Source organism: Sphingomonas fuzhouensis (assembly GCF_034659795.1).
GTDB classification, from domain to species: domain Bacteria; phylum Pseudomonadota; class Alphaproteobacteria; order Sphingomonadales; family Sphingomonadaceae; genus Sphingomonas; species Sphingomonas fuzhouensis.
This window is the reverse complement of sequence record NZ_JAXSQY010000004.1, coordinates 217,405-272,110: the sequence shown is the minus strand read 5'-3', so window position 1 is coordinate 272,110 and position 54,706 is coordinate 217,405. Positions and strand designations below refer to the sequence as shown.

The 54,706-nt window shown below is 67.4% G+C and carries 59 protein-coding genes and 1 tRNA gene (1 of these 60 cut by a window edge); 35 read left to right on the top strand and 25 right to left on the bottom strand.

All coding sequences use genetic code 11. From position 1 onward, the window contains the following. Window positions 1-233, bottom strand: the 5' end (the start) of a protein-coding gene (gene pabB / locus U1H82_RS11320; RefSeq protein ID WP_322965018.1) for an aminodeoxychorismate synthase component I. The gene continues 1,516 nt to the left of window position 1, outside the view; only the first 233 of its 1,749 coding nucleotides appear in the window; the start codon lies at window positions 231-233; the stop codon falls past the left edge of the window. Between the two features lie 82 nt (window positions 234-315). Here pabB and U1H82_RS11315 point away from each other — a divergent pair, with 82 nt between their 5' ends. Next, entirely contained in the window at window positions 316-990 is a 675-nt protein-coding gene (locus U1H82_RS11315) for an MBL fold metallo-hydrolase (protein WP_322965017.1), read from the top strand. A gap of 159 nt (window positions 991-1,149) precedes the next feature. Here the strand turns inward: U1H82_RS11315 and U1H82_RS11310 are convergent, their stop codons facing one another. Both U1H82_RS11310 and U1H82_RS11305 read right to left on the bottom strand, forming a co-directional pair. Beyond that, window positions 1,150-2,778: a M28 family metallopeptidase gene (locus tag U1H82_RS11310; protein ID WP_322965016.1), complete on the bottom strand. Its 1,629-nt coding sequence runs from the start codon at window positions 2,776-2,778 to the stop codon at window positions 1,150-1,152. Continuing rightward, window positions 2,778-3,212, bottom strand: a complete 435-nt coding sequence (locus U1H82_RS11305) for an MAPEG family protein (RefSeq protein ID WP_322965015.1) — start codon at window positions 3,210-3,212, stop codon at window positions 2,778-2,780. The genes U1H82_RS11310 and U1H82_RS11305 overlap by 1 nt, the downstream gene beginning before the upstream one ends. Before the next feature lie 205 nt (window positions 3,213-3,417). Between U1H82_RS11305 and rpmF the strand changes: the two genes are divergently transcribed. The 5 genes from rpmF to U1H82_RS11280 all read left to right on the top strand — a co-directional run bounded on the left by rpmF (window position 3,418) and on the right by U1H82_RS11280 (window position 6,374). Continuing rightward, window positions 3,418-3,597: a 50S ribosomal protein L32 gene (gene rpmF, locus U1H82_RS11300; protein ID WP_042488281.1), complete on the top strand. Its 180-nt coding sequence runs from the start codon at window positions 3,418-3,420 to the stop codon at window positions 3,595-3,597. 41 nt (window positions 3,598-3,638) lie between these two features. Further along, window positions 3,639-4,667 (top strand): phosphate acyltransferase PlsX, encoded by a 1,029-nt coding sequence (gene plsX, locus U1H82_RS11295; protein ID WP_322965014.1) that lies wholly within the window; start codon window positions 3,639-3,641, stop codon window positions 4,665-4,667. Further along, complete coding sequence (locus U1H82_RS11290) at window positions 4,664-5,632, top strand: beta-ketoacyl-ACP synthase III (RefSeq protein ID WP_322965012.1); 969 nt, start codon at window positions 4,664-4,666, stop codon at window positions 5,630-5,632. The genes plsX and U1H82_RS11290 overlap by 4 nt, the downstream gene beginning before the upstream one ends. Before the next feature lie 90 nt (window positions 5,633-5,722). Continuing rightward, on the top strand, window positions 5,723-6,022 hold the full coding sequence (locus tag U1H82_RS11285) for an integration host factor subunit alpha (protein WP_322965011.1): 300 nt from the start codon (window positions 5,723-5,725) through the stop codon (window positions 6,020-6,022). Beyond that, window positions 6,006-6,374 (top strand): MerR family transcriptional regulator, encoded by a 369-nt coding sequence (locus U1H82_RS11280; protein WP_322965010.1) that lies wholly within the window; start codon window positions 6,006-6,008, stop codon window positions 6,372-6,374. Before U1H82_RS11285 ends, U1H82_RS11280 begins: the two co-directional genes overlap by 17 nt. A 19-nt stretch (window positions 6,375-6,393) precedes the next feature. On the opposite strand, the gene U1H82_RS11275 is transcribed toward U1H82_RS11280, so the two are convergent. The 5 genes from U1H82_RS11275 to pheS form a co-directional block, all read right to left on the bottom strand. Beyond that, the gene (locus tag U1H82_RS11275; protein WP_322965009.1) at window positions 6,394-6,915 is read right to left on the bottom strand and encodes a hypothetical protein; all 522 of its coding nucleotides are present in this window, start codon (window positions 6,913-6,915) and stop codon (window positions 6,394-6,396) included. A 70-nt stretch (window positions 6,916-6,985) separates the two neighbouring features. Beyond that, window positions 6,986-8,512: a peptide chain release factor 3 gene (locus tag U1H82_RS11270; RefSeq protein ID WP_322965008.1), complete on the bottom strand. Its 1,527-nt coding sequence runs from the start codon at window positions 8,510-8,512 to the stop codon at window positions 6,986-6,988. A 254-nt stretch (window positions 8,513-8,766) separates the two neighbouring features. Beyond that, the gene (locus U1H82_RS11265; RefSeq protein WP_322965007.1) at window positions 8,767-9,648 is read right to left on the bottom strand and encodes an aldose 1-epimerase family protein; all 882 of its coding nucleotides are present in this window, start codon (window positions 9,646-9,648) and stop codon (window positions 8,767-8,769) included. After that, window positions 9,641-12,004, bottom strand: a complete 2,364-nt coding sequence (pheT, locus tag U1H82_RS11260) for a phenylalanine--tRNA ligase subunit beta (protein WP_322965006.1) — start codon at window positions 12,002-12,004, stop codon at window positions 9,641-9,643. Before pheT ends, U1H82_RS11265 begins: the two co-directional genes overlap by 8 nt. Continuing rightward, on the bottom strand, window positions 12,001-13,077 hold the full coding sequence (gene pheS / locus U1H82_RS11255) for a phenylalanine--tRNA ligase subunit alpha (protein WP_322965091.1): 1,077 nt from the start codon (window positions 13,075-13,077) through the stop codon (window positions 12,001-12,003). Before pheS ends, pheT begins: the two co-directional genes overlap by 4 nt. A 277-nt stretch (window positions 13,078-13,354) precedes the next feature. Here pheS and U1H82_RS11250 point away from each other — a divergent pair, with 277 nt between their 5' ends. Beyond that, window positions 13,355-14,503 (top strand): GGDEF domain-containing protein, encoded by a 1,149-nt coding sequence (locus U1H82_RS11250; RefSeq protein WP_322965005.1) that lies wholly within the window; start codon window positions 13,355-13,357, stop codon window positions 14,501-14,503. A gap of 42 nt (window positions 14,504-14,545) precedes the next feature. Here U1H82_RS11250 and U1H82_RS11245 read toward each other — a convergent pair whose 3' ends face one another. Further along, the gene (locus U1H82_RS11245; protein ID WP_322965004.1) at window positions 14,546-15,757 is read right to left on the bottom strand and encodes an LL-diaminopimelate aminotransferase; all 1,212 of its coding nucleotides are present in this window, start codon (window positions 15,755-15,757) and stop codon (window positions 14,546-14,548) included. Window positions 15,758-15,877: 120 nt separating this feature from the next. Between U1H82_RS11245 and U1H82_RS11240 the strand changes: the two genes are divergently transcribed. The 9 genes from U1H82_RS11240 (at window position 15,878) to U1H82_RS11200 (ending at window position 23,245) form a co-directional block, all read left to right on the top strand. After that, window positions 15,878-17,593, top strand: coding sequence for a PHA/PHB synthase family protein (locus tag U1H82_RS11240; RefSeq protein WP_322965003.1), 1,716 nt, complete (start codon window positions 15,878-15,880; stop codon window positions 17,591-17,593). Between the two features lie 78 nt (window positions 17,594-17,671). Beyond that, complete coding sequence (locus U1H82_RS11235; RefSeq protein ID WP_322965002.1) at window positions 17,672-18,514, top strand: phasin family protein; 843 nt, start codon at window positions 17,672-17,674, stop codon at window positions 18,512-18,514. 299 nt (window positions 18,515-18,813) lie between these two features. Then, the gene (locus tag U1H82_RS11230) at window positions 18,814-19,161 is read left to right on the top strand and encodes a hypothetical protein (protein ID WP_322965001.1); all 348 of its coding nucleotides are present in this window, start codon (window positions 18,814-18,816) and stop codon (window positions 19,159-19,161) included. Between the two features lie 14 nt (window positions 19,162-19,175). Beyond that, on the top strand, window positions 19,176-20,117 hold the full coding sequence (ribD, locus tag U1H82_RS11225) for a bifunctional diaminohydroxyphosphoribosylaminopyrimidine deaminase/5-amino-6-(5-phosphoribosylamino)uracil reductase RibD (RefSeq protein ID WP_322965090.1): 942 nt from the start codon (window positions 19,176-19,178) through the stop codon (window positions 20,115-20,117). Between the two features lies 1 nt (window position 20,118). Next, window positions 20,119-20,721, top strand: coding sequence for a riboflavin synthase (locus tag U1H82_RS11220; RefSeq protein ID WP_322965000.1), 603 nt, complete (start codon window positions 20,119-20,121; stop codon window positions 20,719-20,721). Beyond that, on the top strand, window positions 20,711-21,862 hold the full coding sequence (gene ribB, locus U1H82_RS11215; RefSeq protein ID WP_322964999.1) for a 3,4-dihydroxy-2-butanone-4-phosphate synthase: 1,152 nt from the start codon (window positions 20,711-20,713) through the stop codon (window positions 21,860-21,862). Before U1H82_RS11220 ends, ribB begins: the two co-directional genes overlap by 11 nt. Then, window positions 21,862-22,281: a 6,7-dimethyl-8-ribityllumazine synthase gene (gene ribH, locus U1H82_RS11210; protein ID WP_042488209.1), complete on the top strand. Its 420-nt coding sequence runs from the start codon at window positions 21,862-21,864 to the stop codon at window positions 22,279-22,281. Before ribB ends, ribH begins: the two co-directional genes overlap by 1 nt. Continuing rightward, entirely contained in the window at window positions 22,278-22,826 is a 549-nt protein-coding gene (locus U1H82_RS11205; protein WP_322964998.1) for a GNAT family N-acetyltransferase, read from the top strand. The genes ribH and U1H82_RS11205 overlap by 4 nt, the downstream gene beginning before the upstream one ends. Then, window positions 22,823-23,245, top strand: coding sequence for a hypothetical protein (locus tag U1H82_RS11200; RefSeq protein ID WP_322964996.1), 423 nt, complete (start codon window positions 22,823-22,825; stop codon window positions 23,243-23,245). The genes U1H82_RS11205 and U1H82_RS11200 overlap by 4 nt, the downstream gene beginning before the upstream one ends. Window positions 23,246-23,470: 225 nt before the next feature. Here U1H82_RS11200 and U1H82_RS11195 read toward each other — a convergent pair whose 3' ends face one another. Beyond that, window positions 23,471-24,565: an alkene reductase gene (locus U1H82_RS11195; protein ID WP_322964995.1), complete on the bottom strand. Its 1,095-nt coding sequence runs from the start codon at window positions 24,563-24,565 to the stop codon at window positions 23,471-23,473. A gap of 65 nt (window positions 24,566-24,630) precedes the next feature. Here U1H82_RS11195 and U1H82_RS11190 point away from each other — a divergent pair, with 65 nt between their 5' ends. The 6 genes from U1H82_RS11190 to U1H82_RS11165 all read left to right on the top strand — a co-directional run bounded on the left by U1H82_RS11190 (window position 24,631) and on the right by U1H82_RS11165 (window position 30,730). Next, window positions 24,631-25,596 carry a DMT family transporter gene (locus tag U1H82_RS11190; RefSeq protein ID WP_322964994.1) on the top strand — a complete coding sequence of 322 codons (966 nt, stop codon included), beginning with the start codon at window positions 24,631-24,633 and terminating at the stop codon, window positions 25,594-25,596. Window positions 25,597-25,615: 19 nt separating this feature from the next. Then, window positions 25,616-26,275 carry a COQ9 family protein gene (locus U1H82_RS11185; RefSeq protein WP_375339521.1) on the top strand — a complete coding sequence of 220 codons (660 nt, stop codon included), beginning with the start codon at window positions 25,616-25,618 and terminating at the stop codon, window positions 26,273-26,275. Between the two features lie 96 nt (window positions 26,276-26,371). After that, window positions 26,372-26,623, top strand: coding sequence for a FeoA family protein (locus U1H82_RS11180; protein WP_375339520.1), 252 nt, complete (start codon window positions 26,372-26,374; stop codon window positions 26,621-26,623). Between the two features lie 19 nt (window positions 26,624-26,642). Further along, entirely contained in the window at window positions 26,643-28,502 is a 1,860-nt protein-coding gene (feoB, locus tag U1H82_RS11175; protein ID WP_322964992.1) for a ferrous iron transporter B, read from the top strand. Window positions 28,503-28,522: 20 nt separating this feature from the next. Then, a complete protein-coding gene (gene ssb / locus U1H82_RS11170) occupies window positions 28,523-29,098 on the top strand; it encodes a single-stranded DNA-binding protein (protein WP_322964991.1) in 576 nt (191 codons plus the stop codon). A gap of 78 nt (window positions 29,099-29,176) precedes the next feature. Beyond that, on the top strand, window positions 29,177-30,730 hold the full coding sequence (locus U1H82_RS11165) for a sensor histidine kinase (protein WP_375339525.1): 1,554 nt from the start codon (window positions 29,177-29,179) through the stop codon (window positions 30,728-30,730). Window positions 30,731-30,773: 43 nt separating this feature from the next. Here U1H82_RS11165 and U1H82_RS11160 read toward each other — a convergent pair whose 3' ends face one another. From U1H82_RS11160 to metX, 3 genes are all read right to left on the bottom strand, one after another. Beyond that, complete coding sequence (locus U1H82_RS11160; protein ID WP_322964990.1) at window positions 30,774-31,166, bottom strand: response regulator; 393 nt, start codon at window positions 31,164-31,166, stop codon at window positions 30,774-30,776. Between the two features lie 66 nt (window positions 31,167-31,232). After that, window positions 31,233-31,826, bottom strand: coding sequence for a methionine biosynthesis protein MetW (gene metW / locus U1H82_RS11155; RefSeq protein ID WP_322964989.1), 594 nt, complete (start codon window positions 31,824-31,826; stop codon window positions 31,233-31,235). After that, complete coding sequence (gene metX, locus U1H82_RS11150) at window positions 31,823-32,983, bottom strand: homoserine O-acetyltransferase MetX (protein WP_322964988.1); 1,161 nt, start codon at window positions 32,981-32,983, stop codon at window positions 31,823-31,825. The genes metW and metX overlap by 4 nt, the downstream gene beginning before the upstream one ends. 64 nt (window positions 32,984-33,047) lie before the next feature. On the opposite strand from metX, the gene hisC reads away from it, so the two are divergent. Next, window positions 33,048-34,154 carry a histidinol-phosphate transaminase gene (hisC, locus tag U1H82_RS11145; RefSeq protein WP_322964987.1) on the top strand — a complete coding sequence of 369 codons (1,107 nt, stop codon included), beginning with the start codon at window positions 33,048-33,050 and terminating at the stop codon, window positions 34,152-34,154. Next, window positions 34,154-35,065, top strand: coding sequence for a prephenate/arogenate dehydrogenase family protein (locus U1H82_RS11140; RefSeq protein ID WP_322964986.1), 912 nt, complete (start codon window positions 34,154-34,156; stop codon window positions 35,063-35,065). Before hisC ends, U1H82_RS11140 begins: the two co-directional genes overlap by 1 nt. 102 nt (window positions 35,066-35,167) lie before the next feature. Here the strand turns inward: U1H82_RS11140 and U1H82_RS11135 are convergent, their stop codons facing one another. Genes U1H82_RS11135 through ftsE form a run of 4 tightly spaced genes read right to left on the bottom strand, consistent with a single transcriptional unit; the run spans window position 35,168 to window position 38,017 of the window. After that, the gene (locus tag U1H82_RS11135; protein ID WP_322964985.1) at window positions 35,168-35,863 is read right to left on the bottom strand and encodes a lysophospholipid acyltransferase family protein; all 696 of its coding nucleotides are present in this window, start codon (window positions 35,861-35,863) and stop codon (window positions 35,168-35,170) included. Beyond that, window positions 35,860-36,393, bottom strand: a complete 534-nt coding sequence (locus U1H82_RS11130; RefSeq protein WP_375339519.1) for a YdcF family protein — start codon at window positions 36,391-36,393, stop codon at window positions 35,860-35,862. Before U1H82_RS11130 ends, U1H82_RS11135 begins: the two co-directional genes overlap by 4 nt. After that, window positions 36,393-37,292 carry a cell division protein FtsX gene (locus U1H82_RS11125; RefSeq protein WP_322964984.1) on the bottom strand — a complete coding sequence of 300 codons (900 nt, stop codon included), beginning with the start codon at window positions 37,290-37,292 and terminating at the stop codon, window positions 36,393-36,395. The genes U1H82_RS11130 and U1H82_RS11125 overlap by 1 nt, the downstream gene beginning before the upstream one ends. Continuing rightward, entirely contained in the window at window positions 37,289-38,017 is a 729-nt protein-coding gene (gene ftsE, locus U1H82_RS11120) for a cell division ATP-binding protein FtsE (RefSeq protein ID WP_322964983.1), read from the bottom strand. The genes U1H82_RS11125 and ftsE overlap by 4 nt, the downstream gene beginning before the upstream one ends. 158 nt (window positions 38,018-38,175) lie before the next feature. Here ftsE and U1H82_RS11115 point away from each other — a divergent pair, with 158 nt between their 5' ends. Further along, complete coding sequence (locus U1H82_RS11115) at window positions 38,176-38,910, top strand: MJ0042-type zinc finger domain-containing protein (RefSeq protein WP_322964982.1); 735 nt, start codon at window positions 38,176-38,178, stop codon at window positions 38,908-38,910. On the opposite strand, the gene U1H82_RS11110 is transcribed toward U1H82_RS11115, so the two are convergent. After that, on the bottom strand, window positions 38,907-40,265 hold the full coding sequence (locus U1H82_RS11110; protein WP_322964981.1) for an MATE family efflux transporter: 1,359 nt from the start codon (window positions 40,263-40,265) through the stop codon (window positions 38,907-38,909). The genes U1H82_RS11115 and U1H82_RS11110 overlap by 4 nt on opposite strands. A 163-nt stretch (window positions 40,266-40,428) precedes the next feature. Here U1H82_RS11110 and U1H82_RS11105 point away from each other — a divergent pair. Continuing rightward, a tRNA-Leu gene (locus U1H82_RS11105) sits at window positions 40,429-40,515 on the top strand. 74 nt (window positions 40,516-40,589) lie between these two features. On the opposite strand, the gene U1H82_RS11100 is transcribed toward U1H82_RS11105, so the two are convergent. Beyond that, entirely contained in the window at window positions 40,590-41,180 is a 591-nt protein-coding gene (locus U1H82_RS11100; protein WP_322964980.1) for a PilZ domain-containing protein, read from the bottom strand. Between the two features lie 178 nt (window positions 41,181-41,358). Between U1H82_RS11100 and U1H82_RS11095 the strand changes: the two genes are divergently transcribed. Then, window positions 41,359-43,563, top strand: coding sequence for a transglycosylase domain-containing protein (locus U1H82_RS11095; protein WP_322964979.1), 2,205 nt, complete (start codon window positions 41,359-41,361; stop codon window positions 43,561-43,563). Here U1H82_RS11095 and U1H82_RS11090 read toward each other — a convergent pair. Genes U1H82_RS11090 through U1H82_RS11080 form a run of 3 tightly spaced genes read right to left on the bottom strand, consistent with a single transcriptional unit; the run spans window position 43,539 to window position 45,222 of the window. Continuing rightward, window positions 43,539-44,207, bottom strand: a complete 669-nt coding sequence (locus U1H82_RS11090; RefSeq protein WP_322964978.1) for a M48 family metallopeptidase — start codon at window positions 44,205-44,207, stop codon at window positions 43,539-43,541. The genes U1H82_RS11095 and U1H82_RS11090 overlap by 25 nt on opposite strands. After that, window positions 44,204-44,632 (bottom strand): YcgN family cysteine cluster protein, encoded by a 429-nt coding sequence (locus U1H82_RS11085; protein ID WP_056436278.1) that lies wholly within the window; start codon window positions 44,630-44,632, stop codon window positions 44,204-44,206. Before U1H82_RS11085 ends, U1H82_RS11090 begins: the two co-directional genes overlap by 4 nt. After that, window positions 44,632-45,222 carry an SCO family protein gene (locus tag U1H82_RS11080; protein ID WP_322964977.1) on the bottom strand — a complete coding sequence of 197 codons (591 nt, stop codon included), beginning with the start codon at window positions 45,220-45,222 and terminating at the stop codon, window positions 44,632-44,634. Before U1H82_RS11080 ends, U1H82_RS11085 begins: the two co-directional genes overlap by 1 nt. Before the next feature lie 69 nt (window positions 45,223-45,291). Here U1H82_RS11080 and U1H82_RS11075 point away from each other — a divergent pair, with 69 nt between their 5' ends. After that, complete coding sequence (locus tag U1H82_RS11075; RefSeq protein WP_322964976.1) at window positions 45,292-45,891, top strand: ankyrin repeat domain-containing protein; 600 nt, start codon at window positions 45,292-45,294, stop codon at window positions 45,889-45,891. Between the two features lie 347 nt (window positions 45,892-46,238). Here the strand turns inward: U1H82_RS11075 and U1H82_RS11070 are convergent, their stop codons facing one another. Then, window positions 46,239-46,643, bottom strand: a complete 405-nt coding sequence (locus tag U1H82_RS11070) for a DUF1489 family protein (protein WP_322964975.1) — start codon at window positions 46,641-46,643, stop codon at window positions 46,239-46,241. An 85-nt stretch (window positions 46,644-46,728) separates the two neighbouring features. Here U1H82_RS11070 and U1H82_RS11065 point away from each other — a divergent pair, with 85 nt between their 5' ends. From U1H82_RS11065 to U1H82_RS11055, 3 genes are all read left to right on the top strand, one after another. Next, on the top strand, window positions 46,729-47,028 hold the full coding sequence (locus U1H82_RS11065; protein ID WP_375339518.1) for a PadR family transcriptional regulator: 300 nt from the start codon (window positions 46,729-46,731) through the stop codon (window positions 47,026-47,028). Then, window positions 47,025-47,657, top strand: coding sequence for a hypothetical protein (locus tag U1H82_RS11060; protein ID WP_322964974.1), 633 nt, complete (start codon window positions 47,025-47,027; stop codon window positions 47,655-47,657). Before U1H82_RS11065 ends, U1H82_RS11060 begins: the two co-directional genes overlap by 4 nt. Before the next feature lie 70 nt (window positions 47,658-47,727). Next, complete coding sequence (locus U1H82_RS11055) at window positions 47,728-48,135, top strand: DUF4440 domain-containing protein (protein ID WP_322964973.1); 408 nt, start codon at window positions 47,728-47,730, stop codon at window positions 48,133-48,135. 79 nt (window positions 48,136-48,214) lie between these two features. Here U1H82_RS11055 and rplT read toward each other — a convergent pair whose 3' ends face one another. Together rplT and rpmI are read right to left on the bottom strand one after the other, a co-directional pair. Next, window positions 48,215-48,580: a 50S ribosomal protein L20 gene (gene rplT / locus U1H82_RS11050; protein ID WP_042488147.1), complete on the bottom strand. Its 366-nt coding sequence runs from the start codon at window positions 48,578-48,580 to the stop codon at window positions 48,215-48,217. Between the two features lie 21 nt (window positions 48,581-48,601). Next, window positions 48,602-48,805 (bottom strand): 50S ribosomal protein L35, encoded by a 204-nt coding sequence (rpmI, locus tag U1H82_RS11045; protein ID WP_007406658.1) that lies wholly within the window; start codon window positions 48,803-48,805, stop codon window positions 48,602-48,604. Window positions 48,806-48,971: 166 nt separating this feature from the next. Between rpmI and U1H82_RS11040 the strand changes: the two genes are divergently transcribed. From U1H82_RS11040 to U1H82_RS11025, 4 genes are all read left to right on the top strand, one after another. After that, entirely contained in the window at window positions 48,972-51,089 is a 2,118-nt protein-coding gene (locus U1H82_RS11040) for an AsmA family protein (RefSeq protein WP_322964971.1), read from the top strand. Window positions 51,090-51,434: 345 nt separating this feature from the next. Further along, complete coding sequence (locus tag U1H82_RS11035) at window positions 51,435-52,694, top strand: NupC/NupG family nucleoside CNT transporter (RefSeq protein ID WP_322964970.1); 1,260 nt, start codon at window positions 51,435-51,437, stop codon at window positions 52,692-52,694. A gap of 406 nt (window positions 52,695-53,100) precedes the next feature. Beyond that, entirely contained in the window at window positions 53,101-53,247 is a 147-nt protein-coding gene (locus U1H82_RS11030) for a hypothetical protein (RefSeq protein ID WP_322964969.1), read from the top strand. A 15-nt stretch (window positions 53,248-53,262) separates the two neighbouring features. Then, a complete protein-coding gene (locus tag U1H82_RS11025; RefSeq protein WP_322964968.1) occupies window positions 53,263-54,576 on the top strand; it encodes a carbohydrate porin in 1,314 nt (437 codons plus the stop codon). Window positions 54,577-54,706 lie beyond the last annotated feature (130 nt).

Genomic DNA, 54,706 nt, shown 5'->3' with positions numbered 1-54,706 from the left:
TCGATCGCGCGTGGCGGCACCCCCGGCTCGAACGCCGCACCCGCCTCATAGGCCAGATAGCCGACCGCATCGAGGCCGCGTTCCCGCGCCGCGCGCAAGGCGTCCAGCGCCGCCGGAACCGCGTCGATCCGGTGCGCGGTGACGATGCCGACGGCCTGCGTATAGAGACGCGCCGCCGCTCCCCCGTCACGGGCGTCGTCGAGCAGGACGAAGGGAGGGAGAGGGCGCGCCATGGACGGACGATCCATGCACGGCGCGTAGGCCCACATGCAAGTATCGATTGGCCCCGCCCGTCCCAGCCTTTATCGCCGGGTCATGACCACTGCCCCTCAGAACCCGCCGCTCCGCGCCGCGATCGTGCCCGTCACCTCGCTCCAGCAGAATTGCTCGATCGTGTGGTGCACCGCGACAATGAAGGCGGCGGTGGTCGATCCCGGCGGCGACCTGCCGCGTATCCACGACGCGATCGCCAAGACCGGCGTGACGGTGGAGAAAATCCTGCTGACTCATGGTCATATCGACCATGCGGGCGGGGCCAAGGCGCTGTCCGACGCATTGTCCGTGCCCGTCGAGGGACCGCAGGAAGAGGATCGCTTCTGGCTCGCCCGGCTGGACGAGGATGGCCAGGCGTACGGCATCCCGGCACAGGTGCTGGAGCCGACCCGCTGGCTATCCGAAGGCGATACGGTGACGATCGGCGACCTCACCCTCGATGTGTACGAGACGCCGGGGCATACACGCGGGCATGTGATCTTCCACCATGCGCCCTCGCATTTCGCGCTGGTCGGCGACGTGCTGTTCCAAGGGTCGGTCGGGCGATCGGACCTGCCGGGCGGGGATCACGACACGCTGATTCGCTCGATCGTCGAGAAGCTCTGGCCGCTGGGGAACGAAACCGCCTTCATTCCCGGACACGGCCAGCCCAGCACCTTCGGACATGAGCGGCAGAGCAATGCCTTCGTGGCGGACCGGGTTTTGGGATTGGGGTGAGGGTTTCGGCTTTTTCATTCCTCCCCTGCAAGGGGAGGTGGCAGTCCGAAGGACTGACGGAGGGGTGTCACCATCAGCGGGGACACCCCTCCACCATGCTGCGCATGGTCCCCCTCCCCTTGCAGGGGAGGAATAAGCGCGGCGCAGTCCGACTATGGATTACCGCCGTTCCGCAGCACTCTCCGCCCGAATCGCCTTGAACTCCGAACCCGCGCGCCATTCGGGCCAATCCCGCCCGTTGGCGAGATCGCGCCCGATCCGGTACAACAGTCCCACATCCGCCGCCGCGCCGCGCAAATCCCAGCTCGCATCCCAGGCGTCGCAGGTCTGGTGGTAGCAGCGCATATAATCGTCGAGCCACTTCTGCCCCGCAGGCCGCCCGCCCGCCACCAGATCGGGCGCACCGCTGATCGCCATGAGCAGCAGCGTCGGCACCCCCCGCCGCGCGACGGAGAAATGATCGGCGCGATAGAACAGCCCCCGCTCGGGCAGCGCCTCCGGCGTGACGGTACGGCCCTGCGCCGCAGCGGCGGCCTTCAGCCGGTCTTCCAGGTCGTTCTGTCCGTCGCCGACCAGCATCACGTCCCTGGCCGGCCCCGCCGTCTGGAGGATGTCGAGCGTCAGATTCGCGACCGTCTTCGACAGCGGATAGACCGGCTTCACCGCATAGGTCTCCGACCCCAGCAGCCCGCGCTCCTCGCCGGTCCATAGCGCGAAGACCAGGCTGCGGTCGGTCTGCGGCGCGGCCTTGAACGCGCGTGCCAGTTCCAGCACGCCCGCCACGCCCAACGCGTCGTCGTTCGCGCCCGGTCGGATCACCCTTCCTTCCGCGTCCGGCGCCCCCTTGCCATAGGCGTCCCAATGCGCGCCGAACATCACGACTTCTTGCGCGTGCGTCTTGCCGGGCAGCTTCGCCAGCACGTTGCGGCTCTCGGCGCGCACCGTCGTCACCGGCAGGTCGGCGGAGAAACGCTGGCCCTTCAATTCGACCGGCCGGAAGTCGGCACGCCGCGCCGCTTTCCGCTGCTGGGCTAGGTCCAGCCCAGCGGCGGCGAACAGCTTGGTGGCCGCCTCGCCCGACAGCCAGCCCTGCAACAGGATGCGGGAAGTCGGATCGCTGCGGACGATATCGTAATTCTCGCCCGCCGGTGCCGTCACCGTCGCCCAGCCATAGCCCGCACCGGGAGTATCATGGACGATCAGCGCGCCGATCGCCCCCTGCCTTGCGGCTTCCTCGAACTTATAGGTCCAGCGACCATAATAGGTCATGCGCCGGTCGCCGAACTTGCCCTTGGCATCGTCGCCCGCGACCGCTTCGAAATCGGGGTCGTTGACCAGGAAGACGGCGATCTTGCCCTTCAGGTCGACGCCCTTGAAATCGTCCCAGCCGCGCTCGGGCGCATGGACGCCGTAACCGACAAAGACCATGGGCGCGTCCTTGATCGCCACCCGGTCGACCGGCCGCACGGTCGAGACATACACGCCCTGCCCCTGCACCAGCGGCATCGCGCCCGCCCGCATCGTGCCTTTCCCGATCTGGGTGCGGATCAGCGGCACGGCCTGGGTCCACTGGCCGTCCGGGCCGCCAGGTTGCAGACCCATCGCCTTGAACTGCGCGACCAGCCAGTCGACGGTCTTCGTCTCGCCCGGCGTGCCCGGCGCGCGGCCTTCGAACGCGTCGGAGGCGAGCGTCTTCACATCCACCGACAGGCGCTGCGGCGAAATGGGGTCGGGCGCGGCGGCGGTCAGGGAGAGGCCCGCAAGCGCGATCAGGGGCAGCCGACGCATCAGCGACCGACCTGAACGACGGTGACGCCGGTCACGGGCTTGGCCTGCGCGGTATAGACAAGGCCGATGCCCCAACCGGCCAGCAACGCCAGGATCGCCCAGGTGCCGATCGCACCGCCCGCGCGCCCGATATTGGGCGCGGGCCGCATCATGCCCCAGCCATGGCCGATTCGCGCGACGATAAAGGCGCCGCCCAGCACCCACAGCCAGAAGGGCGATCCGCCGCCCAGCTCGATCAGCCCCATCAGGATCAGGACGAAGGGGGCATATTCGACGAAGTTCGCCTGCGCCCGCATTCCGGCGGCGAGTCGCGAATCGCCGCCGTCGCCGATCATCACCTTGCCCCGGAGCCGCCCGACCACGATTCGCAGCGCGAGCCACAAATTGACGATGGCGGCCGCCGCCGCGATGCTGAGCGTAACCGGCAGGACCATAAATGCCGTCTTTCCTGTAAATTGCCTGATCCGGGGGAGTGCCATTCCGCAGCCCGGCTTGCAACATCGGCAAAACTCGCTATAGGCGCGGGGCTTCGCGATGCGTCCGGCTGGGTGCTCACGCGGCCGGGTCATCGATCCGGGCGCGCAATGGGTGCTGACCGTGGCGTATTCCACCCATTGTTCGAATTGATAAGGTGCCGCAATGGCCGTCCCCAAGAGAAAGACTTCGCCCTCCAAGCGCGGCATGCGCCGTGGCCACGACTCGCTGACGGTCGCGGCATTTCAGGAATGCCCGAACTGCGGCGAACTGAAGCGCCCGCACAATCTGTGCACCGCCTGCGGTCACTATAACGGCCGCGAGGTCGTGTCGGTCGAGGGCTGATCCCCTCTACTTGGCAATATCACGACCGTTAGAGGAAACGCATGGCCGATAACGCCTGGATCGCCGTCGATGCGATGGGCGGCGACGACGGGCTGGCCGTGATGCTGGCCGGTGTCGCACGAGCGCGCCGCCGCTTCGAGGGCATGCGCTTCTTCCTGGTCGGAGACGAGGCGCAGATTGCGGAAGGGCTGAAGTCCCATCCCAATCTGTCCGCCGCGTCCGAAATCGTCCACGCGCCCGAGATAGTCGGTTCGAGCGAAAAGCCGAGCCAGGCGATCCGGCGTGCGCGTGTGACGTCGATGGGCATCGCCATCGATCTGGTGAAGCAGCGTCGCGCCGCCGCCATGGTGTCGTCGGGCAATACCGGCGCGCTGATGGCGATGGCCAAGCTGTCGCTTCGCACCCTGCCCGGCATCGATCGGCCCGCGCTGGCGGCGCCGCTGCCCACGCTCGGCGACAATGACGTCATCATGCTCGACCTCGGCGCCAATACCGAGTGCGACGCCCGCAATCTCGTCCAGTTCGCGGTGATGGGCGCGGCCTATGCCCGCGTCCTGCTGGAACTCGACAATCCGCGCGTGGCGCTGCTCAACATCGGCTCCGAGGATCAGAAGGGCACCGACGAGATTCGCGACGCCGCCGCCGTGCTGCGCGGCCAGAATCACCTGCCGCTGAACTTCACCGGCTTTATCGAGGGCAACCAGCTGGCCCGCGGCGAAGTCGATGTGATCGTGTGCGACGGCTTTGCGGGCAATATCGCGCTCAAGACCGCGGAGGGGACCGCGCGTTTCGTCGGCGACCTGCTCAAGCGCGCCTTCCGCTCCTCGACCCGGTCGAAGATCGGCTTCCTGATCTCGCGCCCGGCGACGCAGTTGCTGCGCGATCATCTCGACCCCAACAACCACAATGGCGCAGTCTTTCTGGGCCTGAACGGCGTGGTGGTGAAGAGCCATGGCAGCGCCAACGAACTGGGCGTCGCCACCGCGATCGGCAATGCGGCCAAGATGGTGCGCGCCGACCTGACCCGGCGTATTGCCGAGGATCTCCTGAACTTCGAGGCTGCGGCATGATTCGATCGATCGTCACGGGTACGGGTTCGGCACTTCCAACCCGGCGGGTGTCGAACGACGAACTGGCGCAGGAAGTGGACACCTCCGACGAGTGGATCGTCGAGCGGACCGGCATCCGCTTCCGCCACATTGCAGGGCCAGAGGAAACGACCGCGACGCTGGCCGCCGACGCCGCCAAGGCCGCGATCGCCGCCGCCGGGCTGTCGGCGCAGGACATCGACCTGATCGTGCTGGCCACCGCCACCCCGGACCAGACCTTCCCGGCCACCGCCACCAAGGTCCAGGCGATGCTGGGCATCAACGACTGCGTCGCATTCGACGTGGCGGCGGTCTGCTCGGGCTTCCTCTATGCCGTGCAGGTCGCCGATGCGATGCTGCGTTCGGGCGTGCAGCGCCGCGCGCTGGTGATCGGCGCGGAAACCTTCAGCCGCATCCTCGACTGGGAGGATCGCACCACCTGCGTCCTGTTCGGTGACGGGGCGGGCGCGATGGTGCTCGAGGCCCGCGAGAGCGATGAAGCCGACGGGCGCGGCATCCTGACCACCAGGCTCCATGCCGATGGCCGCCACAACGGCCTGCTCTATGTCGATGGCGGCCCGTCCACCACCGGCACGGTCGGCAAATTGCGGATGAAGGGGCGCGAGGTGTTCCGTCACGCCGTCGTCAATCTGGCGCAGGTGATGGAGGAAGCGCTGGGCGCGGCGGGCCTGTCATCCGCCGATGTCGACTGGGTCGTGCCGCACCAGGCCAATGCCCGCATCCTCGACGCCACCGCGCGCAAATTGAACCTCCCGGCGGGCAAGGTGATCGTCACGGTCGACCAGCATGCCAACACTTCGGCGGCCTCGGTTCCGCTCGCGCTGGACACGGCGGTCCGCGACGGACGCATCCGCGAAAACGACCTGATCGTCCTGGAAGCCATGGGCGGTGGCTTCACCTGGGGCGCGGCAGTGATCCGCTTTTAGACAATCGATTGACATTAACCGAGATAAATCCCTTTCGGTCCCATTGACCGGTGTGATACGCGGTTTGCCAGACACCATTGGGGGATGGCCATGACCAACGTTGGAACTCTGACCCGCGCCGACCTGGCGGAATCGCTGCATCAGGAAGTGGGGCTGTCCCGCTCCGATTCGGCCGAAGTCGTCGAGCAGATTCTCGTCGAGATGTGCGATGCGCTGTCGCGGGGCGAGAATGTCAAGATTTCCGGTTTCGGCACCTTCGTGCTGCGCGACAAGGGCGAGCGGATCGGCCGCAATCCCAAGACCGGTGTCGAGGTGCCGATCGCACCCCGCCGCGTCCTGACCTTCCGCGCCAGCCAGATGATGCGCGATCGCATTGTCGCGGCGGGATAGACCCGAACGGCCCCTGGACGGCGGCAAGGCCGATGGTGCGCTGCGCACCATCGGCGAAGTCGCGCGCGAAACGGGGGTGGCGCAGCATGTCCTGCGCTATTGGGAAGGCCGCTTCCCGCAACTCCGCCCGGTGCAGCGCGCAGGCAATCGCCGCTATTACCGGGCCGAGGATTTGACGCTGATCCGCCGGATCGACCATCTGCTCAACCAGCAGGGCTATACGATGCGCGGCGTGCAGCAGCTATTCGAGGCCGAGGCGCGCAGCACGGACGATCCCGTCACCATGCTGCGCAGCATTCGCGATCGCTTGGCCGAGGCGCTGGCCTGGGACGACCGGGCGGCCGATCGATAGGCCGACCACCCACTCCGACTCAAGCGGGCTGAACCACCCCGCCCTGCTCACCCAGCAGCAGATCGCGACAGGCGCGGTTATAGGCATGCGCCCGCCACCAAAACCAGCCGCCATTGCCCACCCCCCAGGCCGCAACGCCCAGCGCCGCCCAGGGCACGGCCCGCGCCACACGGCCACCACGCGCCGCGACGCGCCCCGCGGCCAGGCCACCCTTGCCGATCTTGCGCGCGGTCCTGGCCAGCCGCCCGGCCGCCTTGGCCTGCGATAACAGGCCCGATCCGCCGCGCAGGTCGCGCAGGATGGCGACGGGGCCGACAAAGCCCTTGAGCTTGCCGACGACTTCCTGCGCCTCGATCGCCATGCCGGGCTCCAGCTGGCGCCGCTGCGCACCCGTCAGGCCATAGGCATCGGCAATGACGTCGATCGTGTCCGCCAGGCGCTCCGTGCCGATGGTCAGCGCCTTGGCACCGGCCTTCAGCGCGTGGCGGCGGATCAGCTTTTCATTGGCCTCGAAAATCTGCTCGATCGCGGCGCGGTCCATGGGCACTCCCTGTTCGTGTGATGCACATGAAGCCGCGACACGGCCCTCCGGTTCCGCCCCGAGGAGCGGACTAGCGTTCGCGCGTCGCCAGGAAGCGGACCTTGGGATAACGATCGGCGACATAGCCGACTTCCCAGGCGCTCTTGGCGAGGAAGACCGGGTTGTCGTCGCGGTCCTTGGCCATCGCCGCGCGGTTGAGGTCCATGAACGCTTTCAGGTCGGCGGGGTCCTCGGCGGTGATCCAGCGCGCGGTGTCGAACGGCGCGGGCTCCAGCCCCGCTGCGACCTTATATTCCGCATCCAGTCGCGACAGCAGCACGTCGAGCTGGAGTTGCCCGACGACACCGATGATCCAGTTCGACCCGATCTCGGGATAGAAGACCTGGGTCACGCCCTCCTCGGCCATGTCGTCCAGCGCCTTGCGAAGCTGCTTGGTCTTGGTCGGGTCCTTGAGCGCCACGCGGCGCAGGATTTCCGGCGCGAAATTGGGCAGGCCGGTGAAGCGGACATCCGCCTTTTCCGACAGCGTATCGCCGACGCGCAGCGTGCCGTGATTGGGGATGCCGATGATGTCGCCCGGAAACGCCTCGTCCGCGACCTCGCGATTCTGCGCGAAGAACAGGATCGGCGAGTGGACCGCGATCGGCTTGCCATGGCCCGTCGGGGTCAGCTTCATGCCGCGCTTGAAGGTGCCCGAGCAGAGTCGCATGAACGCGATCCGGTCGCGATGCTGCGGGTCCATGTTCGCCTGGACCTTGAACACGAAGCCGGTGACTTCCTTATTCTCCGGCGACACCGGCGCGGGCTCGGCGGGCTGCGGGCGCGGTGGCGGCGCGTGGCGGCTGAGCGCGTCGATCAGCTCGGCGACGCCGAAGTCCTTCAGCGCCGAGCCGAAATAGACCGGCGTCAGGTCGCCGTTGCGGTACGCCTCACCATCGAATGCGGCGTAACCCGCCTGCGCCAGTTCCACCTCCTCGGCGACCTCGGCGGGCAGGGTCGGATCGGCGTCGACCTTGCCCAGGAACGCCCGGCTGTCGCCTTCGGGACGGCTGACCTTGCCCGTGGTCAGGTCGAGAATACCCTCGAACAAGCCGCCCATGCCGACCGGCCAGCTCATCGGCGCCACGTCGAGCGCCAGGATATCGGCGATCTCGTCGAGCAGCTCGAAGGGGGGACGGCCTTCCCGGTCGACCTTGTTGACGAAGGTGATGATCGGCACCGAACGCAGGCGGCAGACTTCGAACAATTTGCGCGTCTGCGCCTCGATACCGCGCGCCGCGTCGATGACCATGACGGCCGAGTCGACCGCGGTCAGGGTGCGGTACGTGTCTTCCGAAAAGTCCTCGTGGCCCGGCGTGTCGAGCAGGTTGAAGGTCACGCCGTCCTTCTCGAACGTCATCACCGAGGAGGTGACCGAGATGCCGCGCTGCTGCTCGATCTTCATCCAGTCCGACCGCGCGCGCCGGTTTGCCCCGCGTGCCTTGACCTCGCCCGCCAAGTGGATCGCGCCGCCGAAATAAAGCAGCTTTTCGGTCAGCGTCGTCTTACCGGCGTCAGGGTGCGAGATGATCGCGAAGGTACGGCGGGGGGAAGTCATGGGCGGCTCTGTCGAATAGGGAAATGGCGCATCCGAGCGCCCGAGATGCTGCGCCTGTTACAGCAAATTGTGGCACAAGACAGGCCCCGGATTGCAGTGACCGTCAGTACCGCCCCCCTCCATCCGCGCCACCCCGGCGAAGGCCGGGGTCCAGGTGCCATGCATATGTGGCGAAGGTCATCGCTCCGTTCTCAAAGAGCACCCCATCTGGACCCCGGCCTCCGCCGGGGTGGTGCGGGAGGGTGATTGCGGCGTTACCCCGCCAGCGTCACCGTCATTTGCATGACCTTCTCACCACCGACCGGCACGACGAACACGCCGGGCTTGTCGAAGAAATCGCCATCGAAACCTTCCGGGTCGGCGATGCCGTGCCAGGGTTCGACGCAGACATAGGCCGCCCCCGGCTTGGTCCAGATGCCGAGCTTGTCGGTATCGGGGAAGGCTATCCGCAGTTGTGGCGCGCCGTCCGTGCCATAGATGACATGGCGGCTCTCGACCGGGTCCCAGACCAGCGCGTCGTTAGTGAACAGATCGTCCGCCAGATGCAGCACATGGCCGTCGAGCGGGCTGTCGCGGCGCGCCTCGGCGATCAGGCCGTCGGGGGCGATCTCGCGCAGACGGGCGGGCTCGTCCTTCTCGAAGACGATGCGGTGACCGGCCCGAGCCTTGCCGTAGGGCAGCGGCCAGGCGAAGGCGGGGTGGAAGCCGAAGCTGGCGGGCATCGGCACCTCACCCCGGTTGAGGACGCGGACCTCCACCGCCAGCGTCGCCTCCTCCAGCCGAAACTCCACCTCCAGCCGGAAGGCGAAGGGATAGGAGGTCCGCGTCGCCTCGCTATCGCCCAGCGAGAAGACCGCGCGGGTCGGCTCGTGCGTCACCAGTTCGAAGGTCGAGTGGCGGGCAAAGCCGTGCTTGGCCATCGGATAATGCCGGCCGTTCAGGCGGATGCCGTCGCGGGTCACGCCGATCACCGGGAACAGGAGCGGCGCACGGCCAGTCCAGAAAGCCGGGTCTGCGTTCGTCATCAGCTCGCGGCCCGCCGCGTCCTTCAGCGAGGACAGCTCGGCCCCGAACGGATTGATCGCCGCCGACAGATGGTCGTTGGCGATGCGGACCCAGTTTTCTTCGTTAGCCACGGAGTTGCGCTCCCTGCTTGGCAGCCGCCCCAACGATCTTGTCGGCGATGGCCTTGAGTTCCTCATCGGTGAAGCTCTTCTGCGCGGGTTGCAGCAGGACTTCGACCGCGACCGACTTGTGCCCTTCGGGCACACCCTGTCCGGCGAAGACGTCGAAGACGCGCGCGGCGGTGATCGCGGCCTTGTCGGCCCCACGCACCGCGCGGATCAGTTGGTCCGCCGCCAGATCGGTCGGCACCAGGAAGGCGAAATCGCGCTTCACCGACTGCAACGCCGGGGGCGTGTAGGCCGGGCGCATGAAGCCGGTCGCGCGCTTGGGCGGGATCGCGTCGAGATACAGCTCGACCGCCGCCACCGCGCCGTCGAGGTCGAACGCCTTGAGGACCGAGGGGTGGACCATGCCGAACGCCGCCAGCACGGTCTTCGGCCCCAGCCGCAATGTGCCCGACTGGCCGGGATGCCAGGCGTCACCCGCCTCGCCCATCACCTGCAAATTGTCCACCGGCGCACCGGCCTGGGCGAGCAGTGCGATGGCTTCGGCCTTGGCGTCGTACGCGTCATAGGCTTGCGCCTTGCCCGCGCGCCAGTTGCGGGGGCTCTTGTCGCCCGCCAGCACCACGCCCAGCGTCGGCCGCTCGGCCTCCTCCAGATAGCGGCGGCCGATCTCGAACAGGCGGACGCTGGTCGCACCACGCTTGATGTTGCGCTCGGCCGCGGCGAGCAGACCGGGCAGCAGCGAGGGCCGCATGACCTTCAGATCCTCGCTGATCGGGTTGGCGAGCGTGAACGCGCCGCCGCCGAAGGGTGCGGCCTGCGCCTCGTTGATGAAGCTCCACGTCACCGCTTCGTCCAGCCCGCGTGCGGCAGCGGCGCGGCGGGCGCGGCGCTCCAGCTTCTGCTGCGGCGTGGCGGTGGGACGCGCGACACCGGGCGCGCGGGGGAGCGCGACGGGGGGAACATGGTCGATGCCCTCGATGCGGATCACTTCCTCGACCAGATCGGCGGGTCCATCCACGTCGCGACGCCAGCTCGGCGCGGTCACCTGCCAGTCGGCGGTGATGGTGAAGCCGAGCGACTCGAGGATCGCCTTCTGACGGTCGGGTGCGATGGCCAGGCCACCCAGCGTTTCCGCCAGATTCGGATCGTAACCGATGGTCTTGCCGACGACCGGCGGCTGGCCCGCGCGCGTCACGCTGCTGGCGGTGCCACCGCAATATTCGAGGACCAGATAGGTCGCAATCGCGAGACCGTCGTCCAGGAACGCCGGGTCCACCCCGCGCTCGAACCGCTGGCGTGCATCGGAGGTCAGGCCGAGTTTCTGGCCGGTGCGCGCGATCGCCTCGGGGGTGAAGTACGCGCATTCGATGATGACGTCGGTGGTCGTCTCCGACACGCCCGAATGCTCGCCGCCCATGATGCCGCCGATATCGTGCACGCCCGCATCGTCGGCGATGATGGTCATGCCCTCGGACAGGGTATAGGTCTTGCCGTTGAGCGCCTCGACCGTCTCACCGTCGCGCGCTTTCCGCGCGACCAGGCCGCCCGACAGCCTGGCCTTGTCATAGACGTGCAAGGGGCGACCGAGATCGACCGTCATGTAATTGGTGATATCGACCAGCGCCGAGATCGGCTTCTGCCCGATCGCAGTCAGCCGCTGGCGCATCCATTCGGGGGCCTCGCCATTGGTCAGGCCCGACACGGCTTGCGCGTAGAAAGCCGGGCAGCCCTCGGCATCCTCGATCCGCACATCGGGACCGGCGCCTTCACCCGGAACGGACGGCACGGTCGGCGCGATCAGCGTGCCCAATCCGGCGGCAGCCAGGTCACGCGCGATGCCGTGGACGCCCATGCAGTCCTGGCGGTTGGGCGTGATCGACACGTCGATGACCGGATCGTTCAGCCCCGCATAATCGGGGAAGGACGTGCCGATGACCGCATCCTCGGGCAATTCGATGATGCCGTCATGGCCTTCGCCAATCTGCAACTCGCGCGCCGAGCACATCATGCCGTTCGACTCGACGCCGCGAATGGCCGCAACCTTCAGCGTCACGTCGAGGCCGGGGACATAGGCCCCCGGCGCGCCGAACACGCCGACCAGCCCGGCGCGGGCATTGGGCGCACCGCACACGACCTGCATCGGGCCGTCACCGGCATCGACGGACAGGACTTGCAGCTTGTCCGCCTGCGGATGCCGCTCGGCCGACAGGATGCGCGCGACGCGGAACGAGGACAGCGCCTCACCCGGATTGTGCACGCCCTCGACCTCCAGGCCGATACGGGTCAGCCCCTCGACAATGGCGTCGAGCGAAGCGTCGGTGTCCAGATGGCTCTTCAGCCAGCCCAGGGTGAACTTCATGCGCCGACTCCTCCCGACAGCGTGGGTACGTCGAGGCTCGCGAACCCGTAATGCTTCAACCAGCGGATATCGCCGTCGAAGAAGGCGCGCAGATCGTCCATCCCGTATTTCAGCATGGCGAGCCGATCGATGCCGCAGCCAAAGGCGAAACCCTGCCACTCATTGGGATCGAGACCGCACGCCTCGATGACCTTCGGGTGGACCATGCCGCTGCCCAGCACCTCCATCCAGCCGCCACCCGAGCCGCCGATGACACGCTTGCCCTTCTCGATGGTGTAGCCGACATCGACCTCGGCCGAGGGTTCGGTGAAGGGGAAATAGCTGGGGCGCAGGCGCAGCACGATGTCGTCGCGCTCGAAGAACGCCTTCAGGAACGTCTCCAGCGTCCATTTCAGATGGCCGAGCGTGATGCCCTTGTCGATCACCAGCCCCTCGACCTGATGGAACATCGGCGTGTGGGTCGCATCCGAATCGGAGCGATAGGTGCGGCCCGGCGCGATGATGCGGATCGGGGGTTTCTGGTCGAGCATGGTGCGGATCTGCACCGGCGAAGTGTGGGTGCGGAGAACCCGCCGCACGGTGCGCTCGTCGCCGCCCGCCTCGACGCCCGCCAGATAGAAGGTGTCGTGCATCGCGCGCGCCGGATGCGTCTCCGGAATGTTGAGTGCGGTGAAGTTGTGCCAGTCGGTCTCCACCTCCGGGCCGGTCGCGACCGCGAAGCCGAGGTCGGCGAAGATCTCGGCCAGCTCGTCCATCACCTGGCTGACCGGGTGGACGGTGCCGAAGCCGCTGGTCTCGACCGGCAGGGTCATGTCCAGCCGCTCGGACGACAGCCGCGCGTCGAGCGCCACCTGTTCGAGCGCCACCTTGCGCGCGGTGAGCGCTTCGGTGACGGCCTCGCGCAGACCATGGATGCGCGGCCCCTCGACCTGACGCTCCTCGGGGCTCATCTTGCCCAGCGTCTTCAGCAGCTGGGTGATCCGGCCCTGCTTGCCCAGCGCATCGACGCGCACCACCTCGAGCGCGTCCAGCGCAGGCGCCGCGGCGATGGCGGCCAGCAGATGCTCGCGCATATGTTCGACTTCGTTGCTCAACTCTTCACTCCGTCGGCCCTTTGGCTGTCCTTGGGTGACAACCCCGGCCCCTTTGCGGGATTGCCCCCGCCGTAGCGGGTGGGGGCCGCCCGGATCAATCCTTCACGCGCAAGGACGCAGCTTCGCACCCCGCGACGCGGTCATGGAGTCCGGATCGAAATGGACCGATCCGAAACTATTTTCTAACCGCCATATCCCTACGAGGATGGCAAGGCGGGTCCGGGGGGGCTTGCCGGTCACCGGTCATGGGATGGGAATGCTCGCTCTCGATATCGCCAGTCTGCAACTCGTGGGCGCGCTCAGCAATCTGCTGGCCGGAGCGATTCATTGGATTCCCGGCCTGACCGGGGCCGGGCGTCGCAAATGGGCGCGTTACTGGGGCAGCGGCAAGCTGCTGATCGGGGCGTCCAACGCCGTGATCCTGATCGTCGGCGATTATAACATCGCGGTGTTCGAGCGGCTTTTGAACATCGTCATGATGGTCGGGCTGTGCCTGAGCGTGCACAGCGTCGCGGTGTTCGGCGAGCGCACCATGCCGCGCCCGCTGGTCGCGGTGCTGGCGGCACTGCTGCTGGCGTCGATCGCGCTGATGATCGTCGACCCCGCCGAATTCCGCTGGACCTTCGTCACGCTGGGGCTGACGCGTGGGCTTTGCTATCTGGGGATCGTGGGACTGGCGGTCGGCATCGCGCGGCGCGAGCGGCTGTTGACCGGATGGATCATGGCCGCCTTCTTCGCCACCATCGCGCCGATCTTCCTGCTGCGCAGCGGAACGCTGATGCTCAAGCTCGTCATGCCGTCCTGGACGATCGAGGGGCCGTTGATCGAGGAATGGATGATCGGCGTCGCGCTGATCGTCCTGACCCTCACCCATTTCTCGCTGCTGCTGATGGAGGCCGAGCGGACCCAGGCCCTGCTGCGCGAACAGGCCAGTCGCGACAGCCTGACCGGCGCGCTCAATCGGTTCGGGCTGACCGGGATCGAGGCAGAGTTACAGGGCCCCTGTGCACTGGCGCTGATCGATATCGACCATTTCAAGCCGCTCAACGACGGACAGGGCCATGCCACGGGCGACGCCGTGCTGCGCCTGCTGGTCGATCTGGCGCAGCGCGAACTGGCGCATCGGGGCATGGTGGTCCGCATCGGCGGCGACGAATTCGCCTGCATCCTGCCGGGATCGGCACAGACCGCGGCGCAATCCTTCGCGAACCGGCTGTCCCAACGGTTCGACCGGGCAGTGGCGGCGACGGTCGACGGGCCGCTCTATCCCTCGCTCAGCATCGGGGTGGTCGCAGGGATGGTCTACCGCGATCTGGACCGGCTGATGGTCGAGGCGGATCAGGCGATGTACGCGATCAAGCGGACCCGCCATGCCGGACGCAGACCGATGGCGGCGGCCGGCTGAACCGGGCGGCAGCGACGCACCGCCGCCGCCGCCCGTATCGGATCACAAAGCCTTGGCGGAACCCGGCGTGTTGACGCCCATCGACTGGAGGTAGCGCTTGATATTGCGTGCCGCCTGACGAAGCCGCTGCTCGTTCTCGACCATGGCGATGCGGACGAAGCCCTCGCCATTCTCGCCGTAACCGACGCCCGGCGCGACCGCGACCTTGGCCTCGGTCAGCAGCTGCTTGGAGAATTCCAGGCTGCCGAGATGCGCCAGCGCCGGGGGCAGCGGCGCCCAGGCGAACATCGAGGCCTTGGGGCTGGGAATGTCCCAACCCGCCCGGCCGAAGCTCTCGACCAGCACGTCGCGGCGCTTGTGATAAAGCTGGCGGTTCCGCTCGACGATATCCTGCGGCCCGTTGAGCGCGGCGCAGGCCGCCGCCTGGATCGGTGTGAAGGCACCGTAGTCGAGATAGGACTTCACCCGCGTCATCGCCGCGATCAGCTTCTTGTTGCCGACCGCGAAGCCGATCCGCCAACCCGCCATCGAATAGGTCTTGGACAGCGAGGTGAACTCGACCGCGACGTCCTTGCCGCCCTTCACCTGCAGGATCGAAGGGGTCGGATTCCCGTCATAATAAAGCTCGGAATAGGCGAGGTCGCTGAGCACCCACAGCTCATGCTTCTTCGCGAAGGCCACCAGCCGTTCGTAAAAGGCCAGGTCCACCGTCTCGGCGGTCGGGTTGGACGGGTAGTTCACGACCAGCACCGAGGGGCGCGGCACGGTGAAGTGCATCGCCCGCTCCAGGCTTTCGAAATAGGCTTCGTCCGGCGTGGTCGGCACCGCACGAATGGTGGCTCCTGCGATGATGAAGCCGAAGGTGTGGATCGGATAGGACGGATTGGGCGCCAGGATCACGTCGCCCGGCGCGGTGATCGCGGTGGCAAGGCTGGCGAGCCCTTCCTTCGATCCCATGGTGACGACCACCTCGGTCTCGGGATCGAGATCGACGCCGAAGCGGCGGCCATAATAGTTCGCCTGGGCGCGACGCAGGCCCGGAATCCCCTTGGACTGGGAATAGCCATGCGCGTCGGGCTTCTTGGCCACCTCGACCAGCTTGTCGAGCACATGGTCGGGCGGCGGCAGGTCGGGATTGCCCATGCCCAGATCGATGATGTCCTCGCCGCCCGCGCGCGCCGCCGCCCGCATCGCGTTGACTTCGGCGATGACATAGGGCGGCAGGCGCTTGATGCGGTAGAACTCTTCGGACATGGGTCCCTCGGTTGATATAATGGGAACCCGATGCTTAGCGCCTTTCGTTGAACAACGCGACCCGACATGACGGCGCAATATCCTGACGCTAAGACGGGATCATACGAACGAGAGGATGCGATGACGGCCGCCCCCGCGACAGCCCCCACCCTTCCCACGCTGGAAGAGTTGCAACACTGGACCTGGGTGATGGGCCGGGCGCAGCAGATGATGATGGAGGCCGCGCTGTCGCCGCCGCCGGAGGGCGTGCCGGTGGTGCCGGGCTTCAACGATCCCGCCACCATGGGGCGGGTGCGCGATTTCTGGTCGGATTCGATGGCGCTGTGGCAGCGCTTCGTCGACCCCGCCGCCGAACCGAGCCAGCCCCCCAAACCCGACCGCCGGTTCAAGGCCGAACAATGGCAGTCGCCGCTCTTCGACTGGATTCGGCGAAGCTATCAGATGATCTCCGACCATATGCTGCGCGGGGTCGATGCGCTGGAGGGCGTGGACCCCAAGCAGAAGGAGCAGATCCGCTTCGCCGCGCAAGGTTTCATCGATGCGATGAGCCCGACCAACTTTCCCGCGACCAACCCGGAAGTGCTGGACACGATCGTCGAGACGCGCGGCGAGAATCTGCTGAAAGGTCTGCAGAACATGCTCGCCGATATCGGGCGCGGGCAGCTGACCCATAGCGATTCGACGGCATTCGAGGTCGGGCGCAACCTGGCCGCGACGCCGGGCAAGGTGGTGAAGCGCACCCCACTCTATGAACTGATCCACTATACCCCGACCACCGAACAGGTGGCGGCGGTGCCGATCCTGATCTTCCCGCCCTGGATCAACCGCTTCTATATCCTCGATCTTTCGCCGGAGAAGAGCCTGATCAAATGGCTGGTCGATCAGGGGTTCAGCGTCTTCATGGTGTCGTGGAAATCGGCCGACGCCACGATGAAGGACGTGATCTGGGACGATTACGTCACCGCGCAGGTCGAGGCGATCGACACGGTGCGCGACCTGCTGGCGGTCGAGTCGGTTCACACCGTCGGTTATTGCGTGGCGGGCACGACGCTGGCGGCGACGCTCGCCTATCTGTCGGCCAAGGGCGACGCGGCCAAGGTCGCCAGCGCGACCTTCTTCACCGCGCAGGTCGATTTCTCGAAGGCGGGCGAGCTGCTCCACTTCGTCGATGACGAGCAACTGGCCCTGATCGGCGCATTGTCGCCCGACGGTTTCCTCGACGGGCGCTATCTGGCCGCGACCTTCAACCTGTTGCGCGGGCGTGACCTGATCTGGAATTACGTCACCAACAACTATCTGCTGGGGCGCGATTATGTGCCGTTCGACCTGCTCCACTGGAATGGCGACGTCACCAACCTGCCCGCCAAGTGGCATCTCAGCTATCTGACCGATCTCTACCGCGACAACCGGCTGATGACGCCGGGCGCGATGGCGGTGGCGGGGGTGCCGCTCGACCTGACCAAGGTGGCGACCCCGGCCTATGTCCAGGCGGGGCGCGAGGATCATATCGCCCCGCCGGAAAGCGTGTGGAAGATCACCGACGCCTTTACCGGGCCGCTGCGTTTCGTGCTGGCGGGGTCGGGGCATATCGCGGGCGTGGTCAACCCGCCCGCCGCTGGCAAATATCAATATTGGACCAACGACCAGCCTGCCGCGACGCTGGCCGAGTTCGTCGCGGGCGCGCGCGAAACCAAGGGCAGCTGGTGGCCCGACTGGGCCGAATGGCTTCGGCAGCGCGACTCCGCGATGGTGCCGGTGACCGGCGCGCGGGTGCCGGGCGAAGGCGCGCTGCCCGCGCTCGACGAAGCGCCCGGACGCTACGTCAGGCTGCGCTGATCCGATTTTGCTGCACTGCACAATGGACTTGATTTCGTCCGCTCGAATCGCTATTGTGCAGCGCAACAAATCGGGAGAGTGCTGTTGGACAAGGACAAGCCCACCGTTCCCGCCGCCAAGTCGGCGGCCAAGCCACGTCGGGCGACCAAGCCGGTCGCAGCCAAGACGCTGCCCGGCCTCCCCTCGGAGCCCAAATCTGCGGTCACACCGCCCGTCATATCGGCAAGCCCCGGCCTGCCACTGACCTCCCCAGCCAGCGCGGGCGAAAAGCCTGCCATGCCGGTGGTCGCCAAGGTGGCGAAGCCCGCTCCGGCGCCCAAGGCCGAGGCCCCCAAGGCTCCGGCCAAGCCGGTGGCCGAGGCGCCCGCTCCGGTGGCGAAGCCGGTCGAGGTCGCTAAGCCCGCCAAACCGACCGCACCCGAGATTTCTTCCCCGACCGCCGCGGTTTCGGCGGACTCAAAGCCCAAGGACATCATCATGGACGCCACGAGCACCCTCGAAAACGCGACTGCCAAGACCCAGGCCTTTTTCGGTGACGCCCAGGCGCGCACCCAGGCGACCGTCGAGAAGAGCGCCAAGCTGTTCGAAGACATGATCGCCTTCAACAAGGGCAATCTGGAAGCGGTCGTCGAATCGTCGAAGATCGCCGCCAAGGGCGCCGAGTCGCTGGGCCAGGGCGCGGCGGATTACGCCAAGCGCACCTTCGAAACCGCGACCCAGACGCTGCAGACCCTGTCGTCGGTCAAGTCGCCGACCGAGTTCATGAAGCTGCAGTCGGACTTCGCCCGCTCGGCCTTCGACTCGATGGTCGCCGAAACCTCGCGCTCGACCGAGACGATGATGAAGCTCGCTGGCGAGATCGCCCAGCCGATCAGCAACCGCTTCGCGGTCGCCACCGAGAAGATGAAGACCGTCGCGTAATTCGCTGACGGTTTCCTTTGCGGAAACAGGAATGGGGCGGTCGCGATGCGGCCGTCCTTTTTCGTGGTTTGTCGGGGCTCACCCAGCGTGTTGCTCATGGCCCTGCCCTCCCCCATCACCTCCCGCCTGCGGGAGGGGAGCGGCAAGACCAGCAGCCTCGATTAATTCGTGAGCGGAGCGCTTGGCACGCCCCTCCCGCAGGCGGGAGGTGATGGGGGAGGGCACGGCGTCTCACAGAGACCGACATCCGCTACCCATCCCCACTGGCGTCCCGCGCCCACAACCCCTATCTTCCCCCCATGTCGTTCTTCGGCCGCTTCTCGCCCGTGCGCGCAATCCGCGACCTGCGATTCTTCCTGTCGCAGCGCCAGCCCTATGAGCTGGTGTTCCTGATGATCGCGATGGGGATCACCGGCTTCTTCATCTACGCCTTTGCGCGCGACGATTATGTGCCGGTGCCGTACCGGCCCAACATCATCTATGTCGAACAATGGCCCGCCGATCGCACCGACGTGCAGATCAAGGCGCAGCAGAAGATCGACTATGTGAAGAAGAAGGAACGGCTGGCGGAGGAAAAGGCCGCGCAGGATCAACGCCGGGCCGAGTTCAAAAAGGTCGACGACGCGCTGACCAAGTGGGGCTTCTGACCGACCATCGCTGGATGGGGGCCGCGCTGGCGCTGGCGGATCGCGGCGTCGGACGCACCGCACCCAATCCCAATGTCGGCTGTGTGATCGTCCGGGATGGCCGGGTCGTCGGACGTGGTTGGACCCAGCCTGGCGGCCGCCCCCATGCCGAGGCGATGGCACTGGCCGAAGCGGGCGCGGCGGCACAAGGCGCAACGGCCTATGTCACGCTGGAGCCCTGCGCCCATGTCTCGGCGCGCGGGCCCGCCTGTACCGACCTGCTGATCGCCCACCGAGTCGCGCGCATCGTCGCCGCGATGGGCGATCCCGATCCGCGCACCAATGGCGAAGGTTTCGCCCGCGCCCGCGCCGCCGGGATCGCGGTGACGACTGGCGTGCGCGAGGCGGAGGCGCGGGCGATGATCGCGGGCTTTCTGACCCGCCGGGCGCAGGGCCGCCCCTTCGTCACGTTGAAGCTCGCCACCTCGCTCGACGGCCGGATCGCACGGGCGGATGGCGAAAGCCGCTGGATCACCGGCCCGCAGGCCCGCGCCCATACCCATTTGGAGCGCAGCCGCCATGAAGCGATTCTCGTCGGGCGCGGCACACTGGAGGCGGATTCGCCCCGGCTCGACGTCCGCCTGCCCGGCCTGGAGTCGCGCAGCCCGCGCCGCATCCTGTTGTCGCACACGCCCGCACCGGGCTGGGAGACGATCGCCTCTCCCGATGCCATCGCCGATCTGGCAGGCGTCGACCGGCTGATGGTCGAGGGCGGGGCGAAGACCGCCTCCGCCTTCCTCGCCGCCGATCTGGTCGACCGGCTGCTCCTATACCGCGCCCCGATCCTGATCGGCGAGGGCCGCGCGGCGCTGGGTGATATCGGATTGCACCGCCTCGCCGACGCCCATGGCCGCTGGCGCCTCACCGACCAGCGGATGCTTGGCAGCGACCGGCTGGAGGTCTACGAGCGCGACTGATATGTTTACCGGGATCGTCACCGACATCGGCTCCGTCACCGCCGTGGAAACGCGCGGCGACACGCGAGTCGTCATCGCCACCGCCTATGATACGGCCAGCATCGACCTGGGCGCATCGATCGCCTGTTCGGGCGTCTGCCTGACCGTGGTCGAGAAGGGCCCCGACTGGTTCGCCGTCGACGTCTCGGCGGAGACGATCGGGCGCACCGCCGACCAGTGGCATCAGGGCCGCCCCCTCAACCTCGAACGCGCGATGAAGCTGGGCGATGAACTGGGCGGGCATATCGTCACCGGCCATGTCGACGGCGTCGGCCATGTCGTGTCGGTGACGGAAGAAGGCGGATCGCACCGTGTCTTCGTAAGCGTGCCCGCCGACCTCGCCCCCTTCATGGCGACCAAGGGTTCGGTGACGGTCGACGGCGTCTCGCTGACCGTCAACAGCGTCGAGGACCGCGCCGACGGCACGATCATCGGCCTGAACATCATCCCCCACACCGCCGCCGTCACCACGCTGGGCGGCATCAGCGAAGGCCAGCGCGTCAATATCGAGATCGACGTGCTCGCCCGCTATCTACAGCGCATGGAGCATTATCGTGGCCGCTAATCCCGACGCGCTTTCCGGTCTGCGGCGCGGTTTCCTGTCCAGCCCCGAAGAGATCATCGACGAGGCGCGCAACGGCCGCATGTTCATCCTGGTCGATGACGAGGATCGGGAAAATGAAGGCGATCTGGTCATCCCGGCGCAGATGGCGACGCCCGAAAAGGTCAACTTCATGGCGCGGCACGGGCGCGGGCTGATCTGCCTGGCGATGACGCGCGAGCGGGTCGACACGCTCGGCCTGCCGCTGATGAGCCCCAAGAACGGGACGCGGCACGAAACCGCCTTCACCATCTCGATCGAAGCGCGCGAAGGCGTGACCACCGGCATCTCCGCCGCCGACCGTGCGCGGACCATCGCGGTGGCGATCGACGCGAGCCAGGGGCCGGACTCGCTGGTGACGCCGGGCCATGTCTTCCCGCTGGTCGCGCGCGACGGCGGCGTGCTGGTGCGTGCCGGGCATACCGAGGCGGCGGTCGATGTCGCGCGCCTCGCAGGCCTCAACCCCTCGGGCGTGATCTGCGAGATCATGAACGAGGACGGCACGATGGCGCGGATGGACGACCTCGTCTCCTTCGCGCAGCTCCACAATCTGAAGATCGGCACGATCCGCGACCTGATCGCCTATCGCCGCCGCTACGATCATCTGGTCGAGTTGCAGTCCGAGGCCACGTTCGAAAGCGAATGGGGCGGCACCTGGACCGCGCGCGCCTATCGCAACAAGGCGACCGGCACCGAGCAGGTCGCGCTGGTCAAGGGCAAGCTCGACACCGACCAGCCGGTGCTGGTGCGGATGCACGCGCTGTCGCCCTTCGCCGATGTCTTCGGCGAGGCGGGCGCGCGCGGCGCGCTTCTCGCCAAGTCGATGCGGATGATCGCCGAGGAAGGCTCGGGTGTGATCGTCGTCATCAACCGCCCGCGCACCGACGCCTTCACCACCGCCGTCCGGCTGAAGGCGGGCGAGGAAGTGCAGATCGATATGGAAGAATTGCGCGATTACGGCGTCGGCGCGATGATCCTGGCCGAACTGGGCGTGCAGGACATGGTGCTGCTGACCAACACCCATCACACGCTGATCGGCCTCGACGGGTACGGCCTGTCGATCGTCGGCGAACGTCGTATCGAAAATGCTGAGGGAGACGCCTGATGGCGCATGTGTTGATCGTCGAGGCGCGCTTCTACGAGCATCTGAACGACCTGCTGCTGGCGGGTGCACGCGCCGCGATCGAGGAAGCGGGCCACAGCCATGAGACGATCACCGTCCCCGGCGCGCTGGAAATTCCGGGCGCGGTGGCGATGGCGGCCGATACGGGCCGCTACGACGCGTTCGTCGCGATCGGCGTGGTGATCCGCGGCGAGACCTATCATTTCGAGATCGTCTCGAACGAGAGCGCGCGTGGCCTGATGGCGCTGACCATGGACGGTCTGCCCATCGGCAACGGCATCATCACCACCGAGAACGAGGCGCAGGCGCTGACCCGCGCCAAGCCCGACGAAAAGAACAAGGGCGGCGAGGCAGCCAAGGCGGCGCTTGCCATGCTGGCGCTCAAAGGCCGGTTCGGGTGACAGCCCCCGTCCTCCAGACCGAGCGGTTGACCTTGCGGCTCCCCTCGGCGGAGGATTTCGAGGCATGGGCGGCCTTCCATGCCGAGGAGGACACGATGCGCTTCCTGGGCGGCGTGCAGGCGCGCGGGGCGGCGTGGCGATCCCTGTGCACCATGGTTGGTGCATGGAGCGTACGCGGCTTCGCGATGTTCTCGGTGATCGAGCGCGACACTGGTCGCTGGGTCGGGCGGATCGGGCCATGGCAGCCCGAGGGCTGGCCGGGGCGCGAGGTCGGCTGGGGCGTGGCGCGGGAATTCGCCGGGCGCGGCTATGCCTATGAGGCAGCGTGCGCGGCGATGGACTATGCCGTCGACGTGCTGGGCTGGGATCATGTCATCCACACCATCGACCCGGAGAATACGGGCTCGATCAAACTGGCGCAGCGGCTGGGCTCGGTGAACGAGGGGCCGACGCGCCTGCCCGCCCCGCTGGAAAACTTCCGCGTCGATGCCTGGGGCCAGAGCGCCGACCAGTGGCGCGCGCGGCGTAGCACGCGCCAGCCATGACCGACATGCCGCCCACCCGCTTTCGCGTCGTCGAGCGGGGTCGGCGGCTGGAGGTGATCGATACCCAGGCGGGGAAGCTCCCGCCTGCGCGCCGGACCGAGACCCCGCGCCCAGCGAACGGGAAGGCACCGCGCTTCAAACTGCCCGAAAAGGTCCGCTTCGATGGCGGGGGGTCTTGGACGACCGACGGTTTCTACGACGCGAAGGGGCCGCGTACCCTGACGCTGGACGCGGGCGCGATGCAGAGGCTGCGCTATGCCGGGGCGGCGGCGCTGGCGCTGGTGATCGTCTGGGCGGCACTGGGCTTTGCGATCCCGGTCGTGTGGGGCGCGCCGATGCTGCTGCTCAACCCCAAGGTCCGCGAGACGGTGCGGGGGCAGGTGACGCGCTTCATCGACGGGTTGGACATCCGCGAATAGCCCTGTCTTCGTTCACGCTGACCGAAGTTTGGGCAGAGAAAGGCGTTCCCAACGGACGCCACCCCGGCGGAGGCCGGGGTCCAGGTGCCGTCAGGCCTATTGCTCAACGCGACTCGTGCCTTCGACAGCGTATCGCGACTGGGCCCCGGCCTTCGCCGGGGTGGCGCAAAGACGTGGACGCGGGCCCAACAGGAAAGGGGCGGGAGAAACCCCCGCCCCCCTTCATCACGCCGCGCGGGCGGCTTCGTCGAGCGTGGGGTAGTCGATATACCCCTCCGGCCCCTGGCTGTACCAGGTCTTCATATCGCTCTCGTTGAGCGGCGCATCGATGCGCAGACGCTCCGGCAGGTCGGGATTCGCCAGGAAGGTCCGCCCGAACGCGATGCCGTCCGCCACACCCGAGTCGAGCGCTCCTTGCGCCTTGGCCCGGCTGTCATAGTCGCTGTTCAGGATCAGCGGGCCTTTGAACACCGCGCGAATCTGCGGGGACAGCTTGGGCACGTCGCTGCGGCCATAGGTGCCGTCCGGCCCCAGTTCGCGCAGTTCGAGGAAGGCGATGCCGAGGTCTGACAGCATCTTGGCGGCGGGCACGAAGACCGAGGCCGGATCGCTGTCGTCCACCCCCTGACTGTCGCCATTGGGCGAGAGGCGTACCGCGACGCGATCCTTGCCCGCGACCGCGATCACCCGCTCGGTGATCTCGCGGAGCAGGCGGATGCGGTTCTCCGGCGAGCCGCCATATTCGTCCTTGCGGTGGTTCGCCCCGTCACGCAGGAATTCGTCGATCAGATAGCCATTGGCGGCATGAATCTGCACCCCGTCGAACCCGGCGGCCAGCGCGTTGCGCGTCGCCCGTTCATAATCGTCGAGCAGACGCGGGATTTCCGACAGTTCAAGCGGCCGCGCCGTCTCGAAATCCTTCTTCCCCTCGAAAGTATGCGCCTGCCCCTCGGTACGGGTCGCCGAGGACGAGACCGGCTGCATGCCCGTCACCGAGCTGTGCACCTGGCGGCCCATATGCCAAAGCTGCGCGACGATCCGGCCGCCCGCCTTGTGCACCGCATCGGTCACAGGCTTCCAGGCGGCGACCTGTTCGTCGGTCCACAGGCCCGGCGCATAGGGCCAGCCCAGGCCTTCGCGGCTGATGCCGGTCGCCTCGGAGATGATGAGGCCCGCGCTGGCGCGCTGTGCATAATATTGTGCCATGATCGGCGTCGGCACCGCCTCACGGGTCGCACGGGCGCGGGTGAGCGGCGCCATGAGGATACGGTTGGGGGCGTGGATCGCCCCAAGATCGATGGGATCGAACAGCGTTGGCATCAAAATGCAATCCTTTTGCGGCCTTTCCGGCCTGACGCAACGCAGATAGGGCGTTAAGGGAGCCCATGCCCGTGTCCCGCCCCCCAAGAAAAAGTGAACCGTCTGAAAGCGTTCGTCTTTCGGACCGGAGCGGCACCAATGCCACGCCGCCCCTGGCCTTTGCCGCGGTCATCCTGGCCAATATCGCGCTCGCTTTCGGGCCACTGCTGGTGCGCATGGCCGATACCGGGCCGGTCGCCTCGGCCTTTTGGCGGATCACGCTCGCCGCGCCGATGCTGGCACTGGTGGCGCTGCTCGGCCCCGCCCGGCCGCGTATGCCGGGCAAGGGGCAGGGGATATTGTGGTCTCTGCTGCTGATCGGCGGCATCGCCTTTGCCGGTGATCTGGGCACCTGGCATATCGGCATCCGCCAGACGACGATGGCCAATGCCACGCTGTTCGGCAATTCGGCGACCTTCATCTTCCCGCTCTATGGCTTCCTCGTCGCGCGGGCATGGCCGTCGCGTAGCCAAGGCGTGGCGCTGATCTTGGCGGCGATCGGTGCCGGGTTGCTGATGGGGCGCAGCTATCAGGTCGATCCGCGCCATCTGGTCGGCGACCTGATGTGCGTGCTGGCGGGCATCCTCTACGCGCTCTACTTCATCCTGATGTCGCGGGTGCGGGAGCACATGCCCCCGGTCCCGGCGCTCGCCTGGTCGACCATGGCCAGCATCGTGCCGCTGCTCGTCTTCGCCCTGTTGCTCGGCGAGCGGATATGGCCCGACCATTGGGGGCCGCTGATCCTGCTGGCGCTGGGGAGCCAGATCGTCGGCCAGGGGTTGATGATCTATGCGCTGGGGATGCTCAGCCCGCTGGTCGTCGGGCTTGCCCTGCTGGTCCAGCCGATGGTGGCGACGGCGATCGGCTGGATCGTCTATGGCGAGACGCTGGCGCTGCCCGATCTGGTCGGCGTGGCGATGGTTGCGGTCGCCCTGGTGCTGGTCCGGCGTGGATCGACGGTTGCCAAGCCGGACGATAGGGACGACGTGTAAGCATATGACCGAGGCTGCCATGACCGATGTTCAGGACCTGACTCTCGACGAGGTGCGTGCGCTGCTGGCGGACGGCATCGCGTCCAACGCCGCCTTTGACGGCTGGGGTGACGCCGCGCGCGACATGGCGGCGGATGCGGCCGGGGTCGACCGCGACATTGCGCGCCTCGCCTTCAAGGACGGCGCCGTCGCGATGATCGATGCCTGGTTCGCCCGGATCGACGCCGCGATGATCGCCGCCGTCCCCGCCGAGCAGGCCGCCGCGATAAAAATCCGCCAGCGCATCACCGCGCTGGTCGAGGCACGGCTAACCGCGGCCGCCCCCTATCGCGAGTCGCTGCGCCGCGCGCTGACCATCCTGGCGATGCCGCAGAACGCCGCGACGGGTACGCGACTCGGCTGGCGGACGGTCGATACGATCTGGGCACAGGCGGGCGATACCGCGACCGATTACAACCACTATACCAAGCGCGCGACGCTGTTCGCGGTTTACGGCGCGACCATCGCGGTGTTCCTGAACGACGAGAGCGAGGACCACGCGGACACCCGCGCCTTCCTAGGCAGGCGGATCGAAGGGATCATGCGGTTCGAGCGGTGGAAGGCCGGGGTCGCCAAGCGCGGCGAAAACATGCCCAGCCTGTCGCGGTTTATCGGACGGCTGCGCTATCCGGCGGTGTAGGCGAAACGCCGATCGCGCAGGGTCTGCGGCGGTGCAGCAAACCCAAATCATCACCGGGTAATTGATAATCACTCGCACTGGGGTTATGTACGACCCATGGCGATGCTCAGCAGTCTCGAAACCCTTCCCCGGCGGCAACCGGCGACCGTGGCCGCGATCGACTGGAGCCAATTGGCCCTGCCCGAGGCACGACGTCTGCGCGAACTGGGGTTCGATGAAGGCGTGGGGGTCGAGGTGCTCCACCGCGCGACCCTGGGCGGCGGGCCGATCGCCTGCCGGATCGGCCGCATGACGGTGGCGCTGCGCCGCCGGGTCGCCGCCTCGATCCGCGTCGCCCCGGCGGTTTGATCGAACGCTTGCTCCTATAATGAACGCCGCACCGCTGGTTGCACTCGTCGGCAATCCCAATGCCGGCAAAAGTGCCTTGTTCAACGCGCTCACCGGCGCGCGACAGAAGGTCGGCAATTATCCCGGCGTCACCGTCGAGCGTCATTCGGGCCGACTCGTCCTGGAGGATGGCCGTCCGGTCGAGCTGGTCGACCTGCCCGGCGCCTATAGCCTCGATCCCGGCAGCCTGGACGAACAGGTCACGCGCAACGTCGTGATGGGATCGCAGGCGGGCGAGCGGCGCCCCGATGCGCTGGTCGTCGTGATCGACGCCGCCAATCTCGACAATCACCTGCGCTTCGCATTGCAACTGATCGCACTCGGCCTGCCGGTTGTCGTCGCGCTCAACATGGTCGATCTGGCCGAGCGTGACGGCCTGACGCTCGACGCCGACATCCTGGCACGCGAGCTGGGAGTGGCGGTGATCCCGACCGTCGCGGTGCGCCGGCGCGGCCTGGATGCGTTGAAGGCGGAAATCGACCGGCTGGTCTCGGAGGAACGCGCCCATGCCGTCCCCGCCGCCGATGCGATCGCCGATATCGTCACGCTGCAACGCCGCGCGCGCCAGCTCGCCGCGACCGCGACCGTGGCGGAGACGCCGACCCGCCGCTGGACGAATGTGCTCGACTCGGTCGCGCTGCATCCGATTGCCGGGCCGATCCTGCTGGTCGGCCTGCTTTTCATCATGTTCCAGGCGGTCTTCGCCTGGTCGCAGACGCCCGTCGAATGGATCGAGGCGGGGTTCAAATGGCTGGAGCTACAGGTCGGGACCTTCCTGCCCGACAACTGGTTCCGCAGCCTGATCGCCGACGGCCTGATCGCCGGTGTCGGCGCGGTCATCGTCTTCCTGCCACAAATCCTGATCCTGTTCCTGTTCATCTTGGTGCTGGAAGCGACCGGATACATGGTCCGTGCCGCCTTCCTGATGGACCGGCTGATGGCGCAGGTGGGCCTGTCGGGGCGTGCCTTTATCCCGCTGCTATCGTCATTTGCCTGCGCGGTGCCGGGCATCATGGCGACGCGGACGATCGATGACGAGAAGGACCGGCTGACCACCATATTGATCGCGCCGCTGATGACCTGCTCGGCGCGGCTGCCCGTCTATACGATCATCATCGGCGCCTTCATTCCCGACCGGCAGGTGCTGCCCTATGTCGGCCTTCAGGGGCTGGTGCTGCTCGGCCTCTATCTGATGGGCATCGTCGGCGCGTTCGTCGCCGCGCTGCTGCTGCGGCGGACCGTCACCAAGGGGGCCTCGTCGGGCTTCATGATGGAGATGCCCAAATATCAGTGGCCGCATATCCGGGACGTGCTGCTGGGGCTGTGGAGCCGGGCGCTGATCTTCCTGAAGCGGGCAGGCACCACCATCGCGCTGACCACCGTGATCCTGTGGGCGCTGCTGTCCTTCCCCAAGCCGCCGGAAGGCTCAGGCATTTCGCCGGTCGATTATTCGATCGCGGGCCGCATCGCGAACGGGATCGAGGTCGCGGTCCGCCCGATCGGCTTCAACCGCGACATCGCGCTCGCGCTCGTTCCCGCCATGGCCGCGCGCGAAGTCGCGGTGGCGGCGATCGGCACCGTCTATGCCATCGACGATACCGAGCATGAGGGCGGGCAGAAGGCGATGACCGAGAAGCTGAAGCGCAACTGGTCGCTGCCCACCGCGCTCGCCTTCCTGATGTGGTTCGTCTTTGCGCCCCAGTGTATCTCCACCATCGCCGTCACGCGGCGGGAAACGAACGGCTGGAAATGGCCCGCCTTCATGGTGGCGTACTTGTTCATCACGGCCTATGTGATGGCAGGCATCACATATTGGCTGGCCGTTTTCGCCGGCCTCTAGAACACATACGGGACTGATACATGGCGGGCAGCGTCAACAAGGTGATTCTCGTCGGCAATCTGGGACGCGATCCCGAGAGCCGCTCCTTCCAGAATGGCGGCAAGGTGGTCGAACTGCGCATCGCCACGTCCGAGTCGTGGAAGGACCGCAACAGCGGCGAGCGCAAGGAAAAGACCGAGTGGCACACGGTCAAGATCTTCAACGAAGGTCTCGCCAATGTCGCCGAGCGGTTCCTGCGCAAGGGCTCGAAGGTCTATATCGAGGGCGCGCTGACCACCCGCAAGTGGCAGGATCAGCAGGGTAACGACCGCTATTCGACCGAAGTGACGCTGCAGGGCTTCAACTCGGTGCTGACCATGCTCGACGGCCCCGGCGGCGGTCAGGGCGGCGGCGGCCGTGGCGGCAGCGACTTTGGCGGCGGCGATGATTTCGGCGGCGGCGACTTCGGTGGCGGGTCGAGCGGTTATGGCGGCGGTTCGCGCGGCGGCGCGGGCAATCAGAGCGGCGGCGGCCAGGGCGGGAACGGCGGCAACCGTGGCGGGTTCGGACAGGGCGGCGGCTTCGCCGACGATCTGGATGACGACGTTCCCTTCTGATCGGGCACGTCCACGCATGGTGTTGGAATGCAGGGCAAGGGGCTTGACGACCGGGTAACCGGACAAAGCGAGGCGGAGATGGTCGGGTGGAACCCGATGACCATCTCCGAGGATCAGCGCGCGGCGCTGATCCGCAGCTATGATCTGGCGGGCTATCGCGACAGCGGATGCCTGGACGATCTGGCGGCCTTTGCCGCTGAATTATGCGCCACGCCGGTCGCGCTGGTCAGCCTGGTCGAGGAAGAGACCCAGCAGTTCCTGGCCGCGATCGGCTTCGACGAACCCCAGACGCCGCGCGACACCTCGTTCTGCGCCCATGCCATGGTCGCGGGCGAGGCGGTGATGGTCATCCCCGATGCGCGGCTGGACCCGCGCTTCGCCGATTTCCCGCTGGTGAAGGGGCCGCCCCATATCCGCTTCTATGCGGGCGCGCGGCTGCTGTCGCATGAGGGCGTGCCGCTGGGCGCGATCTGCGTCATCTCGCCTGAGCCCCGGCCGGAAGGGCTGACCGATTTCCAGTATCGCGGGCTCGCAATCCTGGCGACCGCCGTCATGGGCCGGTTGCAGGACCGCCGCGCGCGGTTGGAGCATGACCGCACCGTCGAAGCGTCCGAGGCGCGGGTCGCCGATAGCGAGCAGCGGTTCCGCACGCTCGCCGACACCATGCCGCAAATGGTCTGGTCGACCCTGCCCGACGGTTTCCACGACTATTACAATGCCCGCTGGTACGAATTTACGGGCATGCCCGACGGCTCGACCGATGGCGAAGCCTGGAACGGCGTGTTCCATCCCGACGATCAGGACCGCGCCTGGGCCCGGTGGCGTCACAGCCTGACGACGGGCGAGCCCTATCAGATCGAGTATCGGCTGCGGCATCATGACGGCACCTATCGCTGGGTGCTGGGGCGTGCGCTGCCGATCCGCGATGCCGAGGACAGGATCACCCGGTGGTTCGGCACCTGCACCGACATTCACGAACAGAAACTGGCGCTGGAAGAGCGCGAGATCGTCAGCCAGGAACTCAGCCACCGGATCAAGAACATCTTCGCGGTGATCTCCGGCCTGATCGCCTTTGCCGCGCGCAGCCATCCGGGCTTTGGCGGGATCGCCAGCGATCTGCGCGACCGGATCACCGCATTGGGCCGGGCGCACGACTTCGTGCGCCCGCACAGCCCCCAGTCGCAGCCCAAGGCGCGGCAGGACTCGCTCCATGGCCTGCTCGGCGACCTGTTCGAGCCCTATCGCGGCGACACGGATGCGTTGCGCATCGTCGTGACGGGCGACGACGTACCGGTCGATGATCGGTCGGCGACGCCGCTGGCGCTGCTGTTCCACGAACTGGCGACCAATGCCGCCAAATATGGCGCGCTGTCGGTCATGACGGGACAGGTGGAACTGTCGGTCCGGCGCGCGGACCCGATGGTCACGCTGTGCTGGCAGGAAGCGGGCGGCCCGCAGTTGGAGGCCGCGCCCGATCGCAGCGGCTTCGGCTCGCAGCTGGTCGAGCTGTCGGCCGTGCGGCAATTGGGGGGCAAGGTGTCGCGCGACTGGCGGCGGGATGGGCTGGTGGCGACGATCGAGGTGCCGTTGGCGGCGTTCAGCCGTCCGGCAGGGACAGGCCCCTGCCGGTAATTGCCCGGTATATGGGTGCGATCGACCTGCGCCGATCCGCAGCTTACATCGCGATGCCGAGAGGGATGACGTCTTCGGGCGCGGCCTGCTCTGCCCCCGTTGCCAGGGCGGCGGCCGCCAGGATCGCCCGCTCGCTGAACGGCTTGCGGATATAGCCGAGCGCTTCGACCCCGTTGCCGATCTGGGCGGGGTTGGCGGTGACGAAGACGATCTTCACGCCATAGTCCTCGGCGATCCGGCGCGCGATCTCCGGACCCGTCGCGCCATCGCGCAGGTTGACGTCGACAAAGGCAAAGGTGCAGCCCGGCGCACATTCGATGGCGGTGCGGCTATCCGCCGCGATTCCAGCTACTTGATAGCCGGCATCGGTCAGAATGCGCTCCAGATCGAGGGCCACGAAGATTTCGTCTTCCACGATCAGGGCAGTTTGGCTCATGTCAAATTCCCGTCACTTTCCGGGTCAACATCTTGATCCAGATAAAGTTCCGTAAATGTCGTCGTTTCAACGACGTAATAAAAATACGGCGTGTTCGGCGCGGAAATTGGCCGCCGCCGCGCTGGTCGGGCGGCCCCGCGAGAGGAACCAGCGGCCCTCCACGGTGATCCGCCGTTGCCGGACGAAGGCGCGGAAATCGTCGATCGTCACATGATGGATATTGGGCGTGTCATACCATTGTTCGGGCAGGAGCTTCGTCACCGGCATCCGCCCGCCCCAGAGCAGCGACAGCCGCACCCGCCAATGCGCGAAATTGGGGAAGGAGACGAAGGCGCGTCCGCCGATGCGCAACAGATGGTCGAGCACCTGGTCGGGCGCGCGCGCGGTCTGCAACGTCTGGCTGAGGATCGCATAGTCGAACCCCTTGTCGGGATAGCCCGCCAGATCGGTGTCCGCATCGCCCTGCACCACCGCCAGTCCGCGTGCGACCGCCGAGGCGACATTGGCCGGATCGATCTCCAGCCCGCGCGCATCCACCCCGGCTTCGTCGCGCAGCGCCGCCATCAGCTGCCCGTCGCCGCAGCCGACATCGAGCACGCGCGCGCCGCGTGCGACATGGCGTGCGATGATCGCCAGATCGGGACGCAGCGGCTCGCTCATGGCTCGGCCCTGAGGAAGCCGTCGATCACCCGGTTCATCTCGGGCGCCTCCAGCAGGAAGGCGTCATGGCCGTAGGGGCTGGACAGCTCGACGAAACTCGCGGCCGCCCCCGCCGCGTTGAGCGCCTGCACCACGGCGCGCGACTCGGCGGTCGGATAGAGCCAATCGGTGTCGAAGCTGACGAGGCAGAAGCGCGTCCTGGTCCCCCGGAAGGCGTTGGCGAGCAGCCCGCCATGCTCCTCGGCCAGATCGAAATAATCGAGTGCGCGGGTGATGTAGAGATAGGAATTGGCGTCGAACCGATCGACGAAGCTCAATCCCTGATGCCGCAAATAGCTCTCGACCTGGAAATCGGCGTCGAAGCCGAAGCTCTTGGCCCCGTCCGGCCGGTCGGGCCGCGCCTGAAGTCGCCGCCCGAACTTCTCGGTGAGGCCCGCTTCCGACAGGTACGTAATATGCGCCGCCATCCGCGCCACCGCGAGCCCTGCGGCAGGGGGATCGTTCGACTCATAATAGGCGCCGCCGCGCCATTTCGGGTCGGCCATGATCGCCTGCCGCCCGACCTCGTGGAACGCGATATTCTGTGCCGAATGCCGCGCGGTGGAGGCGACCATGACGCAGGCGCGCACCCGCTCGGGGAAGGTCGCGGCCCAGCTCAGCGCCTGCATTCCCCCCATCGATCCACCGACCACCGCCTTCAGCTGGCCGACGCCGAGATGGTCGAGCAGCATGGCTTGCGCGCGCACCATGTCGCGGATGGTAATGACCGGGAAACGCATCGCCCAGGGCTCGGCGGTGGAAGGGTCGATGGTCGCGGGGCCGGACGATCCCATGCAACTGCCGATGACGTTGGAGCAGATGATGAAATGCCGCGTCGGGTCGATCGGCTTGCCCTCGCCCACCAGACGCGTCCACCAGCCCGGCTTGCCGGTGCGCGGATGGGGGCTGGCGACATGCTGGTCGCCGGTCAGCGCGTGGCAGATCAGAATGGCGTTGGAGCCATCGGCATTCAGATGGCCATAGGTCTCATAGCCGATTTCGACCGGCGACAAGAGGCCGCCGCCGTCGAGCCGCAACGGCCCGGCCAGCACGACATGCCGCGACAGACCAAAACGCTGGTCGTCGCCATGGGATAAAGCGGAAACGGAAGCGGCCATGGAGCCCTATCCGCTAGGCCGCGATGCTTGGCAACGCAAGGGCGAGGCCGCTATGGCGGGTGCCATGACCGAGCTTACCGCCCCCGAACCGATCTCCTGGGTCAAGGCGATCGCGCCTTATGTCCCCGGCCGCGCGACGACCGATGACGGGCGCAAGGTCGCCAAACTCTCGTCCAACGAGAATCCGCTGGGGACGAGCGAAAAGGCCCGCGCCGCCTTCGCCGCCGCCGCCGCGCATCTGGAACGCTATCCCGATGCGGGCGCGACCGCTTTGCGTGAAGCGATCGGCGCGGTGCATGGGCTCGATCCGGCGCGGATCATCTATGGCACCGGGTCGGACGAGATCCTGCATCTGGCGGCAGGCGCGTTTGCGGGGCCGGGGGACGAGATCATCCATGTCCGCTACGGCTTTGCGGTCTATGAGATCGCGACCCGCCGGGTCGGTGCGGAGCCGGTGGTGGTCGCCGACCATGACTATGCCACCGATGTCGACGCGATTCTGGCGGCGGTGACCGACAAGACCAAGGTCGTCTTCGTCGCCAATCCCAACAATCCGACCGGCACCTATGCGGGCGCGGGCGAGATCGCGCGGCTGCACGCCGGGTTGCCGCGCCATGTCCTGCTGGTCCTCGACCAGGCCTATGCCGAATATCTGGACGTGGGCGAGGACGATGGCGGGCTGGCGCTGGCCGAGTCGGCGTCGAACGTGCTGGTGTCGCGCACCTTCTCCAAGATTCACGGCTTGGCCGCCGAGCGGATCGGCTGGGGCTATGCCGCAGCACCCATCATCGACGCGCTGCACCGCATCCGCGCGCCGTTCAACGTGACCATTGCAGGCCAGAATGCCGCGATCGAGGCGATCCGCGACCGCGCCTTTGTCGAGGCATCGCGCGCGCACAACGCCAAGTGGCTCGGCTGGTTCGAGGAACAGATTGCCAGCCTCGGCAATGCGGGCCTGCGCTGCGTGCCGTCCAAGGCGAATTTCTCGCTGGTGCTGTTCGAGGGTCAGCTGACCGCCGAGCGCGCCTATCACGGGCTGATGGACGCCGGATATATCGTCCGCTGGCTGCCGAGCCAGGGGCTGGGCCATGGCCTGCGCATCACCATCGGCACCGAGGATGAGGTGAAAGGCGTCGTCGCCGCGTTGCGCCAGATGGTGGACGCGGGCTGATGCTGCCCTTTGCGCGGATCACCATCATCGGGCTGGGCCTGATCGGCTCCTCGGTCGCGCGGGCGACGCGCAAGGCGATGCCGACCGCGCGGATTACCGCTTACGACGCCGACCCGGCGGTGCGCGAGACGGTGCGCGCGCTCGATCTGGCCGACGACGTCGCCGACACGGCAGGCGCGAGCGTGATCGACGCCGATCTGGTCGTGCTCTGCGTGCCGGTCGGTGCCATGGGCGCGGTCGCGGCCGAGTTCGCCGATGACCTACCCGACGACGCGATCGTGTCCGACGTGGGAAGCTGCAAGGCCGCCGTCCTCGCCGCGCTGACCGAGGCTCTGCCCGGCGCGACGATCATCCCCGCGCACCCGGTCGCGGGCACCGAGCGCAGCGGGCCTGAGGCGGGCTTTGCCACGTTGTTCCAGAAGCGCTGGTGCATCGTCACGCCCCCCGAAGGTGCGGATGAACTCAGCGTCGAGCGGGTGGCCGAGTTCTGGCGGCGGCTGGGCGCTGATGTCGAGCTGATGGCCCCCGACCATCACGACCGCGTGCTGGCCGTCACCAGCCATCTGCCGCACCTGATCGCCTATACGATCGTCGGCACCGCCAGCGACCTGGAGGAAGTGACCCAGTCCGAGGTCATCAAATATTCGGCCGGTGGTTTTCGCGACTTCACCCGCATCGCCGCCTCCGACCCGACCATGTGGCGCGACGTGTTCCTGACCAATCGCGAGGCGGTGCTGGAGATGCTCCAGCGCTTTTCCGAGGATTTGAGCCAGCTGCAACGCGCGATCCGCTGGGGCAAGGGCGACGAGCTGTTCGACCTGTTCAGCCGCACCCGCGCCATCCGCCGCTCGATCATCGACCAGGGTCAGGACGATGCCCGCGAGGATTTCGGGCGGAGCCACGCGGAGTAAGATATTCCTCCCCTGTAAGGGGAGGTGGCGCGCGTAGCGCGACGGAGGGGTGTCACGGCCAGCGGGGATACCCCTCCACCAGCTTCGCTGGTCCCCCTCCCCTTACAGGGAAGGAGTTTTCTCCAGCGCATTCATCGCCGCGTGCACCCGCGCCTCCGCCTCGGCGCGCGGCAGGCCGGGCGGGATCACCTCGCCGAAGCGCAGCGTCACCACCCCCGGCCGCTTCAGCCCCTTGCGGGGCCACACCAGCCCCGAATCGGTCGCCACCGGCACCACCGGCAGGTTGAGCATCCGATAGAGCCCGGCGAAACCGGGCTTCAACGGCGGCGTCTCGCCCGGCTTTACCCGCGTGCCTTCGGGGAAGATCATGATCGCCCGCCCCTCGCCCACCGCGACCTGCGCATCGCGCATCATGCCGCGCATCGCCCGTGCCGAGGCATTGCGGTCGACGACGATCGCACCGTATTTGCGCACCGCCCAGCCCCAGAGCGGGATGTTGGCCAGCTCGCGCTTCAGCACCATGGCGGGGGCGCCGAGCATGCGTTGCAGCTCCATCGTCTCGAACATCGCCTGATGCTTGGCCGGATAGAGCGCCGGGGTGGTCGGCCGCGTCCCTTCCACCACCACCCGGATGCCGAGCAGCCAGCGGGTGCAGATCCGGTGGAAGCGCGTCCAGGTCGTCGCCCAGTGGATCACCGCGTGCCGCCCGCCCAGCGCGATCAGCGGCGACAGGAATGCCATCACCGCCGACACCGGATAGAAGATCGCCACGAACACGATGTTGCGAAGCAGAATCACGCCCCAATCCCCGTCCAAAGCGCGATCCTGCGCAGGATCAGCTTGTTATATTCGTTGATCAGCGTCCCCATCCGCGGTTCGGAGGGGACGCCGTCGCCCAGCACCAATATCTGCGGCCCCAGCGCCGCGACCAGCTCCATCCGCGCGCGCGGCAGATGCCAGTCGGAGGTGACGAGCCGCACCGTATGATAGCCATGCGCGCGCACCCAGGCCGCCGTCTCCTCGGCATTGGAGCGGGTGTCGACCGCCTCGCCGCCCAGATCGATGCAGCAGGAAAACAGTGAAGGGGAGGTGCGATAGGTGCGCGCCAGATCGATCGGCCGCACGCCGGGCGCGACGCCGGTGACGAGCATCCGCTTGGCCTGATGCGCCTTCAACAGCGCGATACCGCGATCGATTCGCCCCGGTCCGCCGGTCGGCACCACGATCGCATCGGTGGTATTGTTCTCCAGCGGGTGCGGCAGGGTCAGCATGAAGGCCGCGAACCCCAGGCACCAGGCGAGCGCCGCCAGACCGATCAGCCGCAGCATCAGAGCATCCGCCGCATCTGGCGCAGCACCGCCAGCCGCGCCGCGCCCACCGCCAGCAGGACGAAGCCGAAGGGCAGCCCGATCAGCATCGCCATATCGCCCAGCCCCAGCCGCATCCCGCCCAGCAATTCCGAATCGAGCGCGCCCACCTGACCGGCGATCAGCAGGATCGCGCCCCCGGCCAGCACCCCGCCCGCCACCGCGCCGATCCCGGCGTCGAGCGCGATCCGGCGCTGGAACAGCCGCGCGACCTGCCGATCGGTGGCGCCCAGCATATGGATGACCTCGATCGTGCCGCGATGCGCCTCCAACCCGGCGCGCGCGGCCAGCATGACGACCGCCATGGTCGCCACCAGCATGAGCAGGATGATCGCCCCTGCCAGCCAGGCAGCGGTGTCGAGCAGTCGCCCGACCGGCCCCAGCCAGGTGGCATGGGCATCGACCCGAACGGCAGGGCTGGCGCGCGTCACCGCCGACCGGACGCGGGTGATCGCGGCCCCGGCATCGCTGGTCAGGTCGACATCGATCAGCGCAGGCACCGGCAGCCCCGCCGCCGCGGCATCATTGCCCAGCCAGGGTTGCAGCATCCGCGCCAACTCCGCCTGCGGCACCGGTGTCGCGCGGGCGACATCGGGCAGGCCGCGCAGCACCGACAGAATCTGCGCGGCGGCGGCATCGCGGCGCTGCGCCTCGCCCTCGACGATCTGGACGGTCAGCCGCCCCGCCATCTGCCGGTCGAGCGCCCCCGCCGCGCGCGCGGTCGCCAGACCGCCCGCCCCCGCCAGCAGGGTCAGGAACAGCATGATCGCGATCACCCAGCTCATGACATGCGCGCCGCCGCCATCGTCGAGCGCGCGCGCCTCCGCTCCCGTCGCGCGGGGCTTGCCGCCGCGCGTCACAGCCCGCTCCGCACGATGGTCGAGGGCTTGGCCTCGGGACGGGGCGGCGGCAGCGGGTCGGGATCGACCAGCCGCCCGCGCTCCAGATGCAGATGATGCGCGCCCGGCACCCGATCGATCAGGTGCCAGTCATGCGTCGCCATCACGACGGTGGTGCCCAACCGATGAAGCGAGTTGAAGAGGTGGAGCAACCGCTCGGCCATGACGGGATCGACATTGCCCGTCGGCTCGTCGGCGACCAGCAATTCGGGCCGGGCGATGACCGCGCGGGCGATCGCCACCCGCTGCTGCTCGCCGCCCGACAGGGTCGCCGGGCGCGCGCCTGCCCGCTCGGACAGGCCGATCCAGGCCAGCATCTCGCGCACCGCGCGCGCAATCTCCGATTCGGCCATGCCCGCGACGCGCAAGGGGAGCGCGATATTGTCGGCCGCCGACAGATGCGGGATCAGCCGGAAATCCTGGAACACCACCCCGATCCGCCGCCGAAAACCGGGCAGGCGGTCGCGCGGCAGGATCACCGCATCCTCGCCGAACAGCCGGATGATCCCCCGGCTGGGCCGCTGCGACAGATAGAGCAGCCGCAGCAGCGAGGTTTTCCCGGCACCGCTGGCCCCGGTCAGGAAATGGAATTGCCCCGACCGCAACGTGAAACTGACGTCGCACAGGGTCTCTTCCCCGACGCCGTAGCGCAGGCCGACATTCTCGAACTGGACGATGTTCGCCATGCCCTCATGGCCTTGGCATGGCCCGGCCCGCGCTTCAAGTTCCGCGCTTCAAAGCTTGCCACGGCTATGGGCGGCGTGCTTACTGGCTCAGTAAAGGGGGCCTGACTGATCCGGATGGCCCTGTCCGTCTGTCGATCCGTCCTGAAGTGCCCGACCGCATGATCCTCGAATGCCCCGAGTGCCGCACCCGCTATCTGGTGCCCGACAGCGCGATCGGGCTGGAGGGACGGACCGTGCGCTGCGCCAATTGCCGCCACAGCTGGTTCCAGATACCGCCCGAACCCGAACCGGAGCGCGAACCCGAATTGCCGCTGCCGCCGGTCGGGGTGGGCGAGGCGCTGGCCGCCGCCGAACCGCCGCCACCCCCGCCGCCCGTGGTGGTGCCGCCGCCTGCGCCGCCGATCCTGGCGCAGGCGGATAGCGGGTTCGACGCCTTTGCCCATCGCCCGCCCTTCCGCGCGCGGCGCAATCCGGTACGGCGCTGGACGATCGGCGCGGTGCTGGCGGGCCTGTTGATGCTGGTCGCGACGGCGGCGATCCTGTGGACCGGGATGCCGGGCATCGGCGGGTGGCTGGGACTGGGCAGCACGGAATCGGCGCTGGAGCTGCGCTCCAACCCGATCGAGCGGCGCGAGCTGGAAAACGGGTCGGAACTGTTCGCCATCTCGGGCCAGATCATCAACCCGTCCTCGACCGTGCAGCGGGTGCCCGACCTTCGCGCCGAGCTGAAGGATGCACAGGGCCGCGTCGTCTTCTCCTGGGCGATCGCACCGCAGCAGCGGACGCTGGGCCCCGGTGCGTCGATGGACTTCAACTCCGCCAAGCTCGACGTGCCGCCCGCCTCCAAGCGGCTGGACCTGAGCTTTGCCGGCGAGGGTAGCGCGGCGAACTAAGCCGCGCGCAGCCGCCGCGCGATCAGGGTGAAGCGGGCGCCGTGCAGGATCGCGGCGACCAGCATCCCCCCGCCCGAGGCCCAGGCGAGCGCGGGCGCGCCCCAACCCTGGGTCACCAGCCACCAGCCGACACCGCCGGTGACGATGAAATAGGCGATGATGCTGTTGATCCCCGCCGCCACCTGATCGTTCAGCGACCGCAGCGCATAGACCAGCACCACCTGCACCCCGTCGAACAGGATGAACGGGGCCCAGATGACGAGCATCGCGACCGCCGCGTCATGGGCCTCGGGCAGAGCGGGGAACAGCCCGACGACCGCCTGGGGTGCGATCGACAGCGCCAGGCTGCATACGCCCATGGTCAGCACGACCAGCCCCACCGCCAGCACGGTGCGCGGGATCGCCGCCCGCGCCGCCCCCTCCCCCACCGCATTGCCCGCCCGCACGCCCGCCGCCGATCCCAGACCGATCGCCAGCGCGAAGGTGACATTGTGGACCGAGAAAACGATCTGGAAGCCATGCGCAGTCGCATCGCCCAGCCGGGTCGACAGCGCGATCAGGATCGCGAAGCCCGCCAGTTCCAGGCCCGAGGCAATGGCAGGCACGAAGCCGAATCGCGCGAGTTCGACGGCCCCCTTCAGCGTCGGGGCCCAGGCGGCGCGGTCCATCCGCCGCACGCCGCGTTGCTCGCCGCGCGGCAGGCGCATCGCACTGGCCACCATCGCGACCGCGCCCAGGGCCGAGGCGATGACCGTCGCCAGCGCCGCGCCGACCGCCCCCAGCGCGGGCAATCCCATCTCGCCCCCCGCCAGTGCCCAGGCGAGCGCCGCGTTGATCGGCAGGATCGACAGATTGACCATCGTCACCCGGCGCGGACGGCTGATCCCCTCCAGAAAGAAGCTGGCGGCGATCATCACCATCTGGAACGGATAGCCGAGCGCCATCACCGCCACGACCCGCGCGCCCGGCTCGATCAGTGACGGCGCGACCCCGATTCCCGCGAGCATCGCCGCGCCGCCCAGTCCCAGGATCAGCATCGCCGCCACGCCCAGCATCAGCCCCAGCACCATGCCGTCGCGCAGCGCCTGCCCGGTCGCGGGCAGATCGCCCGCCCCGTCCGCGCGCGACGCCCGGACCAGCACCCCCGACAGCCACGCCAGCCCGGTGACGATCGCGACATAGGTCAGCGAGCGACTGGCCGAGAGCGCCGCCACCTCATGCTCGCCAACCCGGCCGACGACGATGACATCGGTGACGTGCAGGATCGTCCAGTTGAGGCTGGTCAGCATCACCGGCCAGGCAAGGCCGAGCAGATGGCGCACCTCGGTACGATCGGGGCGAAGGGAAAGCGTCATGCCCTGTCCCTAAAGCCTGAAAGCGGCAGAAAGAACCATCCGCCGCCCGGACAAATTCACATCGCCGACGAAAGCGCCGACGAAAGGCATTGCGCTGCCCGTATCGCTTTGCTAGGGGCACCCGCCTACCAGCCCTCCGGCTTGCCGGTGGTGACTATCGAGTGCGGTCGTGGCGGAATTGGTAGACGCGCAACGTTGAGGTCGTTGTGGCCGAAAGGCCGTGGAAGTTCGAGTCTTCTCGACCGCACCAGATTTTTCAGAACATCATTATAAACCAGACCCGAGCGATCCTATCGCCCGGTATCCGGCGCGCCGCGTGCGCGCTTATCGCAGCCCGACGATCGCGGCGAGCGTGTCCATCGACAGCGGCGAGACGAATCGGAAGCCGAAACGGCCATCATGCACCCAGCAGACCGTGCCGGAGATCGCGGTGCCCAGCGGTCGCACGACGATATGCCCCGCCAGGCCGGGCTGGATCGCCCCTTCGGCGATCAGCTTGGCGCCACCCGCCGACACGTCGAGCATCGCGGAGGTGAATTTGTTCGCACCCAGCCGGACATCGGCGGTCAGCGACACCGGGAAGCGCGGCGGGCGTGGAACCGTGTCGTCCTCATTCTCGTGCGAGAAGATCTTCTCATAGGGCTGCGGCGAATCGAACTGCACACCCGCCTTGCGCCCATCCACCCAGCGGACGACGCCCGATACCGGGTCCAGGCCGCGAACCTCGATACACAGGGAATCGCCGACCTTGGGCACATCGACGAATCGCGCCATCAGGCCGCTGGCCGAGATATTGTGGACCAGGCAGACGCCGGGCACGTCGCCGCATACCTTGCCGAGCAGAAGCACGGCCGAATGCCGCTTGCCCGTCCGGCGCTCCGCCGTCGTGCTCTGCTGCTGTTCGACCTGTTCCATCCCTGCCCTTTCCGCCGTCCCCGATCGAATGCGGCTTGCTCTCCTTTACTAACCGATCCCGTATAAAAGACTAACGATTTGGTGGTGGCGGCACGGCCTGTTCAGCACCGTGCAAGACGCGATGCGGCATCGGCCGCTTGTGGTCATGTCCAAAGCCCTGTAATTCGCGAGCCGTCCCATGCCTCGCGCGTCGTCTTCCCGGTCTCCCCGGCCCCGCTCCTCCAAGCCCCGCTCTCCCTGGCGGCGCCGGATCGTCGTAACCCTGCAGGTCCTGATCGGGCTGGCCGTGCTGGCGGTCGGTGCGCTGGTCATCGCGGTCTTCGTCGCGAAGTCGCAGCTGCCGAGCTTCGAGGAGCTGAAATCCTCGCCCAACGGCCAGATGATCCGCGTCCATGCCGCCGATGGCACCGTCATCGTCTCGCTCGGGCCGAGCTATGGCGAATGGCTGCCCTATGACAAGATTCCGATCGTCATGCGCGACGCGACCATCGCGGTCGAGGATCGCCGCTTCCGCGACCATCCCGGCGTCGATCCGATCGGCATCGCCCGCTCGGTCGAGGTCCGGCTGGAAAAGGGTCGCTGGAAACAGGGTGGCTCGACCATCACCCAGCAGATCACGCGCACCATCTTCCTGAACAACCAGAAGAAGTTCGGCCGCAAGTTCCGCGAGGCGATCCTGGCGCTGGCGATGGAGCTGAAATTCTCGAAGGACCAGATCCTCGAGCTGTATCTGAACAAGGTCTATTATGGCGGCGGCGCGTACGGCATCGACGCGGCGTCACGCAAATTCTTCGGCCACGGCGCCGAGCATCTGAGCCTGTCGGAAGCCGCGGTGATCGCCGGGCTGGTCAAGGCGCCGTCCAACTATTCGCCGACCGCCGATGCCGAGGCCGCCGTGGGCCGCGCGGGCGTGGTCATCCGGCAGATGGAGCGCAATGGCTTCATCACCCCGTCCCAGGCCGCCCATGCCGATCCGCAGGCTCTGAAGCTCGCCCCTGAGCCCAAGCAGAATTCGGTTCGCTATTTCACCGACTGGGCGCTGCCCCAGCTCGACACGCTGATCGACGAGCAGAGCGCGCCGCTCGACGTGTGGACGACGCTCGACCTCAATATGCAGCGCGCCGCCGATGCCGCGATTCGCAAGGACGCCCCTCCGGGCACGCAAGGCGCGCTGGTCAGCCTGGACCGCGACGGCGGGGTGCGCGCGATGGTCGGCGGGCTCGATTACGTGTCCACCAACTATAACCGCGCGACGACGGCGGTTCGCCAGCCGGGTTCGGCGTTCAAGCTGTTCGTCTATCTTGCCGCGCTGGAGGCGGGCCACAAGCCCGAGGATCAGGTGGTCGACGAACCCGTCACCATCGACGGCTGGTCCCCGCGCAACGATTCGCGCCGCAATTCGGGCAGCGTCTCGCTCCGCACCGCCTTCGCCTATTCGCTGAACACGGTGGCGGCGAAGCTGGGCCAGGAAGTGGGCTTCCAGACCGTCGCCGACATGGCGCGCCGATTCGGCATCACCACCCCGGTCAACACCCATCCCTCGATGGTGCTCGGCACGTCGGAGGTCCATGTGATCGACATGGTCGCCGCCTTTGCCAGCATCGCCAACAAGGGGGTGAAGGTGACGCCCTATGGCATCACCAAGGTCGTGGCGAACGGCCAGACCATCTACACGCATGAGGTGGACCGCAGCCATGTGCTGGTCGCCCCCTATATCGCCGCCGAGATGACCGACCTGCTCCAGACCACGGTCAACACCGGCACGGGTCGCGCCGCGCAGATCGGGCGGCCGGTCGCGGGCAAGACGGGCACGACGACCAGTTCCAAGGACGGCTGGTTCCTGGGCTTCTCCAGCGGGATCACCACCGGCGTCTGGATGGGCCGTGACAATGGCAAGCCGGTCCCCGGCCTGCATGGCGGCACCGCGCCCGCCAAGGCCTTTGCCGATTATATGCGCGTCGCGGTTGCCAACCGGCCGATCGAGCAGTTCGATACCCAGGTCACGTTGCCCGAATGGCAGCTGGAGCCGGACGAAGAGAGCTATTTCGGCCAGCCCGACAATGGCGTCGCCGCGGTCGATGCCGAGGGCAATCCGCTGCCTCCGCCCAGCGCGGGCGCGGCGGAAGACGGCAGCGAGGCGGTCGAGATCCCGACCCACCGCGAGCCGGGTGCCCCGGCACCGATCCAGCAGCCGCAGCCGGGCGTCCCGGCACAGCAACAGCCGCCAGCCCAGGCCCCCGCACAGCCCCAGCGGCTGGATCAGGCGTGGATCGACCGGGTCACGGGTCGTGGCTCGGGCGGGGCATCCCGCGATCCGCGCACCCCCGCCAACGGTCCGCGCGGCCTACCCCGCGAGCGTCAGGACGACCGCCCGAACCAGTGAAGCCCCGCGCCATGCTGCCGCAACCAGGCGGTAGCGGGCGCGGGGTCCTCGCCCAGCAGCTCGGCGACGAGCGCGTGGAAGGCGGGGGCGTGGTTCATATGGACACGGTGCGCCACCTCATGCGCTACCGTTGCGCGGCGGACATGGTCGGGCGCCAGGATCAGCCGCCAGCTATAGCGGATCGCGCCGGTCGAGGCGCAACTGCCCCAGCGCGCCTTGGGATCGGCGACGCTGACCTTGGACACGGTGACGCCCGCCAGACGCGCGATCTCCGCCGTCTCGCGCGCCAGCGTCTCCAGCGCCTGCCGCTTCAGCCATGCCTCGACCCGGCGGCCCAGCGTCTCGACCGGGCCGGAGGCGATCAACCGGTCGCCGTCCCGCTGGATGACGCGGGCGCGCCCCTCTTCCCATTCCAGCGTCAGCACCGTGTCGCCGAAGGGAATCGCCTCGCCCGGCACGAAGGGGCGCGGATGCGGCAGGCGCGCGCGCTGCGCCGCGATCCAGTCCTTCTTGTCCTCGGCCCAGGCGAGCGCCTTTTTCAGCCCGGCGCGCTTGGGCACGACCAGCCGCGCGGTGCCGGTGGCGGGATCGACGCTGAGGCGGATGGTCTTGGCGGTCGGGTGCCGCACGACTTCGTCGATCACAATTCGCGGTCCACGATATGGTTTTCGAAATCGCCCGCATCATCCTCGCTGATCGTCCAGCCGCGCACCGACTGTCCGGCGCGGTGCACTGCCTCGCGGTCACCGCAGATCAGATAATGCCAGTCGGGCAACGGCTCGTTCGCCGCACGCAGGCGATAGGCGCAGGTGGTGGGCAGCCAGTCGATCGACCGGACATTGCCCATGGTCAGCCGCACGCACTCGCTGACATAGGCGCGGCGGTGGCGATAATTGGAACATTGCCCGCTGCGCCGGTCAAGCAGGCGGCAGGCGACGTTGGTCGGCACCAGCTCGCCCGTCTCCTCATCCTCCAGCTTGTGGATGCAGCATTTGCCGCAGCCATCGCACAACGCCTCCCACTGGGCGCGGTCGAGGCTTTCGATCGGCTTTTCCCAGAATCGCTCCATCAGCGCACCCACTGGTCGAGCGTCTTGGCGACCGCCTCCGGCCCCTCATCGGCCGGGACCAGCGCCAGCGGTTTGTTGGACGGGTCCATCAGATAGACCTGGCGGCTATGGTTCACCAGATAACCGCCGCCCGGCGACTTGTCGCCCTTGGCCGCCCAGACGGCATAGGCCTTTTTCACCGCGTCGATCTGCGCGGGCGTGCCGGTCAGTCCAACGACGCGCGGGTCGAAGGCGGCGGCGAAGCGGCCGACCACGGCGGGCGTGTCGCGTTCGGGATCGACGGTGATGAACAACGGCACGATCTTCTTGGCTTTGGTTGGCGCGCTCTTGTCGAGCAGTTTCAGGCCCGCCGCGATCGCCTGCATATCGGTGGGGCAGACATCGGGGCAGAAGGTATAGCCGAAATACATCACGCGGTAGCGCCCGGCGAAATCACGATCGGTGACGGTCTTGCCGCTGGCATCGGTCAGTTGGAACGGCCCGCCGATCTTCGCCCCCGCCAACGGTGCTTGCGCCTCGGGCTGGGAGGGGCCGCACCCGGCCAGGGGCAGCGTCAGCAGGGCCAGAACGAAGGAGGATAATCGGGTCATGACGCCGACAGCCTTGCTGTGATAAATCGCGGGTTGCAAGCCATGCTCCATTGCTCAGGATCTCGTTTCATGTCCCTTCGCCCCCTGCTCGCCGCCGCGCTGCTCGGCACCCTTGCCACGCCGGTCGCGGCGCAGATGATGCAGTCGGAAAGCTACAAATTCCTTCAGGCGGTGCGCGAGGCCAAGGGCAATGACGTGACCAACATGCTGGACCGGCCGGGCGCCAGCATCATCAACACCCGCGACGTGACCAGCGGCGAGGGCGCGCTGCACATCGTCATCAAGCGCGGCGACGAAACCTATCTGCGCTTCCTGCTGCAAAAGGGCGCCGACCCCAACCTGCGCGACGGGCGCGGCAACACGCCGATGCTGCTGGCGGTGGCGGGGGGGCAGCCCGACATGATCCGCATCCTGGCGGCGGCCAAGGCGAACCCGAACATCGCCAATGCCTCGGGCGAAACCCCGCTGATCCGCGCGGTGCAGCGCCACGACATCGGCATGGTCCGCGAATTGCTGGCCGCCGGCGCCGATCCCGACATGGCCGACAGCGTCGCCGGGCTGTCGGCGCGCGATTACGCCTCGCAGGACGCACGCAACATGCCGATCGCCAAGCTGTTCGCCGACACCCCGAAAAAGACTCGCGCAGCCGTGGCGGGCCCGAAATTCTGATTTAACAGGGCCTGCTGCCCCTTCCTCCCTCTCCCCTGGACAGGGGAGAGGGTAGCGGAGCTTGCCAGCCTACTGGCTAGCGCAGCTTGCGTGAGGGGTTGAGCGAGCCGAACGGCTCGCGCGCTCGGCCAGCGAGCGCTTCACCCCTCACCCAGCTCCGACGAGAGAAGGATGACATGAGCAGGAATCGTCATTGCGAGCGTAGCGAAGCAATCCAGTGTCCGGGCAGGACGCCTTGGATTGGGTCAAACTGACGTCATCCTGCTCTAAGCCTTTGCTTTCGCAAAGACCAAGTCTGCGCAACCCTCTCCCCTCTGCGAGGGGCGAGGAGGATTGACCGGGGAGGATCAGATCAGCCCCAGTTCCACCAGCTTGCCGACCAGCACCGGCGGCATCGTCTCGATCCCCGACGCGGCCGCGCCCAGGTCGAGCGGGGCATCCGCCGCCTCCAGATAGCGCCACCCCTGATGCGCCCGCCGCGGCAATGCCTGGACCAGGACCAGCGCCGGATCGATATGGATCGCACAGCGCCCGCCCTCCGCCTCGCCAAAGGACAGGATCGGCGAACGTGCGACCAGTTGATGCTTCAAGATCCAGAATAGCGAGCCCTGCCCCGCCACTTCCTCATGCCGCTTGGGCAGATAGCGGGTGGTGAGGAACACCGGCCCCTCCTGCGCCCGCATCTTCAGTCGTTCGGCCAGATGATCGATACTGGCCGCCCCGAACGCGACCTTGGTCAGATGAAGCGTCATGTCGCGGGGATATGTGGGGGTGGTGATGATCAAAGGCCAGACCCACATCATTGACTCTTAAATCTACATATGTGACGTTAACGCCATGAAGCGCACCCGCCGCCCCTCTCCCCAGATGCTCGCGCTGTTAACGGCGCTGGGGCAGCGGGGCGCCCAATGGTGGCACGGCTATGACCTGATGAAGGAAACTGGCCTCCAGTCCGGGACGCTCTATCCCCTGCTGATGCGGATGACCGAGCAAGGCCTGATCGAAGCGGAATGGCGCGAGCCCAGCCAACCCGGTCGGCCGCCGCGCCATGCCTATCGCCTGACGGCGGCGGGCGTCGCCTATATCCAGGCACAGGCCATCCCGGTTGCTTCCGGCCTGGCTATCGTCGGAGCATGACCGGCATGGTGGCCCGTGCGATCCTGTCGCTGGCCATCGCGTTGATGCGCGAACAGGAACGCGCCTGGGCTTGGGCCATGGCGATCGAGTTCGACGAAGCCGAACGTGACGGGCGTGGGCTGAGCTTTGCCATGGGGTGCGTGACGGCGGCGATACGACGCCTGGCCTGCTCGTCCGCTGGTTGGCATTTGCTGACGCGCTATGCGTTTTCGCTGGCCGTCCTGCTGCCCTTTGCCTTGTTCCATCTGGGCTGTGCCGTTCACGGCCTGCGCTATCAGTGGTTCGACACCGACCCCTATCTGGCCGCACTCGCAGCAGGGAATGCACCGCAACGGGCGATCGCGCTGGCCTATCAGGCCCTGTCCCCCTTCATCATGATGTTTCTCGTCGCGCTCGGAGCGACGCATCTGCTGATCGCCTGGCGAATCGTCACGTGCGACTGGCGGCGGGCTTGGCATGCGATGATCGCCGCCATCGGAATCGTCGCCGGGCTGCTGGCCTGTATCATGGCCATCCGGCCGACCGCAGGAGGAATGATGCTGCAAGGCATCGCGCTGGCCGCCGAGTTGCTGGCCGTTCCGATTCTCGCCGCCTGGCATGCGCGGCGGTGCGTCTCTCCCGCCCTCTAACCACCAACAAGGGACATCATATATGCTTCACCCTCTGCTGACGCGATGGATGTGCCTTACGGCCGCCATCATGCCATCTGCTGCCGTCCAAGCGCGGACGACGCCGACCGACGAGCCGCTCGCACTGGTGACCCGCTTCGAGACCGCCCGACGCGATTTCGACCCCACCCTCCTCGCCGCGACCCTGGCACCCGACTTTGTCGAGATTTCGCCGCGTGGCGAAGTCGATTCGCGTGCCAAGGTTCTTGGCTTCTACGACCCGGCCCACAAACGCCCAGCCCCGCCGATGGAGAGCGACGAAACGACCGTTCGGTTGGTGAGCGATATCGCCCTGGTGACCAAGCGCCTCTCGATGGTCCTGCCCGGCGCGGGTGGCAGGCGCTCCATCCGCGCCCTGTATGTCGCCCATCAGGGACGGGCCGGATGGCAACTCGTCTCGGCCCAATATACCCCGATACCGCCCGAACCCGCCAAATAGGACGCCAACAAAAAAGGGCGCCGGTGGAACCCCACCGACGCCCTTTCCTGATTTCCGGCGCTTAACCGTCAGTCGCGATTTACGCGGCCTGCGGCAGAGCGGCCTTCGCCTGAGCGACGATCGCCTTGAAGGCTTCGCCCTCGTGCATGGCGATGTCGGCCAGGACCTTCCGGTCCAGTTCGACGCCCGCCAGCTTCAGGCCGTGCATGAACTGCGAATAGGTCAGGCCCTCGGCCCGAACGCCTGCGTTGATGCGCTGAATCCACAGACCACGGAAGGTCCGCTTCTTAACCTTGCGGTCGCGATACGCATATTGACCGGCCTTTTCGACGGCCTGGCGCGCGATGCGGATGGTGTTCTTGCGACGGCCATAATAGCCCTTCGCCTGATCCAAAATCCGCTTATGCTTCGCCTTGGTGGTCGTGCCCCGCTTGACGCGTGCCATATCTTTCTACCCTTCCAGAAATCAGTTCAGGCCGTAAGGCGCCCAGGCCTTCACGGTCTTGGTGTCGGCGTCGGACAGGACCGAGGTGCCGCGGTTCTGGCGGATATACTTGCCGTTATGGCTGATCAGGCGGTGGCGCTTGCCGGCGACGCCATGCTTGAGCTTGCCGGTGGCGGTGAGCTTGAAGCGCTTCTTGACGCCGCTCTTGGTCTTGAGCTTGGGCATTTTTTTCCTTTCGCTAGAGCTAAGGCAGAAACGGCCGCGGCAGCCCTGATGGCCGGGCCGTTCGTGACACCTCGCTCGGGAAGCGGGCCGCTTAGACGAAGCGGCTGGAGATTGCAACCAAGGAACCAGAGGGAACCGCCGCTTCGCTCGGGCGCTTGGGGGTTCCATGGATCAGGTGCCTGCGGCCGACAATCCCGCGCGTCCCTCCGCTACCCGGCCCGGGTGGCGGCGCTGGGCGATTCGCGTCGCCATCGGCCTTTTCACCGTCATCGCCGCGATCTGGCTGGTGCTGTTCGTCACCAAGGGGCGGTTCCTGCGCCACCCCTTCGAGTCGATCGTCGGAAAGCTGACCCACCGGACGGTCAGTGTCGGCGGCGACTTCCAGCTCTATTTCGCCCCCTGGCGGATCAAGTTCGTCGCCGAGAAGATCGCCGTCTCCAATCCCGGCTGGGCGACGCGGCCCAATCTGTTCACCGCCGACCGCATCGATTCGCGAATCGCTCCGCTGTCGCTGCTGTTCGGCAAGCGGCGCTTCACCTGGCTGGCGCTGACCAATGGCGCGGTTGATCTGGAATGGACGCCCGACCACCGTAGCAACAGCTGGACCTTCAGCGACAAGAAGGGCGGCAAGCCGCTGGAATTCCCGCGAATCGATACGGGGGAGATCAAGGGGACGACGGTGCGCTATCGCGATCCCCGGATGCGGGTGACGGCCGATCTGGCGCTCGCCGATTTCCGCTCGCAGGACGCGCGGATCGGCCATGCGGTCGGCGTGCGCGGCAAGGGCGTGATCCGCGACACCCCCTTCACGCTCACCGCACAGTTGCTCTCGCCCGATGCCACCGCCAATCGCGGCAAGAACGCGCTGGTCGCGCGGATGCGGGCGGCGGGCAATATCGTCGACGTGACCGGCACCCTGCCCTCGATCGCCGCGATCGAGAATGTGCCGCTGCGCACCCGTGCGCGCGGCAAGGACCTGTCCACCCTGCTCGACGTGATCGGCGTCGTCATCCCGCGCACCCGCACCTATGATATCCATGCCCAGCTGGTGAAGGACGGCGACGTCTATCGCTTCACGGGCATGAAGGGGACGTTCGGCGACAGCGACTTGGCGGGCAAGCTGACCGTCACCCATGGCGAACGGCTGCACCTCGATTCGACGCTGGCGACCGACAAGCTCGATATCATCGATGCCGCACCCTTTATCGGCTATAATCCCGATATCGTCGCGACCAAGGGGGCGATGGCCGCCGCCGCCGCGACCGGCGCAGGGTCGCAGCGGCTGCTGCCCGATGCCGCCCTGCCGATCGCGACGATGCAGCGGTTCGACGCCGACCTGAAATGGACGATCCGCACCGTGCGCTCGCGCCGGGTGCCGATCTCGAATGTCGACCTGACGCTGGCGCTGGATCGCGGCAAGCTGACCCTGTCGCCGCTGAAATTCGCGATGGCGCGGGGCGACGTGTCCTCCGACCTGCTGTTCGACACGCGCGAGCGGCCCAGCCTGGTCCGCTACGACATCCGCCTGTCGCCGACGCCGCTCGGTCGGTTGCTGGCGGGCTGGGGCGTGGCGGAGGCGGGGACGACCGGCACCGTCAAGGGCCGCGTCCAGCTGACCGGGCGCGGCGATACGATTCACGATTCGCTGGCCAGCGCGAATGGGCGGATGGCCTTCATCCTGCCTGCGGGATCGCTGTGGACGCGCAATGCGCAGCTGGCCGAACTCGATATCGGCACCTTCGTCCAGAAGATGTTCGAGAAGGAGCTGAAGGAGCCGGTACGCATCAACTGCGGCCTGATCGCCTTTACGGTGCGCGGCGGCGTGGCGGCGGCGGACCCGATCCTGATCGACACGACCAAGAACGTCATCACCGGGCGTGGTGGCTTCAGCTTCCGCAACGAGGCGCTGGATTTGGCGATCCGCGCCGATGCCAAGACGTTCAGCCTGTTCTCCGGCCAGTCGCCGGTCGGGATTACCGGCACTTTCGCCCATCCGGGGATCAACCCGATCAGCGGCGACCTGCTGGCGCGTGCCGGGGCCGGGCTGGGGCTGGCGGTGGTCGCGACGCCGCTGGCGGGCGTGTTGGCGTTCGTCGATGTCGGCGATGCCAAGGCGGCGGCCTGCGGCCCAGTCCTGTCGGGCGCGCGGGCGAATGCGCAGCGGACGGTGAAGGGCGACAAGCGCACCGATGTCGGCCGCGGCACCACCGCCAAGGCGGAAGACGGCAAGGGCAACCCCGGCGAGGCCAAGGCGCAGCGCAAGAAATTCCTTGGGATTTTTTGAAGCCAATCCCATTCCTCCCCTGGAAGGGGAGGTGGCAGGGCGAAGCCCTGACGGAGGGGTGTAGCGCCCTGAGAGGGACAGCCAACCTCGCAAACGGGGACACCCCTCCACCATGCTTCGCATGTGCGCGAGCGAGATGGTGCCCCCGGCACCATCTTGACGTGCCGGGGGGCACGTCAAAGCTCGCACACCCTCCCCTTGCAGGGGAGGAATGAACCTAGGAAACCTCCTCCCGATCAAAACTATGGCGGACGTGCCGCACCTTGCTTATGATCGTCTCCCGCGCAGCCGGGGGGCCGCGTCGTTTCCACCACCCGCCCCAAGCGGCCCAGTTAAGCAGCGCGCATGAATCGTTTCGCCATCGGTATCGCGGGTATTCTTGTCATTCTGGGCATCGCGGTCGCCCTGTCCACCGATCGCCGGGCGATCCGCCCGCGCGTCGTCGGCGCGGCCTTTGCGCTGCAGGCGGGGATCGCGGTGCTGGTCCTCTATGTTCCCTGGGGCAAGCGGGTGCTGCAATGGCTGTCGGGCGGGGTCGCCGGGCTGCTCGGCTATGCCAATGAGGGGACCAAGTTCCTGTTCGGCGCGCTGGCCTCCGATCCGCTGGGCCGCAATTTCGCGATCCAGGCGCTGCCGGTCATCATCTTCTTCGCCGCCCTCGTCTCGATCCTCTATTATCTGGGGATCATGCAGCTGGTCGTGCGCTGGCTGGGCGGCGCGATCGAGAAGGTGATCGGCGTGTCGAAGGTAGAGTCGCTGTGTGCGGCGGCCAACGTCTTTGTCGGCCAGTCCGAATCGCCGCTCGTCATCCGGCCCTATCTGGCGGGGCTGACCCCGGCGCAGCTGTTCACCGTGATGACCAGCGGCATGGCGGGCGTGGCGGGTACGATCCTGGCGGCCTATGCCTCGATGGGCATCTCGATCGAATATCTGCTCGCGGCCAGCTTCATGGCGGCGCCCGGCGGCATATTGATGGCCAAGATCATCATGCCCGACCGGATCGAGCCGCCCGCCGGGCAGCTGCCGCTGGGCGACGTGATCGAGGACGAGAAGATCGCGCTGGCCGAGGCGACGCATGACGAGGAAAAGCCCGCCAACATCATCATGGCGGCCGCGCAAGGCGCGCAGACCGGCGTGAAGCTGGCCGTGGCGGTCGGCGCGATGGTGCTGGCCTTCGTCGCGCTGGTCGCGCTGGCCAATGGGCTGCTGGGGGGCCTGGGCAATCTGATCGGTATTCCGGGCCTGAGCTTCCAGGCGCTGCTGGGGTACGTCTTCCAGCCGATCATGGCGCTGCTCAACGTGCCGTGGAAGGAAGCGGGAATCGCGGGCGGCCTGTTCGGCGAGAAGATCGTGCTTAACGAGTTCGTCGCCTATATCGATCTGGGGAAACAGGCGGCGCAACTGTCGCCGCGCACCGTCGCGGTCGTCACCTTCGCGCTGTGCGGTTTCGCCAATTTCTCGTCCATCGCGATCCAGATGGCCGTCACCGGCAGCCTCGCCCCCAACCAGCGGCCGACCATCGCCCGCCTCGGCATCCGCGCGCTGATCGCCGGGAGTCTGGCCAATCTGATGTCGGCGGCGCTGGCGGGCCTGCTGATCGCGTAAATTCCTCCCCTGCGCAGGGGGAGGGAGACCATGCGCAGCATGGTGGAGGGGTGTCACCGCTGGCGAGCAAGGCCTGACATCGCCAGCCGGAACACCCCTCCGTCAGGCCTTCGGCCTGCCACCTCCCCTTGCAGGGGAGGAATTATGGAAGTTTTTTCGGGGTTGATCCCTTTGCCGAGCGCGTTATGGGCGCCCCGTCGACCGCAGACGTGGCCGACTCACACATAGGATCATAATGCCCCGATCTAGTCCCTTGTCCGGCGACGAGGACAGTAGACGCTTCGGCGTCCGTGTCTTTGCCGACCGTCTGACGGGCCTGACGGGGTCGCCGAGCGCGGCCCGCTAAACGCCGTTCCTCGCCGACCTTCCGCCGGGCTCGACCATATGAACCCGAAGGAGGTCTGCGATGACCCGTACCATGTTCCGCGCGCATGTCCGCGCCCATTCCCTCGCCACCGTGATGGCCAGCGTTCCCCGTGAGCGCGCCCGGCTGCTCCGCGCCCTGGCGACCACCCGGCCCCAGGCGATGCGCCGTACCCGCCCGTCAGCCTAATCCGGGAATAACGTCATGATCCGTATCGTATCGCGGGCCGCGCTGTGCGGCCTGTTCCTCGTCGCGCGCGCCGCACTCGCGCAGGACGCCAAGCCGGAGGATTTTGCGATCCACGGCCAGGCGACCTTCGTCGCGCAAGGCGTGGGCGGCTTCGCCTCGCCCTATGTCGGCGCCAACAGCCTGACCCCGCGCCAGCTGAAGGAGACGGCCGACGTCACCGCCTTTATCGGCGCGCGGCCGTGGAGGGGCGGCGAACTCTGGGTGAATCCCGAGATCGATCAGGGTTTCGGCCTGTCCAACACGCTGGGCGTGGCCGGTTTCCCGAGTGCCGAGGCCTATAAGGTCGGTAAGGCCGAGCCCTATTTCCGGCTGCAACGCGCCTTTTTCCGCCAGACCTTCGACCTGGGCGGCGCGCGCGAGGCGGTGGCGGGCGTCGCCAACCAGCTCGGCGGAACGCGCGCCATCGACCGGATCGTGCTGACCATCGGCAAGTTCGGGGTCGGCGATGTGTTCGACACCAACCCTTATGCCCATGATCCGCGTGGCGATTTCCTCAACTGGGCGGCGGTCGACACCGGCAGCTTCGATTATGCCGCCGATGCCTGGGGCTATACCACCGGTCTGGCGGCGGAGCTCTATCGCGGCGACTGGACGGTGCGTGCCGGGCTGTTCAACCTGTCGACCGTGCCCAATGGCGAACGGCTGGAACATGGTTTCGGCCAGTATCAGATCGATGCCGAGGTCGAGCATCGCCACCAGGTCGCCGGGCGGCCGGGATCGGTGCGCTTCGGGGTCTTCCGCAACCGGGGCCAGTTCAGCCGCTTCGACGATGCGCTGGCCTATGCCGCCGCGAACCAAAGCGCGGTCGATCCGTCCTTCACCCGGCGGCGGATGACCAGGATCGGCGGCTATATGAACATGGACCAGGCGCTGACCGACAGCCTGGGCCTGTTCGCACGGGTCGGGATCAGTGACGGGTCGATCGAGCCTTATGACTTCACCGATATCGACCGGACGGCGCAGATCGGTGCGTCGCTGGGCGGCAAAAGCTGGGGCCGGACGCAGGACCGGGTCGGGCTGGTCCTGATCGCCAACGGCATTTCGGCCGAGCATCGCCGCTATCTGGCGGCCGGGGGGCTGGGTGTGCTGGTCGGTGACGGCAAGCTGCCCAATGCGGGGGCCGAGGAGATTGCCGAGGCCTATTACGACGTCGCGGTCACCCGCGCGCTCGCGGTGACGCTGGACGCGCAATATGTGGAGAATCCGGGGTACAACCGCGATCGCGGACCTGCCGAGGTGTTCGCGCTGCGGGTTCACGGGGCGTTCTAAAATCCTCCCCAAGCTTGCTTGGGGAGGGGGACCGCGCTCGTAGAGCGCGGTGGAGGGGCAAGCCCCGCGCCCCCCCCCCCCCCCAAAGCCGCGGGCGCCCCCCCCCACCAACAAAGGGGGGGGTTGTTTA

Coding starts and splice junctions, on each gene's coding strand:
- U1H82_RS11315 (WP_322965017.1), top strand. CDS start 316: ATGACCACTGCCCCTCAGAACCCGCCGCTCCGCGCCGCGATCGTGCCC.
- U1H82_RS11310 (WP_322965016.1), bottom strand. CDS start 2,778: ATGCGTCGGCTGCCCCTGATCGCGCTTGCGGGCCTCTCCCTGACCGCC.
- U1H82_RS11305 (WP_322965015.1), bottom strand. CDS start 3,212: ATGGTCCTGCCGGTTACGCTCAGCATCGCGGCGGCGGCCGCCATCGTC.
- rpmF (WP_042488281.1), top strand. CDS start 3,418: ATGGCCGTCCCCAAGAGAAAGACTTCGCCCTCCAAGCGCGGCATGCGC.
- plsX (WP_322965014.1), top strand. CDS start 3,639: ATGGCCGATAACGCCTGGATCGCCGTCGATGCGATGGGCGGCGACGAC.
- U1H82_RS11290 (WP_322965012.1), top strand. CDS start 4,664: ATGATTCGATCGATCGTCACGGGTACGGGTTCGGCACTTCCAACCCGG.
- U1H82_RS11285 (WP_322965011.1), top strand. CDS start 5,723: ATGACCAACGTTGGAACTCTGACCCGCGCCGACCTGGCGGAATCGCTG.
- U1H82_RS11275 (WP_322965009.1), bottom strand. CDS start 6,915: ATGGACCGCGCCGCGATCGAGCAGATTTTCGAGGCCAATGAAAAGCTG.
- U1H82_RS11270 (WP_322965008.1), bottom strand. CDS start 8,512: ATGACTTCCCCCCGCCGTACCTTCGCGATCATCTCGCACCCTGACGCC.
- pheT (WP_322965006.1), bottom strand. CDS start 12,004: ATGAAGTTCACCCTGGGCTGGCTGAAGAGCCATCTGGACACCGACGCT.
- pheS (WP_322965091.1), bottom strand. CDS start 13,077: ATGCGCGAGCATCTGCTGGCCGCCATCGCCGCGGCGCCTGCGCTGGAC.
- U1H82_RS11250 (WP_322965005.1), top strand. CDS start 13,355: ATGCTCGCTCTCGATATCGCCAGTCTGCAACTCGTGGGCGCGCTCAGC.
- U1H82_RS11245 (WP_322965004.1), bottom strand. CDS start 15,757: ATGTCCGAAGAGTTCTACCGCATCAAGCGCCTGCCGCCCTATGTCATC.
- U1H82_RS11240 (WP_322965003.1), top strand. CDS start 15,878: ATGACGGCCGCCCCCGCGACAGCCCCCACCCTTCCCACGCTGGAAGAG.
- U1H82_RS11230 (WP_322965001.1), top strand. CDS start 18,814: ATGTCGTTCTTCGGCCGCTTCTCGCCCGTGCGCGCAATCCGCGACCTG.
- ribD (WP_322965090.1), top strand. CDS start 19,176: ATGGGGGCCGCGCTGGCGCTGGCGGATCGCGGCGTCGGACGCACCGCA.
- U1H82_RS11220 (WP_322965000.1), top strand. CDS start 20,119: ATGTTTACCGGGATCGTCACCGACATCGGCTCCGTCACCGCCGTGGAA.
- ribH (WP_042488209.1), top strand. CDS start 21,862: ATGGCGCATGTGTTGATCGTCGAGGCGCGCTTCTACGAGCATCTGAAC.
- U1H82_RS11200 (WP_322964996.1), top strand. CDS start 22,823: ATGACCGACATGCCGCCCACCCGCTTTCGCGTCGTCGAGCGGGGTCGG.
- U1H82_RS11195 (WP_322964995.1), bottom strand. CDS start 24,565: ATGCCAACGCTGTTCGATCCCATCGATCTTGGGGCGATCCACGCCCCC.
- U1H82_RS11190 (WP_322964994.1), top strand. CDS start 24,631: ATGCCCGTGTCCCGCCCCCCAAGAAAAAGTGAACCGTCTGAAAGCGTT.
- U1H82_RS11185 (WP_375339521.1), top strand. CDS start 25,616: ATGACCGATGTTCAGGACCTGACTCTCGACGAGGTGCGTGCGCTGCTG.
- U1H82_RS11180 (WP_375339520.1), top strand. CDS start 26,372: ATGGCGATGCTCAGCAGTCTCGAAACCCTTCCCCGGCGGCAACCGGCG.
- feoB (WP_322964992.1), top strand. CDS start 26,643: ATGAACGCCGCACCGCTGGTTGCACTCGTCGGCAATCCCAATGCCGGC.
- ssb (WP_322964991.1), top strand. CDS start 28,523: ATGGCGGGCAGCGTCAACAAGGTGATTCTCGTCGGCAATCTGGGACGC.
- U1H82_RS11165 (WP_375339525.1), top strand. CDS start 29,177: ATGGTCGGGTGGAACCCGATGACCATCTCCGAGGATCAGCGCGCGGCG.
- U1H82_RS11160 (WP_322964990.1), bottom strand. CDS start 31,166: ATGAGCCAAACTGCCCTGATCGTGGAAGACGAAATCTTCGTGGCCCTC.
- metW (WP_322964989.1), bottom strand. CDS start 31,826: ATGAGCGAGCCGCTGCGTCCCGATCTGGCGATCATCGCACGCCATGTC.
- metX (WP_322964988.1), bottom strand. CDS start 32,983: ATGGCCGCTTCCGTTTCCGCTTTATCCCATGGCGACGACCAGCGTTTT.
- hisC (WP_322964987.1), top strand. CDS start 33,048: ATGACCGAGCTTACCGCCCCCGAACCGATCTCCTGGGTCAAGGCGATC.
- U1H82_RS11140 (WP_322964986.1), top strand. CDS start 34,154: ATGCTGCCCTTTGCGCGGATCACCATCATCGGGCTGGGCCTGATCGGC.
- U1H82_RS11130 (WP_375339519.1), bottom strand. CDS start 36,393: ATGCTGCGGCTGATCGGTCTGGCGGCGCTCGCCTGGTGCCTGGGGTTC.
- ftsE (WP_322964983.1), bottom strand. CDS start 38,017: ATGGCGAACATCGTCCAGTTCGAGAATGTCGGCCTGCGCTACGGCGTC.
- U1H82_RS11115 (WP_322964982.1), top strand. CDS start 38,176: ATGATCCTCGAATGCCCCGAGTGCCGCACCCGCTATCTGGTGCCCGAC.
- U1H82_RS11110 (WP_322964981.1), bottom strand. CDS start 40,265: ATGACGCTTTCCCTTCGCCCCGATCGTACCGAGGTGCGCCATCTGCTC.
- U1H82_RS11100 (WP_322964980.1), bottom strand. CDS start 41,180: ATGGAACAGGTCGAACAGCAGCAGAGCACGACGGCGGAGCGCCGGACG.
- U1H82_RS11095 (WP_322964979.1), top strand. CDS start 41,359: ATGCCTCGCGCGTCGTCTTCCCGGTCTCCCCGGCCCCGCTCCTCCAAG.
- U1H82_RS11085 (WP_056436278.1), bottom strand. CDS start 44,632: ATGGAGCGATTCTGGGAAAAGCCGATCGAAAGCCTCGACCGCGCCCAG.
- U1H82_RS11080 (WP_322964977.1), bottom strand. CDS start 45,222: ATGACCCGATTATCCTCCTTCGTTCTGGCCCTGCTGACGCTGCCCCTG.
- U1H82_RS11075 (WP_322964976.1), top strand. CDS start 45,292: ATGTCCCTTCGCCCCCTGCTCGCCGCCGCGCTGCTCGGCACCCTTGCC.
- U1H82_RS11070 (WP_322964975.1), bottom strand. CDS start 46,643: ATGACGCTTCATCTGACCAAGGTCGCGTTCGGGGCGGCCAGTATCGAT.
- U1H82_RS11065 (WP_375339518.1), top strand. CDS start 46,729: ATGAAGCGCACCCGCCGCCCCTCTCCCCAGATGCTCGCGCTGTTAACG.
- U1H82_RS11060 (WP_322964974.1), top strand. CDS start 47,025: ATGACCGGCATGGTGGCCCGTGCGATCCTGTCGCTGGCCATCGCGTTG.
- U1H82_RS11055 (WP_322964973.1), top strand. CDS start 47,728: ATGCCATCTGCTGCCGTCCAAGCGCGGACGACGCCGACCGACGAGCCG.
- rplT (WP_042488147.1), bottom strand. CDS start 48,580: ATGGCACGCGTCAAGCGGGGCACGACCACCAAGGCGAAGCATAAGCGG.
- rpmI (WP_007406658.1), bottom strand. CDS start 48,805: ATGCCCAAGCTCAAGACCAAGAGCGGCGTCAAGAAGCGCTTCAAGCTC.
- U1H82_RS11040 (WP_322964971.1), top strand. CDS start 48,972: ATGGATCAGGTGCCTGCGGCCGACAATCCCGCGCGTCCCTCCGCTACC.
- U1H82_RS11035 (WP_322964970.1), top strand. CDS start 51,435: ATGAATCGTTTCGCCATCGGTATCGCGGGTATTCTTGTCATTCTGGGC.
- U1H82_RS11030 (WP_322964969.1), top strand. CDS start 53,101: ATGACCCGTACCATGTTCCGCGCGCATGTCCGCGCCCATTCCCTCGCC.
- U1H82_RS11025 (WP_322964968.1), top strand. CDS start 53,263: ATGATCCGTATCGTATCGCGGGCCGCGCTGTGCGGCCTGTTCCTCGTC.